Source organism: Paraburkholderia sp. BGA-UO-ETr-F12 (assembly GCF_059567945.1).
The window spans coordinates 1-56,761 of record NZ_JCAQOZ010000009.1 but is presented as its reverse complement, the minus strand read 5'-3'; the positions used below and the strand labels follow the sequence as shown (position 1 = coordinate 56,761).

Here is a 56,761-nt window from a genome sequence, read left to right as displayed (position 1 = left end):
GGCGCCGAGCGCGCCCTGCAAACCGCGGAACAGAATCATCGAGTTGATGTCCCACGCGAGACCGCATAGCATGCTGGTCACCGTGAAGCCGAGCGCGGAGAACGCGAACACCCAACGCGTCGAGAATACGCGGGTGAGCCAGCCGGACATCGGAATCACCAGAATCTCAGCGATCAGATACGAGGTCTGTACCCACGAGAGCTCGTCCTGGCTCGCGGACAAACCGCCGCCGATATCCTTGAGCGACGACGCAACGATCTGAATATCGAGCGTCGCCATGAAAAACCCAATGCACATCAGCGTGAACGCAAGGACTTTGGTTCGCGTCGGCAGGTCGGCGGGATTGGTGAGAACCTGGGTCATGACGGTTCATCCACGCGCCGGCGTGTTGCCGGCATCGACATGCACCTTCACCGTCGCCGAGAGTCCAGGCCGCAGCACGCCTTGCATGTCCTTAGGCACATCGAGACGCACGCGCACCGGCACGCGCTGCACGATCTTCGTAAAGTTGCCGGTGGCGTTCTCGGCCGGCAGCACGCTAAAAGTCGCGCCGGTCGCGGGTGCAAGGCTCTCAACCACGCCGTGAAGCCGTTGGCTCGATGCATCCAGATCGACATCCACACGGTCCCCCACATGCATCTTCTTCAACTGGTCTTCCTTGAAGTTGGCGTCGACCCACAGTCCGCTCGACGGCACCACGGTCAGCAGCGATACGCCCGTGTTCGCCAGCAGGCCGACGCGCGCGGTGCGATTGCCGACGTAACCGTCGATCGGCGAGCGGATCGTCGTGTACTCCACATTCAATGCCGCAACCCGTTGCGCCGCCTGTGCGGTGGCGATGCGCGCCTCGGCGTCGCCGATCTGCGCGTCGAGTACGGCGATCTGCCGCTGCGCTGCAATCAGCGCCGCGCTGCTGCGGTCGACCGCGGCATGCGCCTTGGACAGATCGGCGTCCGCACGCTCCACGACCTGGTTCGATACGGCGTCGTCCTTCACCAGTTCGCGATAGCGCAACTGATCGGCGGCGCTGCGCGTCAACTCGGCGCCGGACGCGCGAACCTCGGCGGCCTGCTCGTTGATGGTGGCAAGCTGCAAGGATTTCTTCGCCTGCAATTCGGTGACGGCCGCCTGTGCGCTCTCCACTTCCGCGCTGGCCTGCGCGAGCCGAGCGTCGTAATCGCGCGCATCGAGGCGGATCAACACCTGATTCGCGTGGACAAACTGGTTGTCGCGCACCAGTACATCCGTCACGAAGCCGTTCACTTTCGGCGACATCACGGTCACATCGCCACCGACGTAGGCATCGTCCGTCGTTTCGACAAAACGGCCGACGAAGAACCAGTACGACGCAGCCAGCGCGAGCACGGCAAGCACCGCGATGATCGCGAGCAGCATCCATGGAATGCGCCGCGCCGGTTTGGCGGCGTTGGCCGCGCTGGGCGGCGCAATTGTCGAAGGTGTAGTGGACATGATGGTCGTCTGTGTGTATGCACTGGTTGCGTTGAAAAAACAGCGCGTGACAGCGCGCCGCCCGTGAGTCGCCGTACTTGCGACGGCTAGATTGAATCCCGTGTGATGGCGAACAATTCGCCTCGCAGCGCCGCCGCGCGCCTTTCGCCGAACCGGTGCTCGAATTCGGCCTGGGCGGCATGCCAATGTTCACGTCCTGCCTGGAGACGCTGCTCGCCTGCTGCAGTCAGCGCGATCGTCAGCGCCCGCGCGTCGGCACCGAGTGCCTCGCTCGACACCAGACCATTGCGGCGTAGCGGCTGGATCGTGCGGACCAGCGTGGTGCGCTCCATGCGCATGGCTTCGGCCATCTGTTTCATCGTCATCGGTCCGGTGCGCTTGAGCCGCCCCAGCAGTGAAAACTGTGTGATGGTCAATCCGACATTCGCCAGATGCCGGTCGTATATCTGCGACACATAGCGTGCGGCCTGGCGAATCGCAAAACAGTCGTCGTCGAAGAGCCCATCCATCGTTGCACGTCCCATTCGTGAGTGCGTATGCACACAATCAGGCAGACCAACGCTCGTTGAAACGAGCCGATCCATTCTGTCTATCCGGTGATGCTGAACAACTCGGCGCGCAGCGCTTTTGCACGCGCGTGGCCGAACTTTTCCTCGAACTCGTCCTGCGCAGCACGCCATGCAATGGCCGCCTGATCGAAGGTGGCTTCGCCCTGCTTCGTGAGACTGAACAGAAACGTGCGGCCGTCATGCTCCGCGGCTTCCGCGACCACCAGCCCGTCGCGTTGCAATGGCTTCATGGCACGGACCAGCGTAGTGCGCTCCATGACCATGGCATCGGCGAGATCCAGCATCGTCAGGTTCGGCGTTCGCGCGAGCCTCGCGAGAATCGTGAACTGCGCCGCCGTCAGCCCGACCTGGCCAAGATGGCGCTCGTAAATCTGCGTGACGTGCCGGGCCGCCTGGCGCAGCGCGAAACAATTGCATTCGTCGTAAGAGAGAGGACGGTTCATGGTGGGCAGTCTATATGTGCATACGCACAGAGTCAAGTTTGCTCGCGTTGAACACTGTGTTGCGAAATCTGCTCAGCGCGCAGGTCCGTAGCGAACGTTCATACATACGTCCGTTTGAAATCCCGATGTAAGGCCCATGGCACGGCGATAAAATCCATGGCTCGAGTTTGGATTACTGCCACTATATACAAGTTCGCAGCAGCGGCTTAATGTTCACCCGCAAACATTAAATCTAATAACAGGCCAAGGAGACATTAATGTCATCCATAACAACTCCGGCGAGATTCGCAATCCGGATTGCATACGCCGTATCGATTTCTGCATTAATTCCATTGCCGCTACGGCTTATCCAGCTTGCCTGACCTGATAAAACGGCCTACGCCTCGGCCGCTGGTGCAGGCATGCGTCGGAGATGGCTTGCGAGCCTGTTTACGCGTATTTAAATCGGCCCATGGCGGCGATCCGGCTAAGGGCGTCCGATATTGGACGGGCATGACCGCACCGAGTCGCATTACTCGTCTGGCGAGGTAAAAAGCAAGCCGATACGTGGCTTCAGCCATTCAGACGGCAAGCAGAATCCCGGCTAATCGAGCCGCCTGATCGGGGTCATTGCAGCAGACGAATTAATAACGAACGACGATTCATGAGGAGACAAACAAAATGGCATTCAAACAGCGCGGCGGTTCATCCGTCGCGACACGCGTCGCCACGCTCGTGCTGCCTGTGGTGCTCGCCGCCTGTGGCGGCGGCAAATCCGACGACCCGGCAGCCGTAGCGGTACCGCAATGCTCGGGCAGTTCCTGCCCGCCGCAAGGTCAGCCGGCCGGCACCCCGGTTGTCGGCGCCAGGCTGTGCCCCGACACGCTCGACTATTCGACGACCTATACGGGCGGCTCGGGCAGCGGCGAATACATCAAGATGAAATTCGATTCGACGAAGAAGCAATACCAGATGACCTTCATCGAATCGGCCGTGCCGACTTCGGCGGGCCAGGTCAACAGCACGCGGGCCGGCATGACGATCACCGGCGACTACGACAACCCGGGCGGTGCATTTGCGCTGCCGACCGCCGAACAGAACCGCTGCGCGATCATGCTGAAGAACGGCAAGACCGCCGACGGCAGCTACAGCGTCACGATCAATCCGCAGGACCCGCCGATGCTGTTCGTCGGCCAGGGGATCATCGGCGGCGGGATTCCAGGAGCGACGATTCAGTTCGACGGACTCGAACCCTTCCCCGGATTTCTGATTGGTGCCGTGCCCTCGCGCACGTTCGACTCGTATCCGTTCCTCGGCTTCAGCGAAACCGTCACCGACTTCAAGCAGGTGGCCGGCGCGTATAACGAACTGGGATTCCGCGTCAACCCGGAAGGCAGCTTCGCGCAGAGCGCCGACGGCCAATCGATGACCGGCTGGTCGCCGACCGCGATTCAGGCCAGCGAGACCCTCAACGCGGACGGTTCCTGTACAGCCGATTCGTCGCTGTACTCGTGCGCGATGACCGGCACGCCGTGGACGCTGCGCACCAATGCCGATGGCACGCCGGACAACGTGTTCGTCAGCGCGAGTTCGCCGCTGTCCCTGAGTTATCCCGCCGTCGGCGTGGGCGTGCTGCAACTGCTCTTCTCGCAAAGCCAGGCGCACGGCATCATGATCGTCGGCAAGGTGAACAACCAGCTCGTGCCGGTCGTGATTCGCGTCGGCTATGCCCATACCGATGCGAATCCGCTCAATATCACGAACAACGCGCTCGACGATCAGCTCGGCATCTCGCTGCTGGCGCCCGCCACGAAGATCGACCAAACGGCGCTGAGCGGCGGATACATCGGCGCCAACAGCGCTTCGGCATGCGGCGTGGTGACCAGCATCGGCCAGGGTTCCACCGCGATCTACTTCAACGGGCAGTTGGTCTATGTGGCCGTGGGCACGTGCGGCGACGGCAGCGCCTCGTTCAATGCCGGGGTGAACTACGGCGCCACGTTGTTCCAGAGTCCGTCGGCCGCGTTGCTGAATCCGTTCACCTCGGCGTTGTCGAGCAACTTCTCGCTCGACTTCACCCAGACCCAGCCGGGTCTCGTCAAGGTGACCGCGAACAAGGACCTGATGTCCGGCGGCACGGCTATCTACAAGGCGGGGGACACCGGCGTGATGGTGAGGGTGGGCCCGGTGTACGGTCTGCTGATGAACGGGGTCAATCAGCCCAGCTTGACCTACGATCCGGCAAACTATGCCGGCAAGGTGAATCCGTTTCTTTCGATTGGGGCGTTTGTGCAGTAGGTACGCGCTGTTGAAACGGAAAACGGCTCACTGGAGTAATCCGTGAGCCGTTCTGTTTAGCGGCCTGCTTCGCCCCCGCGCATTGCTGCGCGGTGCTGTGTGTTAAAGCAACCGATACGCCAATCGTGCCGCCGCCCTCGCCGTGCGCTTGTCCTGATCGAGCGACGGGTTGTACTCCGCGATATCCGCCGCCCGCAGCTTGCCCGACGTACGCACGCGCAGCACCATTGCCTCGACGACCGACAGCGGCACGCCTAACGCCGCAGGTGCCGAGACGCCAGGGGCGGTAGCAGCCGGGAGCACGTCAAGGTCGATTGTCAGATAGACATCGTCCGCTGCATCCAGCAACTGCTGGAGCTCATGCAGACGCTGCGGCAATTGCGGTTCCTGCATGTCGCTGTCGAGCACGTAGTGCACGCCAAGTTCTTCTGCATGGGCAAACAGCGAAGCGGTATTGCCCAGATCGCTGATACCGAAGCACGCGTAGTTGAACGGCAAGCCGCGCGCGGCGCAATCGTTCGCAATCTGATCGAACGGCGTGCCCGAATTGGCGGGCCGCTTCTGGCGCAGATCGAAGTGCGCATCGAAGTTGATGATAAGCAGCTTGCGGGTGGCAATTGAAGTGGCCATTGAAGTGATCGATGCGGCGGCCACGCGATCCTGATGCAGGCGCAAACCGCTATACGTCCCCCACGCAACCTCATGACCGCCGCCGAACACCAAAGGCCGGGCGCCGGCCGCGAGCACGTCGCTTATCGCGCTCGCTAGTTCCGCCTGCGCGCCTTCGAGGTCGCCGTCGTCGCAGATCACGTCACCCGCATCGGCAAGCGTCGCCATCGCGGTCTTCGCCGGCAGGCCGGCCAGAACCCTGCGCAATTCCTTCGGCGCATGTGCCGCGCCGGTACGGCCCTGATTGCGCCGCACGCCTTCGTCGGAGCCAAAACCGATAATCACCGGCGCATCGTTTTCAACTTGCAGTGCGCCGTGAAGCTTAACTTCATGCGCCGGCGCGCCGCCAAACGCCACCACCTGATTGAAAATACGCCGGGTGTCGCCAGGCTCACCGTCGTCGGAACGGCCGATCCACACCTTGTCGTCGAATGGAACTCTCATGCGCGCGACAACACCGCCTGCAAGAAAGCCCGCGTGCGCGGCTGCGACGGCGCCGAGAAAATCTCGGCAGGCGGTCCAGCTTCGACGATTACGCCGCCGTCCATCACCACCACCACGTCGGCGACTTCTTTCGCGAAACCCATTTCGTGCGTCACGACCACCATCGTCATGCCTTCGCTCGCGAGCAGCTTCATCACCTGCAGCACTTCGCCGACCAGCTCGGGATCGAGTGCGGAAGTCGGCTCGTCGAACAACATCACGCGCGGCTGCATCGCCAGCGCGCGAGCAATGGCAACGCGTTGTTTCTGACCGCCCGACAGACTCGCCGGCATCACATGCGCCTTATGGGCAAGCCCGACCTTTTCCAGCAAAGCGGTTGCAGTCGCTTCGGCTTCGGCCTTACTGGCGCCACGCAGCATCCGCGGGCCGACCGTGATGTTGTGCAGCACCGACAGATGCGGAAACAGATTGAACGACTGAAACACCATGCCCACTTCGGTGCGCAGCGCATTCAGCGAGCGCTCCTTGAGCATCGTCCCATGGTCCACGAGACGATGCCCGCAGATATCGATCGTGCCGCCTTCCGCCTGTTCGAGCCCATTGCAGCAGCGCAGGAAAGTACTCTTGCCCGAGCCGCTCGGCCCGATCACGACCACCACCTGCTGCGGCTGAATGTCGAAATCGATACCGTTGAGCACGGTGTGCGAGCCGAACGATTTGGTGAGCCCACGAATGCTGACGATAGGTTGATCCACTTTGGCCACGGTATTCATTGCACCATTCCTCCTGCACGCAAGCGGCGCTCCACACGATGCAGCGCGTAATTGGTCGCCTGCGTCAACACCAGATACACCAGCGCGATGGCCAGATACACCTCGAGCGAACGGTAGGACACGCTAATGATCTTCTGGCCTTCATGCATCAGATCGTCGATAGTCAGCAGCGACACCAGCGCTGAATTCTTGATCAGTGCGATGAACTCGTTGCCGAGCGGCGGGATCATCCGCACGATCGCCTGCGGCAGAATGATCGCGCGCATGGCCTGCCCGGACGACATGCCGATCGAACGCGCCGCCTCCATCTGGCCGCGATCCACCGACTGAATCGCACCGCGTACGATCTCCGATACGTAGGCCGCCGAGTACAGGCCGAGCCCAAGCATTCCGCACACGAAAGCCGGCAACAGAATGCCGAATTGCGGCAAGCCGAAGAACAGCAGGAAGAGTTGCACGAGCAGCGGCGTGCCGCGGAAAAACGTGAGGTACGCGGTACAGAAGCCGTACACGATGCGCCGCTGCGGCGTGAGCCGGCCGATACCGATCAACAGGCCCAGCACGCAGCTCAGGCCGAGCGCGGCGGCGGTCACTTCGACCGTCACCAGCGCGCCATGCATGATGTCCGGCCAGCCGGCGATCACCGGCGAAAAATCGAGTTCCATTATGTCTGCTCAGCCGGTTATTGCGCGGTGGCGCCGAACCACTTCTTGACGATTGCCGCGTAAGTGCCGTCTGCCTTGATCTTCGCCAGCGCCGTGTTGAATTCCGCCTTCAGTTGCGGCTCGTCCTTGCGCACCGCAATGCCGTAGGCTTCGGTGGTCAGCTGTTTGTCGAGCACGCGAAAACCGCTGCGCGTCTTCACGAATTGATAGGCGGCGGGCTTGCCGGTCACGGCGGCATCGGCGCGGCCGATACCCACCAGGTCGAACATTTCCTGATTCTTCTCGACTTCGACGCGGTTGATCTGCGGGTAGTTGTCACGCAGGAAGCCGACCGACTTCGTGCCCACCTGGACCGACACTTTCTTGCCGTTCAGGTCGGCGATGGACTTGATGGGCGAATCGGCTTTCACCAGTGCCACGAGACCACCTGCGTAGTACGAATCGGTGAAGTCGATCACTTTCGCGCGCTCGTCGGTGATATAGATGCCGGAAATCGCCGCGTCGAAACGATGCGCGATCAAGCCCGGAACCAGGCCCTTGAAGTCGATATCAGTCCATTGCACGCGCTTGCCCATGACTTTCGCGAGCGCGTTCATCATGTCGACGTCGAAGCCGGTGCGCGCGCCGTTTTCGGTGAATTCCATCGGCGGGAAGGTCGCGTCGGTGGCGACGTTCAGCACATCCGCCGTTTGTGCGGATGCCGCGCCGGAAAAGCCGGCGAACGTCACCGCAAAGGTGACGCATGCGAGGGACAACAGTCGATTCAGTTTCATGGGAGGGCTCCTGGTGGTTCGTTCAGTTCGTTCGCTTCGTTCAGTTTGTTCGGTATCCAGATCGAATGCCGGCCGGGGACGGCCTTGCCCGATCAATCGGTTTGCATATGCTCGGAAATAGCGCGGGCCGTGCGTAGCGTCCCGTCGATGAATTGGCTTTCGCGGCCAATGGCGCGCGTGGACGGCGCCATCAGCGTGATCGACGCGCTGCTGCCCGCGCCGCGTGCGCTGCGATGAAAGATCGGGGCGCTCACGCCCCACACGCCCGGATCGACCTCGCTATCGCTAACGGCGTAGCCTTGAGCGCGAATCTGTTCGAGTTCGGTTTCGATCGCGGCGCGGCCGGCGGGGTCGTTGTCGAATACGCTATCGAGCACTTCGGTGCGCGCCTTGTCGGCCATGAACGCCAGCAGCGATTTCGCGGAAGCGCCGGCTTTCAGCGGCACGGCGCGGCCTTTTTCGAACGAACAGCGCAACGAGTGCTGGCTATCGACCATTTCCAGGCACATCACCTGATGCTTGACCGCCACCACGAGCCCGATACTTTCTTGCGAGGCGCGCGCCAGTTGCTGCATTTCGCTACGGCTCGCTTCGACGAGCAGCGAATTCACATCGAAGCCAAGCGCAAGTTGCAAGCTGATCGGCCCAGGCGCGTAATGGCCTGCGTTTTCAGCGACAAAACCCCAGCGCTTGAGCAACGCGATCTGCCGGTACAGCGTGCTTTGCGCGAGACCGGTGACCGCGAGCAAATCCCTGACCGACATGGCCTTGCCGTGACTGGCGAGTGCCGCCAGCACCAGCAGCACGCGTTCGGCTCCCGTCACACCCTGTTCCGCGTTCACGATGAAAACTATCCACAATGAATAACGGATTCAGAATGCCAGAACATTCTCGGATTTCAAAAAACGGATTCCCACTGAATGGGAAAGACAGGCGAGGGTTTTCCCCGAAAGCGGGATAAAAGAGGCGTGCCGAAGCGCGCGCGGGGCACGTGAAGCGAATCTGTCTGACGGGAAAGGGGCTTGCTGAAGGGTTAAAAGCTGCTCAAAGCGCCAACACCGTCACCCCCACTTCCACCCGATGCGCCCCGCCGCCCAGAATCATCCCGCGCAGCAAGGACACGTCGCTGTAATCGCGCCCGATCGCGAGCGTCACATGGTCCATATCGGCGAGCACGTCATTGGTGGGATCGAGATCGACCCAGCCGCTTCCCGGGCAATATACCGACACCCACGCATGCGAGGCATCCGCGCCAATCAGGCGGGGTTGCCCAGGCGGCGGATCGTTGCGCAGATAACCGCTCACGTAGCGCGCCGGCAAACCCAGCGAGCGCAGGCAGCCGATCATCACCTGCGCGAAGTCCTGGCACACCCCGCTCTTCAATTCGAAAGCGCGCTCGGCCGGCGTATCGAACATGGTCGCCGAAGGCTTATAGTCGAAATCTTCGTGAATCCGGTGCATCAGATCGATCGCACCCGCCACGATCGGCATGCCGGGCGGAAAGCTCGGCAACGCATAAGCACGCAACGACGGCCGCGGCACGATATTCGGCGACGCAAAGCAGAACTCCACCTCAGGCCGGAATTCGCCGCCGACACAAAAACGCAGCGCATCCGCCACTTCTTCCCATTCCGGCGTCTCTTCGGGGTCGAGGTCGGTCCAGCGCGGCATGAGCGCCACGGTGGTTTCGCTCACGAGCTGCAAGCGTTCGTGGGGGGCGTCCAGCGCGAAGTACAGCACGTCGTTGCCGAATGCATCGATACGGCTGGTCCGATACGACGGTTCGGGGTCGATCTTTTCGCTGTGCGAGACCACACGCTGCCACGCACAGGCAATCGGCCGGATCGTCGCGAGATGCTGCGCGGTCTCCACATAGGTGGAATAGTGATAGGTCGTGCGATGCGAGACGGACAACACGGTCGGCGCGTTCTTCATGACCACACCTGCGAAGCGACCGTACTTGCATGGCTGAAATAGCGCGCGCTGATCTCATGCGCGGCCGCGCCGACATAGCCGCCAATCAGATCGCACACCGCAATCAGCTCGGCGTATGAACCGTTCTCGTCGACTTCGCACAGCGACTCGAGCGTCGGCAACGAAGCGGCAGGCGGCATCAATTCCGCAAACGGACGATGCCGCATGCTGCCCGCAGCCACGGCGATTTCGTCGAGTTTTTTGCGCAGGCGCTCATACACGCCGTAGATGCCGCGCGGATTGGTCGGCTCGATCACCAGCAGATCAAGCAGCGCCGGCACCTCGAAACGGCCCGGGTACAGCGAGCGATACGTCAGCGTGCTGTCGAACAGTTGAAGCAGCAGATCGAAGCCGGCCGGCGTCGCGAGCTGGCCTTTATCGGCAACCACACGCAGGAACGACGTCATCGTCCATACGCGTTCGATGTGCCGCCCAACGAACAACAGACGCCACGCTTCGTCGCGTGTCATGCGGTCGCCTTGCGCGCCGCTGATCGCCGACAATTGCACCGACAGGCGTTCGAGCGCGTTCATCAACGTCACGCGGTCATAGCGATCGTAACGCTCGCCACGCTCCGCCCGGCCGCTCCCGTTTCCATTGACTTGACCGTTACCGTTCGAACCCGCAGCCGGCATCAAGGTCTGCAACGCGTCGCGGAAATCGTTGCGCGCCGCGAGGATAGTGCGCCAGTGATCGTTCGACAAACGCCCACGCACTTCGCCGTTCGAACGCGCCTGCCAGGCGAGGTTCTGCCCGATGCTCGTCGGCCCGGTGCTGTCGCTCAGATTCGCGACCAGAGCACGCTCGAACACTTGCGGCGAGTTCGGCGCAAACATATCGCCCGACTGCACGAGACCGCAGTGCATGGCGAGTTCCACCAGCGTGGGGAACATCGCATCGGCGTCGTTGCCTTCGAGCGAGCCGAGAATCAGGCGCAACAGCCGCACATTGTTTTCCGCGCGCTCGCCATAACGCCCGGCCCAGAACAGATTTTCTGCCGCACGGCTCGACACGGTGCGATGCTTGCGCGCGAGATCGGCGGGTTGCATCGGCGAAGGCAGCAGCGTGAAAGTCGAGGTCGGCTGACTCGACAGCACCCATGTATCGACGCTGCTGCCGCCGTATTGCATCGACACCGTCGCCTGACGCTCGGCGGCCATGCGCGTGAAACCGCCGGGCATCACGTGCCAGCCACCGTTCACGTCGGCAATTGCATAGACGCGCAGCACCGACGGACGGCGGCCCACCGTGCCGTCCTCATAACGCGGCGTGCAGGAAAAGCGCTGCGGCTGCTGGATCGTATAGACGTCGGGCATCGCCTCGATACGTTCGCGCCATGTCGAAAGACGCTGCCGGCCCTGCTCGATCCCCGGCGGCGCGTCGCGGGGCGCGACGGGCCACGTGGGCACGATGAACGCTTCGTCCAGACGCGCGAATGCGTGCTCGCGCGCCGCCTTTTCGCCGCACCACCAGGTCGCCACACTCGGCAGCACCAGGTCCTCGTCGAGCAGCACTTCGGCGATACCCGGCAAAAAACCATGCAAGGCGGGTGATTCGACAAAACCCGACCCCGGCACGTTCGAGACAATGACATTGCCCGCGCGCATCACCTGCAACAGACCCGGCACGCCGATGCTCGAGTCGGCACGCAATTCGACCGGATCGCAGAATGCATCGTCCAGACGGCGCAGCACGACGTGCACCCGTTCCAGGCCGCCAAGCGTCTTCAGATACAGCATGTCGTCGCGCACGGTCAGGTCCTTGCCTTCGACCAGCGTAACGCCGAGATAGCGCGCGAGAAACACGTGCTCGAAGTAAGTCTCGCTAAACGGCCCAGGCGTGAGCAACGCGATATGCGGCGAAGCGTCGGCGCCTGAACTGTCGTGCCGCATGGTGGCCTGCGCGGCCTGCACGAGTGTTGCGATCAGTTGCGAATAGGTCGGCGCGAGACGGCTCACGTGCATCGCGCGAAACGGATCGGCGAACAGGGCCGACACGATCAGCCGGTTTTCAAGCGCATAGCCGAGGCCCGACGGCGCTTCGGTGCGATGCGCCATAACCGTCCATTGACCGCCGGGCGTACGCGCCAGGTCGACGGCGACCACCTGCAGATACTGCCCGCCTGGCGGCGTAAAGCCCTTCACGGAACGCAGATAGCCGGGATGTCCGAACACCAGCGCGGGCGGCAACTGGCCACGCTCGAGCAGGCGCTGCGGCCCATAAATATCGGCGACGATCGCATTGAGCAGATGCGCGCGCTGCGTCACGCCACGCTCGATATGCGCCCACTCGGCCTCGCTGATCAGGAACGGCAGCAGATCGAGCGCCCACGGCCGCGGCTCGCCGTTGTCCGCGTAGACGTTGTAGCTGATGTCGTTGTCGCGGATCTGCTGCGCGATCGATGCGCGGTGATCCTCCAGCCGCGCGATGCCGTCTTCGCCGAGCCGTTCGAAGAATTGCCGCCACGGTTCGCGCAACGCGCCGGAAGCATCGCGTAACTCGTCCCAATGTCCTTCGTAGGCCGGCAACAGCCGCAATAAGGACGAAGCGTCCGCGCGCGCCGCGGACGCTTCGAAGGGAAAAGTCGATTGAAAGGCCAAGGTCGTGTCGTTCTTAAAAGTGTGCCGTCGCGTTTCAGTCTACCAGGTTACCAGTAGCGCAGGTCCAACGTAAACGGAAACTCGAGGCTGCGCTGCGGCATCCCAACCGTCAGCGGCCCCGGTGTATGACCGGATGCGAAGAAGCGCGCGCGCCGCCGGCTTTCCGCCTCGTAAGCATTCACCGGGAAGGTCTCGTAGTTGCGCCCGCCCGGATGAGCGACATGATACTGGCATCCGCCGACCGAACGGCCTGTCCAGGTATCGACCAGATCGAAGGTAAGCGGCGCATCCACGCCGATGGTCGGATGCAGAGCCGACGGTTGCGACCACGCGCGAAAACGCACGCCGGCCACATATTCGCTGACGCGGCCCGTCGGCTGCAGGGGCACCGGCACGCCGTTCACGGTCAGCACATGACGGTTGTCGTTCAAACCGAGCGCACGCACCTCGAGCCGTTCCACCGACGAATCCACATAACGCACCGTACCGCCGGGCGACCCCTCTTCGCCCATCACGTGCCAGGGTTCGAGCGCGTTGCGGATGGTCAGCGAGACGCCGTTCACCGTGGTCTCGCCGACCAGCGGGAAACGGAATTCGAAGTGCGGCGCGAACCAGCTGCTTTCGAAAGCGAAACCCGCCTGGTTGAGTTCGCCGAGCACGTCGTCGAAATCCATCCTGACGAAGGTGCCGAGCAGGAAGCGATCGTGCAGTTCCGTACCCCAACGCGTGAGCCGCTGCGTATAGGGCGTGTGCCAGAAGCGCGCCACCAGCGCGCGCAACAGCAATTGCTGCACGAGACTCATGCGTGCATGCGGCGGCATTTCGAAGCCACGCAACTCGAGCAGGCCGAGGCGGCCGGTCGGACCATCGGGCGAATAGAGTTTGTCGATGCAAAACTCGGCGCGGTGCGTATTGCCCGTCACATCGATCAGGATGTTGCGCAACGAGCGGTCGATCATCCACGCCGGCAGGTTGGCGCTGTCGCGGCCGCCGAGCAGATCGATCTGCCGCTGCAATTCGCGGAACGCGACTTCGAGCTCATACACCTGATCGTTCCGCGCTTCGTCGACGCGCGGCGCCTGACTGGTCGGCCCAATGAACAGCCCCGAAAACAGATACGACAGCGACGGATGGTTGTGCCAATACGCGATCAGGCTCGCCAGCAGATCGGGACGCCGCAGGAACGGGCTATCGGCAGGCGTCGCGCCGCCGAGCACGAAGTGATTGCCGCCGCCGGTGCCCGTATGCCGGCCGTCGGTCATGAACTTCTCGCTGCTCAGATAGCTTTCGGCCGCGGACTGATACAGATACTCCGTGTTGTCGACCAGTTGCGCCCAGCTCGAAGCCGGATGGATGTTCACCTCGATCACACCCGGGTCCGGCGTCACCTGCAGGACGCACAGGCGCGCATCGCGCGGCGGCGGATAGCCTTCGAGCACCACCTGCATCCGCAATTCGGCCGCCGTCGCTTCAATCGCGGCGAGCAGGTCGAGATAGTCGTCGAGTTCGGTGAGCGGCGGCATGAACACATGCAGCAGCGAGCGGCCGCTGCCGAACGCCGCGGTTTCCGCCTTCGGACCCGCGGCACGTTTCGGGTCGCGTGCCTCGACGCAGATCGCCGTACGCAGCGTCTCTTTCGACGACTGCCCGCGCGCCGGCGCCTCACCGTCGCCCGGTTGCGGGGCAAAGGCCAGCACGCCGCCGCCGGGCATGCCGCTCAACAGGTCCGCCGCAGACGACGACAACGCCGCCACGCGCCGCGCATCGGCGGTGCTCAGGGTGCGGCGGGGCCCGGCGTCGCCGTCGCTGCCGCTTTCATACTGCATGCGCAATTGCGCGGCCGAACGCAACGGCACCGGCGGTGCAAACGGATCATGTGCATGCTGGTACGGATAGTCGGTCTTCGACACCCACGGCAGTGAATCCAGCGGCAGCCGGTAACCCATCGGCGAGTCGCCGGGGATCAGGAACATGCGTTCGTCGCGGAAGAACCAGCGGCCGCTGACCCACTTCGGCGCCTCGTTCGGCACGTCGCGTTCGCGTGCGAGCGGCAGCACATAACCCGTCGCGCCGCCCAGCCCCGCATCGAACACGCGCCGCAAACGCACGCGCTCCAGTTCGTCGTCCAGACGCGCATCGAGCGGATCGACGTTGACCGGCAGACGGCGCTCGCGCCACAGGTAGTACCAGACGTCTTCGAAACCGGGCAGGATGTGGTCTTTATCGAGCGCCAGCCGGGTCGCCAGGTGGGAGAGGAAACGTCGCGCGTCCTCAGCGGTGTAGGTGCCCGGCTCGCGTTCGTCGGCGAACAGCGTCGGGTCCTGCCAGCATGGTTCGCCATCGGCGCGCCAGTAGAGCGACATCGCCCAGCGCGGCAACTGTTCGCCCGGATACCACTTGCCCTGGCCGATATGCAGGAAGCCGTTCGCGCCGTAGCGCGAACGCAGCTTGTCCATCAGCGCAACCGCGTAGCCGCGTTTGGTGGGGCCGAGCGCGTCGGTGTTCCATTCGGCGGCGTCACGGTCGCGCACCGACACGAAAGTCGGCTCGCCGCCCATCGTCAGGCGCACGTCCATTTCCGAAAGACGCTGGTCGACCTGCGCGCCCATTTTCAGCACGTCGTTCCACACCGCTTCGCTGAACGGTCTGGTGACGCGCGGCGTCTCCAGGACCCGTTCGATCGACATGGTGTGCTCGAACTCGACTTCGGATTCGTCGACCGCGCCGGAGATCGGCGCCGCGCTGCCAGGCTCGGGGGTGCAGGCGACCGGAATATGGCCCTCCCCGGCGAGCAGCCCGGAGGTCGGATCGAGGCCGATCCAGCCCGCGCCCGGCAGGTACACCTCGCACCATGCATGCAGGTCGGTGAAGTCGACTTCAGTGCCGCTCGGACCGTCGATGGATTTGACGTCGGGCGCGAGTTGCAGCAGGTAGCCGGAAACGAAGCGCGCCGCCAGCCCCAGTTGCCGGAGCGTCTCGACCAGCAGCCAACCCGAATCGCGGCACGAACCCGCGGCGCTCACGAGCGTTTCCTCGGGCGTCTGCACGCCGGGTTCCATGCGGATCAGGTAGCGGATCTCGCGTTGCAGACGCTGATTCAGTGCGACGAGAAAGTCGGCGGTACCCATCGGCGTGCGGTCGATACTCGCGACAAACTCCGCGAAACGCGGCGTCATGGGCCGCTTGATCAGGTACGGTGCGAGTTCGAGTTCGAGGCCGGGCGCGTACTCGAAGGGAAACTGTTCCGCCGAAGGTTCGAGAAAGAAGTCGAACGGGTTGTAGACAGCCATCTCGGCGACCAGGTCCACGGTCACCTTGAATTCGCGCGTCTTCTCGGGAAACACCAGACGCGCCTGATAGTTGGCGAACGCGTCCTGCTGCCAGTTGATGAAGTGTTCGGCCGGTTCGACCCGCATCGAATAAGACAGAATCGGGGTCCGGCAATGCGGCGCAGGCCTGAGACGCACGACCTGGGGCGACAGCGCAACCAGCCTGTCGTAGCGGTAATGTGTGACATGATTCAACGCGACGCGTATGGACACACCAGACTCCTGGACAAAGGAAGGAAGGCAGCCCGCCAAAAAGCAAGCTTCATGCCGTTTATAGAACAAGCGCGAAAAAGCGCATGAACCGCCCGTACCGCCCGGACTACCGCCTGCTGCGAAGTTTGCCGCGCCGGCCGATCGTCCGGTCGATCGATCAGCGCGTCTTTCTCCGGCCTTTTCGAGCGCCACGCACCAAAGCGGCGCAGAGCCAATGCACGATCATGCACGTAATGTGCGTTAAACCAGTGACGTCTGGCAAACGCGGCATGAAGATTGCGCGTTGCCATCGCCCCATCACTGCCACCCATCACCGGGCCCGATCGATGAAAACCTTCCACTGCAATCGCTGCACACACCTCGTATTTTTTGAAAACGTCCGCTGCGAACGGTGCGAGTCCTTGCTCGGATATGTACCTGAACTGGCCGAAATCAGCGCCTTCGAAGAAGCCGGCGAAGGGCTTTGGCGCAGTCTGCATCCGGATGCCAAGGATGCGCTGTTCCGCCAGTGTCACAACTACGCGGTCGAAAACGTCTGCAACTGGATGATCCCGGCCGACTCGCCGGACACGCTGTGCCGCGCCTGCCAGCTCACGCGCACGATTCCGAATCTGAGCGTGCCGGACAACCGGCTTTACTGGTACCGGCTGGAAGTAGCGAAACGGCGTCTGCTGTACACCCTCGCCGCGCTCGGCCTCGAGGTGCCGTCGCATCAGAGCGACCCGGAGCATGGCCTCGCATTCGAATTCCTCGAGGAGAGCGGCGACGGCGCGCCGGTCATGACGGGCCACGACGACGGCCTCATTACGCTGAACATCGCCGAAGCCGACGACGCCTACCGCGAAAAAGTCCGCAGCGCGATGGGCGAACCCTACCGCACGCTGCTCGGCCACTTCCGCCACGAGACCGGCCACTACTACTTCAACCGGCTGGTGCAAAACGACCCGCGCTGGCTCACGCCCTACCGCAAGCTGTTCGGCGACGAGCGCGCCGATTATGGCGAGGCGCTGACGGCTTACTACCGCGACGGCGCACCGGCGGACTGGCAGGCGTCCTTCATCAGCGCCTATGCAACGATGCATCCCTGGGAAGACTGGGCCGAGACGTGGGCGCACTACCTGCTGATCGTCGACGTGCTGGATACTTCGACTTCGTACGGCCTCGCCCTGTTGCCCGACGACCCCAGCGAGCCGACGCTGACCGACCGCACGCCCGTGGAAGACGCGAGCTTCGATAATCTGATGAAGCGCTGGTTTCCGCTCACGTATGCGTTGAACAGCCTGAACCGCAGTCTCGGCACGCCCGACGGTTATCCGTTCACGCTGGCCGCGCCGGTGGTGGACAAGCTGCGGTTCGTGCATCGGGTAATTGCGGCGGCCGGCGATAAAACGCCGCTGCGCGAACCCGAAAAAAAGCCCGCTGCCGAATAAACCGGCAGCGGGCCTCGTTTGATCGACGCCGGCTCTCGTTATCGAGCGTCGCTAAGCAGGCGGCCTCCCTGCGCGGCCTCAATACGCCACATAAGGGCCCGCGCCGCCGGGAGTTGTCTGCTGCTCGACAGCGGCATACACATTGCGGCCGTAGAAGAACGGCAGGCCCCAGTCGAAAACCGACGACTTCACAAACGCCGGCCCCGCCAGCAGCGGCAACGCCGAATCGCCGCTGTACGTCTGCGAAATCGAATCGGCATTGCCGACGCTGAAGTTCACCGCGCTCGTCGTGCCGTTCACCCCCTGAATCATCGCGCTCAACGCTTGCGTCGATCCCGGACAGTAGTAGGCGTTGTTCGGACCCGAGCAGGCCGGCATGGCACTCGTCTGAAAGAACAGGCCCGTCGAGCCGCTATCGAGAATACTGCTCGAATACGTCGTGCCGTTCTGCACCGTCGTGAAGGTGCCGTTCGACGGACTCACGCCGATCACCTGCGCACTGCCCAGCGAATTGTTGCTCTGTGTGCCGATGCCGAACACCAGTTGGCCGCTCACCGATTGTGCGCCGCCCGCCACCATCGGCAGGCTCAACATCGACCCGTTGTTGTCGGTGGCAAAGTACGGGATCGGGTTGGCGACCTGCAGCGCTTCGGCGAGCGGAATCGACGTGCATGCCGTGCCCTTGCAACCGTAGTACGTCCCGGCTAAAGCCTGCTGCACACAGTTCGCGCCGCAGTCGTGCTTGAATACGCCGATACCCAGGATGCCGTTGGCCTGCAACGAAGCCGGCGTGTTGCGCGAGGCGCCGTAAGCCGCGCAGTCGGCCGGCAGCGAAGCATAGTTCGGATCGATCACCTGGACCGGCAGCGAGGCCGCTTTTTCGCCGGCGATCTGCAGGTCGGCGAGCTTCACCGAACCCCACGTGTAGCCGTCGAAAAACGCCATGCATTCGGCAACCAGATTGCCCGAGCCGTCCTTCTCTTGCGGCAGCGTCATCGACGCGGGCAGTTGCGAGGCGAATATGCGCACGCCCCACGAGCCGGTATCCACCAGCATGTGATCGATGGTTTGGCACTGGCTGGTGCCAGGCACGCAAATCGTGACGCTGACGAACGGCATGTTCGGCACGTTGCTGACACCCGAGTCGACCGTCACGCGCACGGCGTTGGCGGCAATCACCTGCGGCGACGGCGACGTATTAGTGACGGTTGGGCCGGCCGACAGGCTCGTGCCACTGGAACTCCCCGACGAGGCGGAGCCGCTGGAGCCGCCGCCCCCACCGCCGCAGGCACTGACGAGCAGCGCGAGCAGCGCCGCGCCCAACAAGGTCACAAACGAAGACATATGACGCATGATCCGCTCCGTTATTGAATGACGCTGGCATCGACGCCCGCGGGCATCGCTTGCGGCAGATAGGCATAACCGGCGAACGCGCGCAGGTGGCCGCCCGAGTACACCACCAGGTCGCTGCTGGACACCGCGAGCGGCGTGCCGCGGCGGGTTGCGGTAGCGGCGACGTATTGGTCGAACGAAGCACCCAGCACGGACTTCAGATCCGGCAGCGTCGGGCCTTCCCACGCGACACCGAAGACGATGCCGTTGGGCGCGACGTACTCGCGCACCAGCGTGCCGGACGGCATCGTAATCAGGTGTACCGAATACGCGCGTTGAGCCGTGGCCGTATGAGCCACGGCGTGAAGGTGCGTCAGATCGCTGTCGACAGTGCTGACGTTCTGGCCAAGCGTGGCATGTGCGGCAAACGACAGCGCGCAGCCGGCCCCGAGCATTGCGCAAGCAATGCCTGTAGTGAGCATCGGTTTCAAGAGATTTCCTTCGAGGTGAAACGCTCGTGACCGGCAGGTCAGCCGATCACGAACGGGAATTCAGGGGCGCACTCCGGACCGGCGGTGCCGGTAGGGCATTCACACCGGTTGGGTTGCGTGAATGCGTCTACGGAGTGGCGGCGCGAAACTTTAGGCAGCGCGAAGCGGCGCGGCAATCGTTTGCGGGATGATTTAAACCTTCGGCGAGCACACTGCCGTTCGAACCTGTTTGATCAATGCAGACCGGATCGCCAACGGGCGGTGCTCGGACGCCTATTTTCCCGCTGCAAGCCGTTTAAAGCGAACACACGCAAAAAATAACAGGGCCGCAGCAGAAAAATGTCAATGCGTGCCGCATGAGGCGAACGATGTAAGCGGACACTGAATAATTCGCATCGAACCGCCTGTTTCCTCTGACAATTAAGGCGCCCAGGCGGCAAAAAAAATGCCGCGGATAACTTGAGGTCATCCACGGCATCCAGTGCTTCATTACGACATCTGCAGGTCACGCCGAATCCGGATCGCGCGATCCGGCGCGGCTGCGTTCGTTACTTTTTCTGCTGCTGCAAGAGTGACTTCAACTCCTGCACGTTTTCTTCCACGCGTTTTGCGATCACCGCATACGACTCAGCTTGCGTCTGATACGCGGCCTGCGCCAACTGCTGCATATCGGCGAGCGATTTATGCAGGCTTTGCTGGATCAGTTCGGCAGCTTTCGCGGGAGGCGCTGCGCCGCCTGCCGACAATTGCCCCGTGAGCGACTGCAATTCGCCCAGCGTGGCGCGCAGCATCTCGGTCTGTTTTTGCGCGAGCGACTGCATGCCCTGGAAAGCAGTCTGATTCGCCTGAACCAGTGCTTCCACGTCCTTGCGTCGCGCTTCCATGATGGCGGGTACGTCGAAGCCGGGGAGCTTGAACTGCTCCAGCATTTTGGTGAAATCGCCAAACGGATTGGCGGCGTCAGGTCGGTCCATGCGAAATCCTCCTTAACGGTTGAATACTCGCCCGCGATGCATCGCCGCGATGGGTTTCTGCGGCTCAAACACCCGTGGCGTCGTGTGCGCCGCACTTCCCGCAGAGGCTTGCCGCATCTGGGGTCGGACGGCACATTGGGTCAATCATGCGCCATCCGGCCACATTGCGCCAGCGGGCACACCCTGGCGCCGCCGGTCTGCGTGGCCGGCCGTGCCACGATTCGGTCACGCGGCATGCAAGGCGCGGTAAGCTACGCGGCAGTTTCAGTAACCCGGCGAAGCGCCGTCTCGACTATCGTTGCCGATGTGCTCGCGCACTGTCGCGCCGGCACTGTCTCGATGGGAGCGAGATCATGAAAAAAGGCTGGATAAGCGCGGCACTGACCGCCGTTGTTAGCGTGGCCGCGACCGGCGCGCTGGCTCAGGAAGCGGCTCCGCCGCAGCCCGCACCGCTTCACACGCAGGGGGAACCGCCGCACGGTGACGGCCCACGCGACCCACGCGGACCACACTGGCAGCATGAACCGAAAGGCCCCGGTTTCGCGGTGATCAACGATCTGGAACAGCTGCGCCGCCTCTATGCAATGAGCGGGCGTGAAGGCGAGATCGTGGCTGTGTATCACGATGTGTTGAGCAAGACGCAAGATCCTATGCTGCGCCACTATGTGTACGATTCGCTGGCCCGCGAGCAGTTGAAACCGGCCAACGCCGATCAGGCGATCGCCACGCTGCGTACCAGTCTGTCGGAAGACCTCGTCTCGGCGAACAAGTCGCCGCGCGGCCTGCCGCCTGGAACGCCAGCGCCTGTGCCGCAATAAAGCGCAGCAGACTCCGCAACCGAAGCATCACGCGTTCGAACGCCAGTTCGAACCTCGATCGCTGAAAACGCTTCCGCCAGAAAGCAGCGCAACCGTTCGGTGCGCTGCGTTAGCTTTCGCACATAGCCGCCATTCTGCCTACTTTTCATCTTCCCCCAGGTGATTAGGATTAGAGCACCGCAACGCTAGTGCCTGGTGAATCATGCGCTACCCGATGGACATGGCCGTCGCCGCTGCTCTTCTTGTCCTCGTTCTCCTTTGCATCATCGAGCTCGCCTTGGTGTGATGCCTCGCGCCGTTGTTCGCAACTCGTCCCGACCTAGCCTCCCGCGCTGCATTTTCGCTGTGACATAGCACGAAACAATTGTTGAGTGGAGTTCGCCAGGTCACTCGCCCATACTTCGTTTCGCTGCCGGTGCGTACCAAAAAGACGCATGAGATCAAGGGTGCTTTGCGCGAAATAGCGCGTGTGAATGCCCTCCCGACGATCAACGATCCCACGGTTGCCCGATCGTCGTAAGAGGCGTTCGAACACAACGGCACCGGGTGCCGACGACAGGATGAACATGTTGACTTCAGTGAGTTTCCTCAAAAAGAATGCCGCTCGTTTTGCATGCGTTGCAATGGTCTGCGGCAGCGCGCTCCTCACCGGCTGCGCCGGCGGCAGCATCAACAATGCGACTCAAAGCAGCGTGGAGCCGCAGGTGCGCCCCGACAACATTTATGTCTACACCTTCGACAGCAGTCCGGAGCAGGTGAAGCTGGACAACGGCGGTATGCTGAAAAAATTGAAAGCGCAACTCGACGGTTCGTCCACCGCGCAAAAGCAAACCGCCGATGCGATCGCCGTGCGCGAGCAGGTCGCCAACGAAATCGTTCAGCAGTTGCAATCGATGGGGCTGCGCGCGATTCGCTCGGACGTCCCCGCCCCCGCCGACCAGAACGTGCTGCTCGTACAAGGCAGCTTCAACACGATCGACGCCGGCAATCGCCGCCGCCGCGTGCTGATCGGCCTGGGCGCCGGCAAGAGCGAGGTGAGCAGTTCGGTGCAGATTCTGTACAAGCCGGCGGGCGGCACCGCAAGGCTGGTGCAAAGTTTCAACGCCAGCGGCGACAGCGGCAAGGCACCCGGCATGGCAGAAACTGCCGGGGTGGGCGCGGCGGTGGGCAGCATCGCGACTTCCGCGGCCGTGGGCGGTGGCTTGCACGCCATGTCCGAATCCAAAAAGACCGGAGTTTCAGCCGACGCCACACGCCTCGCCGACGCGGTCGTCAAACAGGTGGCGCAAATCGGCGTCAGCGGAGGCTGGCTCTCGACGCAGCACGTCAAAGGTTAAGCGCGGCGCCGTCAGGGTTTTCAGCAGAAAGCGGCTGCGGTTTTTGAGGCTGTCGCGGGAAAGTGATCCGTTCGCGCGTGCTGTCGCGCACCGCCGCTCAACACACGGCCGACGACGAATAAATTTCGTCCGTCACCATCCGGCAATATGCCGATGCGATGATGCCGGCTCGTACCCGCCCCTTGCGGCTCGAGAACGTGCAGCCGGATGCGCTGCAGTCCGACACCGCCCGGGGCGGGCACGCCTCGCGCAAACCTTGCAAGCGGGCCAGCACGCCCAGCTTTAACTTTTCGCGGGACGCCCCGTCTTCACCGTTTCGAGCGACGACATCGCCGCAAGCAGGCGCTGCGGCGCTGCCGATTCCAGCATGATCAGACCGGCTCGCAGCAACTCGCTCTTCTTGACCGACACGCCGGCTTCGAGGCACTTCTGCTTGAGCGACGCGATCCTGTCGTAATCCGATTTCGGCATCGTGAAGCTGTCGCGCACGACTTTCTCTTTCTTCGGCTGCTTGGCCTTCCTGGCTTCAGGTGTGCTGGCCGGCGCGGCTTCGGCAGTGGCCGAACGCTTCGGTTTAGCCGCCTTCCTGCCGGCGGCCAGCGCCTCCACTGCGGCCGGGCTCTTTGCTTTCGCCGTTTTCTTGACAACAGGCGCAGCTTCCGCCGATGCCGAGCGCTTCGCCTTCGCAGCCTTCTTCACTTCAGGCGCGGCTTCCACCGGCGCCGCACGCCTCGCTTTGGCAGCCTTCCTGGGCGCAGGCGCGGCTTCGGCGGCTGCCGGGCGCTTCGCTTTGGCCTCTTTCCTGACGGCCGGCGCTGCTTCTGCCACCGCTTCTGCCACTGCTTTTGCCGCCGGCTCCGGCGCGGCTACCGGCTGCGCGCCTTCCGCCGCGTGCTTGGCCGAACTCTTGGGGAAATTGAATGACTTCCTGGTGTGCTCTTTGGTGACGGGTGCCGACATGCTTACCTCCGCAGTTATAATGGTATAAACAGTATATACCGTTTATTCGCGACTCGGAGCGGACCATGGAGCGCCGTGCGACGTCCCCGACCGGCACTCAGGATGCATTCAGCGGGATCAACCTCGGCTTCGTCAGGCTGTATGCGATCTGCCCAAACAGCGTATTCAGGCTGTTGGTTCCGCCCGCGGCGTTGGCGCAGGTGTCGGAATAGAAATACGACGAGTTAGTCGCAATCGATTCCATCGTGTTGCAGGCGGTGAGTTTATCGTTACCGTCACCACAACTCGGCGCCGACGCGGCCTCGCCACCCAGATAAGCCACCGTGTAGATCAAGGTGCCTGTGTTGTTCTTGATGGCCGACGCCGCGTTGATGGCCGCCTGACATTCACTTCCATAGGTGCTGCTGTAGGTACTACCCAGTTGGCTCGTCGTGGAAGACGCGATCCCGTCGCTGAGCAGGATAATCACGTTCTGTCCCGGCGGACTCTCCGTTGCGGCCGTGGCGGCCAGAGACGTTTGCGCCGCCGTGATCGCCTGGGCGTAGAACGTGCCTAATCCACCGGGCGCAGGCAAACCGCCGCAACTTCCGCCACCCAGCGCCTGCACGATAGCGGAGCCGGTATTCGCTTGCTGGTTGCTGCCCAGATAGCCTGAACTCGCGGAAGCGTACTGATAGCTGGCACCCGAAGCCGAATAACTGCCGGCAATAGTCGCTGAATTTCCGCTGCACGAGAAGTTGTACGTCGACGATGTTTGTGGCGGAAACGCCATCAATCCCACCTTGTCGCCGACGTTGGTCAGGCCCGTGAGCAATTTCAGCGCGCCCGCTTCGGCGCACTGCAACCTCGTCTGCGCGACGCCTTTTGAATTCTTGCAGTTGCTGTCGGTCGTGGTGCTCATCGATCTCGTGGTGTCGAGGACGATCATGACGTTATAGAGCGCGGGCTCTGCGCCGCCTCCCGCCCCTGCTACCGACGTCGCACTGATTGTTTGCGAGTTCATGCCGAAGACTTTGGCGAAGAAAAGTGGCACGCTCGCCTGCTGCGTCACCTTGATGCCGTTGTATCCGGATGCCGCCTGTTTGTACGGCAGCGTGACGCTGGACAAGGTCAGGCCGGTTACCGTGGCAGTCGCCGGGTTGACGCCGCCCGGCATGGTATTGCCTTGCCCCGCCGTGAACGCCTGTGCGTCGCTGGCAGCCGTTGCCCACGGTTTGGTCCAGAGATCCACCGCGCCGGCCAGCGCCGCGGCATCCGTAGCGCTCTGCAGTCGCCTCTGGCTGTATGCCAGATAGCCGTAGTCGACAGCCAGCGACGCAAACCCCAGCAGAACGACCAGAGAAATCGCGACGACAACGGAGACAGCGCCACGCTGGTCCGCCGGCGCGGCGCGAAGCCTAAGATTCTTCTTCATGATGCACGCCCTCCCAAACTGTCGGTCCGGTTCCTCTGCGCCTATTGCACGCGCTCCGCTGCCGTGGCATTGAGCGCGGTCGGCATCATCGAATAGAGACCGGACAAAGCCCCTTTAAACAGGGGCGAAAAATTGCTGTAGGTCACGGTAACGGCGGCGGTCGCCACAGCCGATCCGCTGGCGGCGCTGGTCAGGTCTGCTGCGCAAGCCGCGTCGCTTGTGCAGTTGCCGCCGTTTACCGTGGCGGTGATCGACAGGTTGCCAGTGTTCAGCACCGCTGCCGACGTTTGCACCTGGGCTTGCGTTCCCGAATAGGGCGTGGACGTGCCGCGCTGCGACGCGAAATAGCGCGCGCCCGCCGATGCCGCGTTGGCGACCATGACGTAATTGCCAAGCAGCCAGCCGAACTGCGCGAGACCTAGTGCAATCACGAGGAGCACCGGAACGACGAGCGCAAATTCGACCGCCGCAATGCCTTGCTGTTTCTTGTGCGTCATGACCGCCTCCAGTTCATGAACACGCCGCGACAGCCGCCAGGACCGGCGCGTGACCGAAGCTCGCGTTTGCAAGAGTTTCATTGCACGAGCTCCGACATGTTCGCGCTCAAGCTGGACGGCATGATGGACTTGAGACCGTACAATGCCCCGCCGAACAGCGGTGCAAATGCGTATCCGAGCGACACGCGCGCCTCGGTTCCCGCGGTCGGCGCCTGAGTGGACGTCCCCAGCGCGCTTGCGCACGTGCTGTCGCTCGAACAGGTCGTGCCGCCGACGCTCATGGTGATGGTCAGCGCGCTCTTCAGTACCGCGGTCGATGCGAGTATGGCCTGCTGCGTATCCGAATACGGTGTGGCGTAGCCACGCTCCGAGGCAAGCTGGTGGGCGCCGAGCGACGCCGCATTCGTCAGCATCACGTAGTTGCTCATCAGCCAGCCGAATTGCACCGTGCCGAACAGGCACGCCAGCAGAATCGGCAACACAAGGGCAAATTCCACGGCGGCCCCGCCGCGCTGATTCTTCCGTTTCATAGACCCTCCCCAATCGTCGTCCGACGCGTCAAGACTCCGGAGCACGCCCGCTCGATGGCGCGTGGCGGACTGTTTTGCGAACGCGCCACCGTCATCCCCCCGAACCCGTCATGCTGGGAAGCAGAACCCGGTAGATGTGGATCATGGCCGGCCCCATCAGCACGACGAGGAGCGCAGGGAAGATGCAGAAAATCAGCGGAAACAACAGCTTCAGCGCTATCTTGGCGGCCTTTTCTTCGGCGCGCATCCGCCGCCGGGTACGCAGCGTGTCGGACAGCACTCGCAGTGACGCACCCACGCTCGTCCCAAAGCGTTCTGCCTGAATCAGCATCGCGCTGAAGGAATCGATATCCTCGACGCCCGTGCGCAGCGAAAAATTGCGCAGGGCCTTTTCCTTGGAGAAGCCGGAGCGCATTTCAAGCAACATCAGCTCAAGCTCGCTCGCCACCACCGGGCTGCGCAATCTGATCTCGTCGCCCACCTTCATCAGCGACGCATCCAGACCCAGGCCCGCCTCGACGCAAACGGTCAGCAGATCGAGCGTGTCGGGAAAGTCTTCCACCAGCACGCGTTTGCGCCAGGCAATGCGGCGCATCAACACCAGGTTGGGCAAGTACAAACCGATTGCGCCGAGCGCGGTCAGGAGGATCAGGCGCTCGAAAGTCGTCGCGGCGCTCGCCGTGCCGACGAGCCAAAGCAACGCGAGCGATGGCAGGGCGATCGCCAGCGCGGTCTTGGCGGCGAAATAGATCGGGGCCGCCCCCGGCGAACGCCAACCGGCATTGGTGAGATGCAGACGCAGTGCGGATTGCTCCCAACCGTCCTTTGGCACCGACAGTTTCGAAATGGGCTCTGACATCTCCGCGATCTTTTCGAACCAGGAGACATCGGGCGCTTCCGGGCTACTATCAGCCCCGAAAGCGATATTCGCGCCGCCTGCCTGCTCGATCCGGCGCCGCAGATCATGCGGCGCGACAAGATGCATTGCGCCGAATACGGCGGCGAATACAACGGCGAACACGCCGGCCAGCAACAGGATCTGTGTGGCGTTTAGCGTCTGCATGATTTCTCCCCGATAACGTGTCGTGCACTCTGTCGCGAGCCGGCGGCACTACACCCGGATCTTGACGACGCGCCGCATCCAGAGCGCGCCGAACAGCATGGATACGAGCACCGTCGCAAGCATTTTTATTCCCGCCGGGTCTTGCCAAAGGACATCGAGAAAACCGGGATTGCCCAGCATCATCAGCACGCCGGTCCCGAACGGCAGCAAGCCAAGCACCCAGGCGGACATCCTGCCTTCGGCAGAAAGGACGCGAACCTTGTCGAACAGCTTGAATCGCTCGCGAATCAGGGCAGCGATGCTGTCCAGCACTTCCGAGAGATTGCCGCCCGTCTCGCGCTGAATCACGACCGCGATCACGAAATAGCGCAGGTCCCGGATCGGCACGCGCGTGGCAAGGTTCGTCAAGGCTTCACTGATCGACACGCCATAGTTGATCTCGTCGAAGGTGATACGGAACTCGCCGCTCATCGGCTCCGAGAACTCGGTGCCCACCATGTCGATCGCGCCGGTAAAGGCATGTCCCGAACGCAGCGCGCGGGCCAGCATGTCGCAAACGTCGGGCAGTTGCCGCTCCAGCAGGCGAATGCGCTTGTTGCGGCGGCGCTGCACATACAGGACCGGCAACATGGCGGAGAGCGCCGCGCCGATTGCGGTGAAGAGCAGCGGCACCGCGAACAGCATGCCCGCGAGCAGGACGAGCGGCGGCAGCACGGCACAGGTGCCGATGAGCCGGGCGACCGTCCACGTCACGCCGGACTGCTGCAGGAACAGGTCGATGGCATGCACACGCGGCATCTGCAGCAGAAGCCGCGCGGGCAGCGACGAGCCGGCCAGCATGCGGGTCTTGAGAATCGAGAGCCGCTCGGCACTGACCTGTCCACCCGCGGACACTGCGCGAATCCGTGAATCGACGCGGCGCGCAACCGGTCCGTGCCGGCTGTTCCAGTATTCGTACGCGCCTTCCAGCGCCAGCGCCACGGCAACGAACAGCAGAATGATCGACGCATAAAAGATCGGGGTCATGCGAGTCTCCTCAAGCACCGTGTGAACGGATCGGGCGCTGAAACCATGCACGTCATGTCGTTTCGAAGCGCCGGGCCGGATCGTAGACATGCTCCGAGGGCGCGACACCGAACGCCTGCAAGCGCTCGGCAAACTTCGGCCGCACGCCGGTCGCGCTGAAGTACCCGCGAACGCATCCCTTCGCATCGACGCCGGAGCGCTTGAAAACGAAGATTTCCTGCATGTTGATCATGTCGCCTTCCATGCCGGTCAACTCCGAAATGCTGACGATCTTGCGGCGGCCGTCGGTGAGCCGCGTGGCCTGCACGACCACCGAAATCGCCGAGGCAATCTGCTGGCGCATGGTCTTGGTCGGCAGCGAAAGGCCGCCCAGGTTGATCATGTTTTCCAGCCGCGTGAGCGCGTCGCGCGGGGTATTGGCGTGTATCGTGGACAGCGAACCCTCGTGCCCGGTGTTCATCGCGTTGAGCATGTCGAGCGCCTCGGCGCCGCGCACTTCGCCCAGAATGATGCGGTCAGGGCGCATGCGCAGCGCGTTGCGCACCAGCGTGCGCTGCGTAATCTCACCGCGCCCTTCGATATTCGGCGAGCGGGTTTCCAGTCTCAGCACATGCTCCTGGCGCAGTTGCAGCTCGGCGGCATCTTCGATCGTGACAATGCGTTCGTCGCCGGGAATGAAACCCGACAGGACGTTCAGCAGCGTGGTCTTGCCGCTGCCCGTGCCGCCCGACACCAGAATGTTCACCTTGGCGCGCGCCAGTGCATCGAGTACTTCCGCCATCGGCGGCGTCAGACTTTGCAGTTCGACGAGGTCGGACACCTGCAGGGGATTGGCGGCGAAACGTCGGATCGACAGCAACGGACCGTCGACGGCGCACGGCCGGATGATCGCGTTGACGCGCGAGCCGTCCGGAAGACGCGCATCGACCATGGGGCTCGATTCATCGATATGCCGTCCAACGCCGGAGACGATTTTCTCGATCACCTTCATCAGATGCGCGTCGTCGTAGAAGGTCACATCGGTGGCTTCGAGGCGCCCTCTTCTCTCGACGTAGGTATGGCGGTACGTATTCACCAGAATGTCGGATACGGTCGGGTCGCGCAGCAGCACTTCCAGCGGTCCGAAGCCGAACATCTCGTCGTGCACGTCGACCACCAGTTGTCTGCGTTCGAGATCGTTGGCCGGTGCTTTCTGATCTTCCAGAATGCGCCCGATAAGCGCGGCGATCTCCTGGCGAACCTGTTCAGGCGGCATGCGCGAAAGACGCTCCAGCTCGACGCGATCGAGCACGGCTTGATGCACCTCGCGTTTCAGCTTCTGGTACGCGGCGCGCATCATGCCGGCCTGCGGGTTCGACGGGTCGGATACGTCGCCCAAAGGCTGGACGCGTTGCGCGGAAATCTGCTCACGAAGCGACATGATGGTCCCCTTTGGCCTTACATCATTTCAAGTTTCGGCGGCGCCTGACGACCCAGCAGCCGCGAGAACACGGACGTGCGGCTGGCACGTCCCCGGCCCGGCGTCGACGCGCCGTCGACGATGTTTTCCGCGAGCGTCTGCAAGGCGCGCGATACGCCGCTCGCACGGGCGGTCTGCGAAACCGGCAGTCCCTGATTCATGGCGTCGGACACGACCACCGGGTCCTCCGGAATGACCTGCCAGGCCCGCATGCCCAGCACCTGCTCGAGCGCCGAGCGGGCGCGTTCGGCCTGACGCGTATAGCGGTTCAGCAGCAGCCGCATCTGGTCGGGCGCATAACCGAGCGAGCCGAGAATTTCCTGCAGCCTGCGGCCGGCCCGGACATGCGGCATGCTCGCCTGCAGCACGATATGAATCTGTTCGCTGCTGTCGAGCGCATGCATCGACAGTTGATTGATGGTCTGCCCGAGGTCGAAGATCACGAAGTCGTAACGCGGCACGGCAACGCCCAGAATCCATTCGAGGCGGTCTTCCTTGAGTTCGGCGGCTTTGATCGGATCGCCCGCGCCCGCCAGAATGTGGAAGTTGTCGGTGACGTGCACGAGGCTCGCGTCGAAAAACGCGATATCCATGCGCTCGATCTGCGAACAGACCTGCGGCAACGTCGAGGGGGGCGTTTCGTCGGATACGAGGAAAGCGGCGTCGGCGAATTGCTGGTTGAGGTCGATCAGCAAGACCCGCTTCTGAGCGAGCTGCGCAATCGCGTGCGCGACGTTGCAGGCAATGAAGCTGGTGCCCGTCCCGCCCTTGCACGACATGAACGACAGGATGCGGGTTTCGCGCGTGCTGCCGGGCACGCACTGGGTCTGCGCGCGCCGCAGTGCGACACCCAGTTGGTGCGGATCGAGCGGCCAGCCGAGGACGTCGCGAAAGCCCGCGCGCATCGCCGCGATCAAGGTCTGCGACGACGTATCGGGCGTCACCAGGATACAGGTGAGCCGTGTATGGGCGTGGTGCAGCGTCTCGACCGCGGAGAGCTCGACATCGCTCAGCGACTCGGCGTCGACGATCAGGACATCGAAAGCCTCGAGACTGTCGCCCCGCTCGCCAAGCCTTGACGGCCTGCCGCTCGCGCGGGTGGTCCGGCAACCGCCGCATTCGCCGATCAGACGCACGATCTGGGCGAGCCGCGCGCTGTCTTCAGAGAGAGCCAGGACATTGATCATGATGTTCTCAAATGGACAAACCAGGGTAACGGGCGAGCGTTGACGTCAGCGAGGCATGACGTGCGCCCACCCGCAAGGCGCTCACTGACCGCCGGAGCCGCCGCCATTGCCGCTGCCGATGCCGATCACGAAAGCATTCGGGCTGATGACAGGTTGCTGGAACGACTTGTCGTAAGCCTCCTGTGCCGCCACGGCCGCCTTGCCGTCGACGCCCGGCGCCGACGGTGCATGCTCGCCCGCGTGCGGATCGATGATCTGCATCTGCGCAGCCATGCGCGCCGCTTCGCCAAAATGCTCGTCCCACACGGGCGTGCTCGTCATGCAACCGGCCAGCGCCACGCCAAGCGTCAGCGCGAGAGCCGCGCGAGCTGTCAAAACGAAATGTTCGAGTTTCATGAGATTCCCCTCGTCGCGCATCAATGTTCATCGGCAGGATGGGTTTCGCCCGCTTTGGCGACCATCTGCTGGCGGCCCGTCCCCATGCTCGTCACAGAAGCCGGTGCGGCGGCAGGCAATGGGGTCGCCACGGGCGCGGCGCTACCGTCGGGCGGACCCGTCACGACCGGCACCGGTTGGCCGGTTTGTGTATCGCGCGATAGTTGCGCCGGCGCTGCGCTCATGCCTGCTGCGGGTGCGGGTACAGGTGCGGGCGTCGGCGGTGCGCCCGGCGCTGCCGGGGCCGGGGCGGCGGATTGAGGCTGACGGCCTTCCATGTTGCCGGTGGCATAAACGCCGGCGTCCGAGGTCTGCCTGAAGCTGTCGGTCGGCAACGGGTAGTCGGTGCTGCTCGGCAAAGGCTTGACGAGGTGCACGGTGATGATGAAAACGAGTTCCGTGCGGTCCTGCTGGAAAGACGTGCTGCGGAATAGCGCGCCCAGCACCGGCACCTCGCCGAGGCCGGGAATCGCCTTGAGCGACCCGGTAATGTTGTTCTGGATCAGTCCGCCAATCGCAAAGCTCTCGCCGTCGTTCATCTGCACCGTGGTCGAGGCGCGACGCGTCGTGATGAGCGGCAGGATCGCCGCTCCGCTGACATTGGTGGCGGTTACCGTCACCCCGGTCGGCGAGAGCTCCGAGACTTCCGGCGCGACCTTCAGGTTGATCCGGCTGCCTGCGAGTACGGTCGGTGTGAACTTGAGGCCGACGCCGAATTCTTCTTCCTGCAGCGTGATCGTCGAGCCGCCGGTACCGTTGCTTTGAGGAACCGGAATGAAGACCCTGCCACCGGCGAGGAACGAAGCTTCCTGCCCACTGAGCGTCACGAGGTTGGGCTCGGCGAGAATCTTGCCGAGACTGTCGGTCTTCTGGGCGTCCACCGCTACGTTGAACGGCAGCTTGTTCGCCTTGCTGACGGCAATGCCGTTACCGACACCGGCAAGCAGGCTGCTCACAAGCGCGCCCGTCCATGAACCGAAGCCGCCCTGGATGTTCACGGCCGCACCGAGCTGGTTGAGCAGCGTCTTCGAGACTTCCGCGACCTTGACTTCGAGCATCACCTGTTGCGGCGAATCGACCGTCATCATGTTGATGACTTCGGATGCCTTGCTGACGCTCGTGCTCTGCTGCGTCAGGCTGGAGCCGCCGGCGCCGAAATTCGCGGTGCTCGCTTGCTGCTGTTGGGTGGGTTGCGCGCCCGCATAAGCGTTGGCAATCTCCATCGCCTGCTGGGCGGCCTGCGCGCCAGAAACGCGGCCCGCCAGCACGAGGTTGCCCGCCGCGGTCGATACCCTGATGCCACGCTCGGCGGGCAGCAGTTGCTGCAGCGTCCGCTGCAAGCCGTCCGAATCGATGTTGACGATTACATCGATGATCTGGCATTGACCGCTGCGCCCCTGGACGATCATGTTGGTCGTGCCGACCGTCATGCCGACGAGGTAAAGCGTGCGCGGCGACACCAGCGTCGCCTGCGCAACGGTCGGATTGCCGAGCGTGCGGTTGCGCGCCGGCTCGGCGAGCGGCACGAGGACCGACTTGCCCACGGCCACGGCGACACTCGATTCGTCACGAATCTCGCCGCTGCAGCTCGGCCCGCTCAACGGCACGGCGCCCACCGATTTGCCGCTCGCCGCCGGATTCGACGGCATCGGCGACATGCTGATCATCATCGGCACCGGGCCACGGCCCACCGGCAACGCCGCGTTCGCGCCGCCCTTGCCGGGCGCGGACGTGCCGCCGATCTCCTGCGCGGCGCCGGATTGCGCGACAGCCATACCCGCGCACAGCGCCGCCGCGAGCACCGTGCCGCTCAGTGAGCGGCGACGCGCGTGGCTGCCCGACGAGAACCCCAGTTCTGTTTTCATGTCTTTATGCCCCCGTTGCTCGATGCCTGTTACCCGAGACTTTCGTTCTTGCCTTCGTGATGCCGGTCGCGCTGCCTGGTGAAGCGGCACGCCATCGCCGGCCTAAAAACATTCCACGCTGCCCGTTACACCCGACAACACGCCCACACAATCGCGCTTGGGCGCCGGATGAGCGGCATAACGCGCCCGCACCGGATGGACCGGCTCAAGCACCGGCGCCGAAGCCGGCACGTCGAGCAATGTGAGTTTGGTCGCGCCATCGGTCGAGGGCGTCTGTTTGTCGACCTGGTTGCGCAGAACCAGCGACAGCGTGCCGACGCTGCGCGCGAGGTCGAGTTTCTCGGCCTGCTCGGGCGTCACTTCGAGCGTGACGGCGTTGACGACTTTCGGCGCCGTGTCGTCGCGGCTCACCTGCTGGGCCACCGCGAGGACGAGGATCTGTTCGAGCACGATCTTCGAAATGCTCTGCTGCGTGTCGGTCCCGCCGGGTTTCTGCGTATTCACGATCACGTCGACGTAGTTGCCCGGCAGCGCGAAACCGGCGACGCCGACCACATCGTTCACGCGTACCGTAATCGCCCGGCGGCCCGAGCCGATCACCGCCGAGAGGCCGCCTTTCGTGCCGACCGGCGCGAGCTTCGCTTCGAGTACCGGTTCGCCCGGCGCGAGACTCGTCAACACCACGCGACCTTCCAGCCCCTTCTCGTCGGCAAAGGCGCCGGGCGGCACGCTGCCCGACGGCCAGTTGACGGTGCGGATGAGCGCGGGTGTCAGCGGCTCGCCGAGATTGACCACGCCCGCAGCCACGGCCACTGGCGTGACCGCGCTCGACGACGTCTGCAGCAGCCATCGCGAGGCCAGAACCACGGCAGCGAGACCCGCCAGCATGGCGAACGCAAGCATGACTAAAGCGCGACGATTTTTCATGGCAACACTCCTGCATGGTTCATCAATACTTCCGGCATCGACTGGATGCCCGCGTTCGATACTCCTGCCCAACGTAGCCGCTGCCCATCGCAAACCACCTTCCCGCCTTCCCTGCGCGGCTAGAACGCCGCCGCGAACAGCACACCCAGCGTGCCGGCCGCCATTGCCACGCCATAGGGAATCGTCCCGACCGATTCGATGCCACTCGCAGCAACCTGCCGCGGCGCCAGGCGCCACACCGCCACGATCTGCCGTAGATTGCGAATGAGTCGCCGCAAGTGGCCGCGGCTCACCGCCAGCCCCAATGACCAGACCCCGCCGAGCAGAAAGGTGGCGAGGGCAATTTGGAAAGTCATCGCGGGGCCCACAAAGGCTCCGATCGTCAGCAGGAGCTTGACGTCGCCGGCGGCCATGCCGCGCAGCAGATAGAACGGCAACAGCAACGCGAAACCGCACGCGGCGCCCGAGAGCCACTCGAGTCCGCCATTCCACGGCCCGTGCAACCAGACCTGCACAGCGAATGCCGCTGCGAGGCCGATCGCGATGACGCGATTCGGAATCCGGCGCGCGGCGATATCCGTGCTGGCCGCCACGATCACCAGCACGATCACGCACAGCGGCACGGGTTGCGGTGGCAGGGGGGCCAGCGTCATGAGAGACCTCGTTTCGTCGCGGCTGATTTTTTAAACCATGGCGGCAGCGATCCACATCCGCTACACACCGAATGGAGCTGGCCGGTTCGGACAGCCGGCGCGACATTCGCGTCCGACCGCAGAACCAGGCCCGGGATCGACGAACGAACCTCTCGCAGGCATCCGTTCGTCGGCGGCCGCCCTAGACCGATCCCGCGATATCGCTGAAAACCGCTTTGAGGTTCGTGCCGAGCGTGGTAACCGTCCCGATGATGACAAGAGCGATCAGCGCGGCGAGCAGACCATATTCGATGGCCGATACGCCGTCTTCGTCGCGAACAAAATGTGCTGCCTGGGCGATGAAATTCTTCATGACAGACTCCTTCGTATGTCTAAATAAAAACCCTTAACCAGGATTGGTTGGAGGGAACGTACTGCCGGCACTACGAAAACACTGGCGATCAGTCGTCAACAACGTGAAGGGTTGTCTGCGTGACGATTCTTTTCCGGTCCGGCTGCTGCTTCGAATTGTTCGGCCGTCACGTCTTCGACTTGCGCGTCCTTTTCATAGCAAGGGTGGGGCCAGCGACACGGAAAGGCCCGAAATATAAGGGACCAGCCTGATGGCTTGCGGCGTGGATTTAACGTTCCCGCACAGAATGTCTCGCCTCCGCGACGTTTTTCGGTGTCGCCGGAAAATGGCGAAATCGCCGGAGCACCGCGCCGGCTGTGGCTCTGAGGAATTTACTCAGGACATACCCTGATTCGACGCATGCATCGAATCCCATGAAAACGGCTGCGCCTCGCGATGGGCACCTGCACAAACTGTCGCAGCCGTGAGACCGATATGCGCGCTTGCGCACATAGGCAGGTCCAGTTTCGTGCCGATGAGGGATTTTTGACCGCTCCTCAACGTGGCGCAGGAAAACGCCCTCTTGCAAGTCGATTAATTTTCCTCCAACAATGAGTGGACAGATAACGCGCAAACGTGATTCCTCACGCAGCGTTTTAGAGCAACGCTTAGGAATCTGAACAAACAATCCGAATGAGCGGATGAACCATGAGTTACATCCGGACATCACCGAGGCGGGGATCATGTACGTTTCACAGTCGGGCGCTTGCGGCAACGAACGCCGTGTTCGAAGTTTTCTCACCGCTGAACGCGTAGTCGTGTACAGCATCGCGATGCTGGTGCTGTACATGCTGTTTCTGATGGTCTGGGCATGGACGAGCAAGGGATTCACTACAGGCGATTTCACCAAACCAGGAATCGACTTTTCAGTTTTCTGGTCGGCTTCGTACGCGATGCTGCATGGCCCGGCGTGGCAGATCTATGACTACCGTTACTTCGAAAGAATCGAGTCGGTGCTATTCCAGCTTCCTCACGGCAGTTTTCTCCCATGGCTGTACCCGCCGACTTTCCTGGTGCTTATCAAACCGCTCGCCTTCGTACCGCCAGTCGTCGCCTATCTGACGTTTGTCGGTGTTAGCGTGGTTCTGTTCACTGTAGCCACGCTCAAGCTCTCCCGGCTAGCTACCGGCATGAGCCGCTCGCGTCTTGCCGCGCTATTCGTTGCCGCCTGTCCCTGCGTCTTCGTTGCGGCTGTTTTCGGACAAAATTCGCTTCTGACCGCCGCGCTGGCCGCGCTCGCTGTTCACTGGATCTCGCGCCATCCGGTTCGCGCCGGTCTGTGTATCGGTCTGCTCGCCATCAAGCCGCAGATGGCCCTGCTGTTGCCTTTCGTATTGATCGCGGCGCGGTCGTGGCGTGTCTTTGGCGTCGCGGCATTGAGCGCGTCGCTGTTCGTCGCGCTTAGCGTACTGATCTGCGGTGCGAAGTCGCTGCACCTGTTCGTGCTCAGCACCGGGCTCGCGCGCGATCTCGTACTCGAACACTCCCGTCACTACTGGCTCGCCTCCCCGACCACGTTTGCGGCCCTACGCGAGGCAGGTGCGCCGCTCGCCGCGGCCTATGCAGCGCAAGCGGGCATAGCACTGATCGCCGTGACGGCCGCTTGTCTCATCTGGAAGTCCACACGCGATGCGCGCCTGCGCGGCGCGGTTCTGGCGGTCGCCACGTTGCTCGCGAACCCCTACGCATGGCACTACGAATTGGCCTGGCTTGGCATTGCCACCACCTGTCTCACGGCAATCGGCTTCGATACAACATGGAGACGCGGCGAGCAGGCGGTGCTGGTGCTTGCCTGGCTGCTGCCGGTCTATGAATTCTTCAATCGCCTGAGCGGCTTGCCGCAGATCGGACCGGTCGTCCTGCTATCGATGCTGCTGCTGATACTGCGCCGCGCGCGGATCGGCGACGAGGTGACGTCATGAACCTGAAATCGTCGCATGTGTTGCCATCGGATCGCCGGATCGAGGCGGCCGGATCGGCGCATCCGCGTTCGGCAAGCCGCGCTCACTGGCTCGACAGCCGACGCCTGTCGCTCTATTCGCTGGCGGCTCTCGCCTGCTACGCCGTTTTCCTCGCGGTCTATCTATACCGCGTGCTCTGGCAGCAGCGCGCCGATTTCCCGCCCCTGGCGATGGACTTCCTGCCGTTCTGGAGCGCGTCGTTCCTTGCGCAGCACGGGCACGCCGTCGACGCCTATAACCTCAAAGCGCTGACCGACGTCGAAATGAACGCCGCGCCCTATTTCCGCACCATGGGCAGCATTCTGCCGTGGCTGTATCCACCCAACTCGCTGCTGATCATGGCGCCGCTGGCGCTCCTACCGTTTCAGGCGGCCGCCGTCGCCTTCATTGCCGGCACGTTCGCGCTGTTCGCCAAAGCCATTCACTCGATCGTGCCGCGCCGGCAGACCTTGCTCGTCACATTGGCCTTCCCCGGTGTTGCACTGGTCGCGTTGATGGGACAGAACGGCCTGCTGACGGCGGCGCTGGCAGCGGTTGGACTGCTGGCGCTGCGACGCCGTCCGGCGATCGCGGGAATATGTTTCGGATTGCTTTGCATGAAACCGCATCTGGTGCTGCTCTTCCCGTTCGCCTTGCTATGCGGCCGCTCATGGCGCGCGTTGCTGGCGTTCGCGCTCACAGCCGCATCGACGCTCGCGTTGGCGGCCCTGTTGTTCGGCCCGGGCACGTTCATCGCATTCGTGCACAACGCCGGCATGGCAGCCGGCTTTGTCGAATCGGGACGCGCCGCCATGGCTCGGGTACCGACCGCCTTCGCGCTCGCGAAGCTCGCGCATGCCCCCGCGGCGTGGGCCTACGTGGCTCAGGCAGTCAGCGCCGTTCTGGCAATCGGCGCTGTCTGGTATGCGTGGCATCGGCCGTGCGCTTATGCGCTGCGCGCCGCGACCCTGATCTGCGCAAGCCTGCTCGTAAGTCCGTATCTGTACGACTACGACCTCGCCTGGTATGGCGTGCTGATTGCCTGGTATTGCAGCTACGGCATGGCCCACGGATGGCAGCGCGGGGAGCGCGAATGGCTGGTCGTCTTGTGGCTCGCGCCGCTGGCGGGGATGGTGGTCATAAGCCGTTTGCCGTTCCAGTTCCTACCGCTTCTCACGATGACGACGCTCGGCATGCTGGCGCGGCGTATCGCGGTCGAACGCAACCGTGCAATGCCGACACATTGCACCAGATACAACCGATAAACAGGAAAAAAACGGGGAAATGCCATGTCAACTCATACCAACAAACCATTGATCTCGCTTGTCGTGCCGTTCTACAACGAGCATCAGGCAATCGACCGGTTCTTCGCCGCCGTCGTGCCGATACTCGAATCGATCGAGGACACGCGTTTCGAAATCGTCTGCGTCAACGACGGCAGTAACGACGGCACGCTCGACAAGCTGGTCGCCGCCGCCATCCAGGACAAACGCGTCCGCGTGATCGACCTGACGCGCAACTTCGGCAAGGAAGCGGCCCTGACGGCCGGCATCGACGAAGCGGTCGGCGACGCCGTGATCCCGATCGACGCGGACCTGCAGGACCCGCCAAGCCTGATCCCGGTCATGGTGGAACACTGGCGCGCGGGCGCCGAGGTCGTGGCCGCCAAACGCACCAACCGGGCCTGCGATACCTTCGCCAAACGCACCGCGGCGGCGCTGTATTACCGCGTGCACAACGCACTCTCCGAGGTCAAGCTACCTGAGAACGTCGGCGATTTTCGCCTGATCGACCGGCAGGTCGTCAACGCGCTGCGCAGCCTGCCGGAACGCCGGCGCTTCATGAAAGGCCTGTTCGCATGGGTCGGTTATCGAACCGTCATCGTCGAATACGAACGCGAGCCGCGCAGTGCGGGGCACTCGAAATTCTCCGGATGGAAGCTGTGGAACTTCGCGCTCGAGGGCATTACGAGCTTTAGCACCGTGCCGTTGCGCAGCTGGACCTATATCGGCCTGTCGATTGCCACGCTGGCATTTTTCTATGGCGGCTTTATCGTCGGGCGCACGCTGTGGTCGGGCAATCCGGTTCCCGGTTACGCATCCACGATTTCGCTGATGCTGTTCATGGGTGGGATCGAACTGATCGGCATCGGCGTGGTGGGCGAATACGTCGGCCGGATCTACTACGAATCGAAAAAGCGCCCGGTCTATCTCGTGCGGCGCCGCTACCAGGAGAAGAGCAAAGTCACTGTGCTGCACCGCGAGCGGCACCCGGCACGCATACCCCATGCGCCACGCCCCGAAGTCGTGCGCAAACGCATGGCCGTCGGCGTGCGGGTCGTGACGGGCCGCCTCGATCAGCAAGCAGGTTAGAGGCCGGACTATCAACCACCTCACAGTGCAAGGAACTCATCATGTCACCTGACGCGTATCTGGAGATGGCCGAAACCGAAGCGGAACACTGGTGGTTCCGTGGCCGGCGCGACGTGTTGCGCAGCGTACTGCGCCGTCTGGCGCTACCCGCCGGAGCACGCGTGCTCGAAGTCGGTTCAGGGACGGGCGGCAACCTCGACATGCTGGCGGAATTCGGCAGGGTGAGCGGTCTCGAGATGGATGGCACGGCGCGCGCGCTCTGCTCGCAGAAAACCGGCGGCCGTTTCGACATCCGCGCAGGGCGCTGTCCGGAAGATGTCCCCTTCGGCATGGAGACTGGCGAACGCTTCGACCTGATCTGCTTCTTCGATTGTCTCGAACACATCGCCGACGACGTCGGCTCACTGGCACGCATGCAATCGTTGCTGGCGCCAGGCGGCGTGATCGTCGTGACGGTGCCGGCCTGCCCGCATCTGTGGAGCGCTCACGACGTCTATCTGCGGCACTTCCGCCGCTACAGCCGCGCTTCGCTGACGCAATGCGTCGCCGCGGCCGGTTACGAAATCGAGCGCGTGACGTATTTCAACTCGCTGCTGTTCCCCCTCGCGGTGGCCGCGCGATGGTTCGACCGCGTTTTCAGGCGCAGCAGATCGACGGGCGACGCCGTTCCGGCCCACCCGCTCAATGCCGCGCTTTATCGGCTATTCAGTGCGGAGCGCCATTGGCTTGCGCACGCCGCGTTGCCGTACGGGGTGTCCTTGCTCGCGATCCTGCGCACACCACGGGAGAGCGCCGGTGAATAGCGCGGAACGAATCAAGCTACTGCGATTCGTCGTGTCCGGACTCTTTGCAACCGGGCTGCACGTCATGGTCGCCATGACGCTGATCGTGCGCGCCGGCACTGAACCGGCGTTGGCGAATGCGCTCGCGTTCGCCTGTTCGACAGGAAGCTCCTACCTCCTGAATACTTTCTGGAGTTTTTCGTCCGTTCCCGCGCTGGCGAATATCTGGCGTTTCGCCGTTGTTTCTCTGGGCGGCCTGACGCTGACTGCGCTCGTCGCTCATGCCACGCAGATCGCCGGAGGCGGTCCGGCGCTGGGCATTGCGATGGTGGTCTGCGTGGTGCCGCCGGTTACGTTCATGGCACACCGGTGGTGGACGTATCGGTGAAACCGAACGGAAACGGGCAGCGGAAATAGCCGAATCGGAGCCACCACGACGCAAACGGCAGGCAGAGCCGCCGCCGTACTGGCCGGCCGATCGCTGTTACTCGGCGATTGAAAAGCGCGCCGGGCGGCGTTGCGGCGCGCTGGTGGGGCGCTCCACGCGCGGGCTGGCGCCGCGGATGAAGAGAATCGCGCAGATAGCGACCATCGTCCAAATGCTGATAATTACGGTCAAGGCACTCATTACGGTCTTCAGAAGTTCGACACAGCGATTAATTCTGTCTGGCCTGACGGCCAATCAACGTGTCGTAGGTTGGTCGGTACCTTTGAGCAATAGCTCATCGATCAGGCACGTGGTCAATGCCAACTGCTTTTCGAGCGATACGCGCGCCAGTTCCGCGCCCACCGTGTCGCCACGTGCGACGGCGCTATGGGTCTGCGTAGCGAGCCGCAACACGGCCTCCGACGCGAGGTGCAGGCCGCGCATCATGCCCGCGTCGGAGTACGGCGCAGGATCTTTCCAGTCGGGCATGGATACGTCCGGCAGAGCAACTTTGAACTGGTAACTCGGGTCGTGGCGGAAAGACATCTCAGGCTCCCTGCGCGATTGGCACGATGTCAGTGTGCGCCGACCACAGGGAGTCCAATCCGTTAAAAAGAAGCCAAATCTGGAGTTAATCCGCCGCCCTCGCGAAACAACGAGAAATTTGTTAAAAATGGGGCCGGGGCACTCTCTTCGCTCAAGCCGCATCGTCTCGGCCATGGCGGCTCGTCTGCCATCTATTCCGCTTCCTTGCGCCCCGTGCGCCGGGCTGTCCGGTGCTCAGCCATGGCTCGCCTCGCCAACGTACCCAAAGTGCGCATCTCTTTCTCCACGTCCGGGCTCCACGGACGGCTATAGTTGAGCCGGATGTGACGGCGAAATTCACGGCCGCACGAAAAGATCGCACCGGGTGCTATCGCGATCTCGTGCGCTTCCGCCATTTCGAACAACCGCACTGCCTCTACGCCTTCCGGAAGCTGCACCCATAGAAAGAATCCGCCCAGCGGCCGGACCACTCGTGTTCCTTTGGGGAAGTACCTTACGATTGCAGCGACCATCCGGGTTTGCAGGGACGCCAGTTCACGGCGCAGTTTGCGCAGAAGCCGGTCGTAGTCCCCATGCTCGAGATAGTCAGCAATGGCGCATTGCACGGGCACAGACGCGGGGCCCATCGTCAGCCAACGCGCATGCTCGATTCTTGCGGCGTACCGCCCCGCCGCTACCCAGCCGAGGCGCAGACCCGGCGCAAGGCTCTTCGAAAACGAACCGCAGTGCAGCACGAGACCGTCAGAATCGAAGCGCTTCGCCGGATAGGCTGGCGTCGAACCGAAATGCAGTTCGCGGAATACATCGTCCTCGATTAGCGGCACGCCATGTTTTGCCAGCAGCCTGACGAGCGCCTCCTTCCGTTCGTCGGAGAGCGTCGCGCCGGTCGGCTGGTGCAGCGTCGTCATAAACCAGCAAGCCCGTACCGGATGCTGCAGCAATGCCTGCGCCAATACACCGAGATCGAGGCCATGGTGCGGATCGACAGGAATTTCCACGACCTTCAGACGCAGGCGCTTAACCGCTTCTTGCACAGCATGGAAAGCAGGCCGTTCTATTGCGATGGTGTCGCCCGGCCGCGTCAGAACCTGCAGACACAGTATCAGTGCATCGAGCGCGCCACTCGTCACGACAACCTCTTCGACTGGGACCGTAACACCTGTGACAATGTAGCGAAGCGCGATCTGGCGACGCAGTTCTGCTTCCGCCTTTCCCGCCGACAACGCGTTGCGGGAACTCGCCATTCTCCGGGTTGCCGCCGTCAAAGAGCGCGAAAGCCGGCCAAACGGGAACAGCAGGGAACTTGGCTCCGACGAGCCCAGTCCGGGATGCGCGCATCGACGTTGAGCCTTCATGAAGCGGATAGTCACGCTGTCGCCATCAGCCTCGTCAATACTGCGCTTTGAAGCAATCGCCAGCGATTTCGTTGACGCAGGCCGACTGGCGACGAAATAACCCGAGCGAGGTCTCGCGACGATCAGGGCACGTCGTTCGAGGGTGTAGTAAGCATGGAAAACGGTTGAAGAACTCACGCGGTACGCACTGCTCGCCTGACGCACCGACGGGAGCCGCGCGCCGGGTTCGAGCGTACCGTTCAGAATCAGGCTTTCGAACTCCACCGCCAGTTGCAGATAGCGCTTCATTAGTATGACATGCTAATTAAATGGAGCTGTCCCGCCCTGCTCCGGTCGCGAGTGGAACGCTTCATTCAGAAATATCGAACCCGCCAGCCGAGCACGGTTGCGGCTCCCCCCGGCTTTGAGGACGGGGCATTGGCGTTCTCGAGAAATACCTTCAGCCGGCTCGCGCCGAGCGCGCGGCTATAGAAGAACCCTTGACCAAACTCGGCACGGCTCGCCCGCGCGACGTTGTGGTGCGCCGAGTTCTCGATGCCTTCGACCACGACCACGGCGCCCATCTCATGGCCCATGCGCGTCAACGCATCGATCTGTCTGGCTCGCTCGTCGGGATTCATTCCGAGCACGTTCCTGTCGACCTTCACCATCTCAAAGGTCATCTCCGCCGGCAGTTCAGGTGCGACGTCAGTGGGACGCACGGCCGACAGGGCAAAGCGCACACCTCGATCACGCGCTTGCGACATCATGGGAACGAGACGTTTTTTAAACTTCCACGCGCTGGCCGCCTCGATCTTCAGAATGAGCGGCGGCAGACCGAGGGAGCCGACTTCGCCGAGGTGCGCGGTAAAGGCCGAACTTACCAGGTAAGAAGCTGGCGCGGTAATGCCCAGATAGAGCGATTTCGGAGCGCCGATTTCGCGCAACTCCTCAGCAGCACGCGTCAGAACGAAGCGCGTCATCGGTCCGATCAAACTACTGTTCTCGATGAACGCCATAAAGTGAGCCGGACCCAGAGCGCCGTACTTCTCGTTGTCCCAGCGCAATAGCGCTTCGACACCGACACATTGGGCTCGCCTCACGCCAACGACGGGTTGGTACTCAAGATGGAATTCGCCCCGACGCAGCCCTGCACGCGCCGCACGCAGGAGCGACTTGTCGTAGCGGAACCACCTTTTGAGAGCCCAGCCGGCAACAACGACCAGGACCGCCACCAGGACCGGCCACAATACAAAACCCACCAGGTTCCATGCCGGCGCGGACTGAGTAACAGTGGTCGCAGGAGGACTCGCCGGCGCGAGTGTGTCGGCGTCGATCGAATCCGGGTTCGGCCGCGTTTCGCAACCGGTGCCCAATGAGCAGTCAGGGACCGACGGTGCGGGTGGTTCCGGCGTCTGCTGCGTCCATTCGGCCCGCGACGTGGTACCGGCCGCTGGGTCAGAGACCGGAAGGCCGTCTTGTTCTGCCGCGTCCCGGTCGCCGATTCGCCACTGCAGTGCCCTCAGCAGCGACACAACGTTCGGCCCCGAACTGGCACTTGCAGCCGCCGTTTCAACGGCAACGTCATGTACGTCTTCCAGCGAATCGCAGCTATTCGTCGGTACAGACATCGGGCCCGCATCCGGTCCGGCGAGGGCCGCCGGAACAACGGGCAACTGCGCAATCGGCGCGCAGTCCGAGCCGAACCGAATCGGCGGCGCCGGTGGGCCTGCAAGCCAGTCCGTCAATTGTTCCCAGACGTTGCGTTCAGGCGTGAGAATGCGACTGGAACTGGTGTCGGCCGGCCCTGCCAGTGCAAGCGAGGTACACGTGCAGATGACCAGGACGACTGCCAACCCTTGTTCTGAGGCACAACGAAGCGCGATGAGGGCGCTGCGCCTGATCCTTGATACCGCAAACCCAAATGCCATTGATTGATCGCTAAAAGAAGTCGGCTTGAGAATCGTTAGCGGTCGGACCGCTATGCGTTGGCAAAACATCGAAAGATGTGGAACCGATCTGGCCCGCACTTTGCCAGCGTGTGTGCATCCGCAATAGAAGCAGATGGCAAAAGAAATGCCGTATCAGATGGAAAGTGGCTATCTTCTAAAGAGGGGCGCTGGTGGATTCGATCCGACGCCGGCTATGGTGCGTTCTGCGAGGAGTACACGTTGAAACGGTACGAGCGGTTAGCCGACCAACTCAGCGAACTCATCAAGCGCGGTGATCTGCCACCCGGCGCGCGTATTCCCTCGGTTCGCGCAGCCTGCAAGGCGTGGGACGTGAGCCCCGCGACGGTATTTCGCGCCTACTATCTGCTCGAGAGCCAGGGTTTGATCAGGGCGCGCCCGCGTTCAGGCTATTTCGTGTCTCCCGGTTCCATGGAAAAACCGAAAGCGAGTCCCACGACCCCGCCGGGTGCCAACTCGAAGACCGTCAATGTCAGCCACCTGGTCTTTGAGGTTCTCAAGACGATCAGGCAGGCCGACACCGTCCCACTTGGGTCGGCGTTTCTGAGTCCTGCGCTGTTTCCGATGGCGCGCGTCGGAAAGTCATGCGCGACGGTCAATCGTTCGATGCACCCCGCCTGCATGGTTGACGGACTGCCGCCGGGGCACGAAGGATTGCGCCAGCAGATTTCGTTGCGATACCTGATGGCCGGGATGACGGTGCCCGTCGACGAGATCATCATTACGAGCGGCGCACTCGACGCGCTGACGCTAAGCGCCCAGTTGCTCGCAGCTCCCGGCGATGTGATCGTGATCGAAAAGCCGACCTTCTACGCAGCGCTGCAGGCTATCGAGCGTCTGAAGTTAAACGTCGTGGAGATTCCGGTCGACCCGGTGGAGGGGCATGATCTGGATGCCCTCGCGCAAGCGCTGCAGCACCATCCGGTTCGCGCCTGCTGGCTCATGACCTCATTCCACAATCCGACCGGGGTGACCCTGGACGATTCCAGGAAGCGGGCACTGGTCGACCTACTCGCCAGACACGAGGTGCCGCTCATCGAGGATGACGTCTACAACGAGCTGCATTTTGGCCCGCAGCCGGTGCGTCCGGCTAAATTCTTCGATCGGAAAGGTCTTGTCATACATTGTGGTTCGTTCTCGAAGTGCCTTGCGCCCGGGTACCGGATCGGCTGGGCGGCAGCCGGAAGATTCGCGGCTGGGCTGGAACGTGCGAAATGGATGACCACCCTATCGGCCAGCATGCCGGCGCAGCGCGCCATCGCCGACTATCTGGAGCATGGCGGATACGAACGTTTCCTGCACAAACTCCGTCGCGAGCTGGCCCTTCAGCAATCGCAGATGCTCGACGCGATCGGCCGGTACTTCCCGGCCGATACGATGGCAACGAGGTCTGGCGGCGGCTATTTCACGTGGGTGGCGCTGCCGGATCGCGTAGACGCGATACAGCTCTTCCGAACTGCGCTCGATAGCGGGATCAGCATCGCGCCCGGACCTATCTTCTCGGCGGACGGCGGCTTTCGACACCATGTGCGTCTGAACTATGGCTATCCGTGGTCGGCACGGTTCGATAAAGCGCTTGCGACATTAGGCGCGCTGTGCGCTGATGAATCGCGTTGCGGCGCCTGGCTGGCCGGTCCGGTTCAGCCGGCGTGACAGGGATATCGCTCTCGACCGTTCATCACGGCCGGTGGATCGTGAAACCCGATTTTGCGGGCGTCAACCAGCAAGCCACCACTCGCGCGCTACCTACGATCCTGTGGGGCGCGCCGCATCGTCGATAAAACCCTTCAGCATCGCAAGCGTGTCCGCTTCGTCGATAGGCTTGTCGACGCGCCAGCGCAGCATGCGCGGGAATCGCACCGCGACGCCGGACTTATGCCGCGCACTGGCCTGGATGCCCTCGAAGCCGATTTCGAATACCAGCGTCGGCCGCACGCTGCGCACCGGTCCGAACTTCTCGATCGTCGTCTTGCGCACGATCGCATCGACCTGGCGCATTTCTTCGTCCGTCAGGCCCGAATAGGCCTTGGCAAAAGGTACAAGCGTGCGCACGCCGTCCGCTTCATCCCAAACCGCGAAGGTAAAGTCGGTGTACAGGCTGGCACGGCGACCGTGGCCGCGTTGCGCGTAGACCAGCACGGCGTCCACCGCATAGGGCTCGATCTTCCATTTCCACCACGTACCCGACGCTTTGGTGCGGCCCACGCCGTACATCGACTCGCGCTCCTTGAGCATCAATCCTTCGACACCGCGCGCACGGCTTTCTTCGCGCAACGCGCCCAACTCCCGCCAATCCGCACCGGATACGAGCGGCGAAACGCGCAAGAGGTCATGCGCGAGCGTGCTGTCGAGCGATGCCGCCAGCGCATCGAGTTGCGCGCGCCGCCCGGCAAGCGGCGTCATGCGCAGATCTTCGCCGGCGGCTTCGAGCAGGTCGTAAGCGAGCAACGCGGCGGGCGAATCCGCGAGTATTTTTTTCGTCAACGTCTTGCGCGCAATTCGAGGTTGGAGACGCGCGAACGGTAACGGCGCAACGGCGCCCGGCTCCCACGCAAGAATTTCCCCGTCGATGACGAAGCCATCGGGCAACGCCTCACCCAACGCGGCCACCTCGGGAAAGCGCTCTGTGATCAGGTCCTCGCCACGCGACCATAACCACACCCTTCCGCCGCGCTTGACGAGCTGCGCACGAATGCCGTCCCACTTCCATTCGATCAGCCATTGCGACGGATCGCCAAGCGTCTCCGGATCGGCCTGCAACGGATGCGCGAGAAAGAACGGATACGGCAAGCCGAGATCGCTGTCGTGCCGCGCGACCGCTTGCTGCGTATCCTCGGCCGGCGCCTCCGGCGCAATCAGACGCAGATAGCGCGCCGCGTCGGGCTTCTGCTGCGAGTCGGTCCATCCGACCATGCGCTGTGCAATCCGTTTGTGATCCACGCCCGCGACTTCCGCAAGCGCTCTGACCACCAGTTGCCGTGCAACGCCGACGCGAAAGCCGCCGCCTATCAGCTTGGTCAGCAAAAAGCGGCCGCTCCAGTCGAGTTCGTCCCAGTAGCCGAAAAGACGCGCGCGCAATTCTTCCGGCGCGAGACCGCGCAAAAGCAGCACGCGTTGCTCGATCCATTGTGTGAGCCCGAGTTCGGAGCTGCGTTGCGCGGGCGGCAGGATATGCGCGATCGTTTCGGCAAGATCGCCCACTGCCTGGTAGGACTCCTCGAATAACCATGCGGGCAAGCCCGCACGTTCACATGCGAATTCGGTCAGCAGGCGCGTCGGCACCGATTGACGCGGTTTGCCGCCTGCCAGAAAGTACGACGCCCACGCAGCGTCTTCCGGCGCGGCCACGGCGAAATAAGTCGTGAGCGCCTCGAGCTTGTCACGCGTGGACGTGGTTGCATCGAGCGCGGTGTAGAGAGCGGCGAAACGCTTCATGAACGGCTCGCCGTATCGCTGGCTTCGTGCGGCTGTGCTTCGCCGTGCTCCGCATTTTCAACGCTTTCAGCGCGTGTTGGAGGCGCTGCCTCGTCAGCGCCCAAGGCATCGGCTTCCACCGTATCGTCGCCGTATTGCGTCGCGAATGCGCCTGCTTCGAGCCCTTGCTCGCGAAGCCAGCGGACCATCGGTTCGACTGAACCATGCGTGACGATCACGCGCCGCGCGCCGGTTTCGTGAATCGCGGTTTGCAGCGCGGGCCAGTCCGCGTGATCCGAGAGGATGAAGCCACGGTCGACGCCGCGTCGGCGGCGCGCGCCGCGCAAACGCATCCAGCCCGACGCGAACGCGTCGCTATAGTCGCCGAAACGCCGCAGCCACGCGCTGCCCTGCGCTGAGGGCGGCGCGACGATCAGCGCCTGCCTGAAGGCCGCCTTGTCTTTCTGCGCGACTTCACTGACGAGCCTCGTCGGCGGCAGACGAACGCCCGCGTCGCGGTATGCACGATTCAGCGGTTCGACCGCGCCGTGACAGAAGATCGGACCGATGCCCGCGTCGACGCTCGCCAGCACGCGCTGCGCCTTGCCGAACGAGTAGCAGAACAGCACGGACGCTCGTCCTTCGGCGGCATTGTGACGCCACCATGAAGCCACGCCGTCGAACACGCTTTGCGGCGCGTCCCACCGGTATATAGGCAGACCGAACGTGGATTCCGTAATGAAGGTGTCGCAACGTACGGGCTCGAATGCGTCGCAGGTCGGATCGGGGTCGAGCTTGTAATCGCCGGACGCCACCCATACTTGTCCGCGGTGTTCGATGCGCACCTGCGCGGAACCCAATACGTGCCCGGCCGGATGCAGCGAAACCGTCACGCCGTTTATGTCCAGCCTTTCACCGTATGCGAGAGTCTGCAGCGAAATATCGGGCAAGCGCGACAGCAGCACGCTCGCGCCCCTTTGTGCAGCCAGATAGTGACGATGTCCGAAACGGGCGTGATCCGAATGCGCATGCGTGATGACCGCACGCGCAACCGGCTGCCACGGGTCGATATAGAAATCGCCCACCGGGCAATACAGGCCTTCTCGCCGCGCGACCACGAGGTCCGCGCGATCGGTGTTTTCTGGTAAGCCCAATGTCGGTTCCGGATCCATTTCACTCCTGAAGCAAGTCGTATTCCTGGCACTAACCGCCGTCGTGGCGAATTTCTTGCTTGAATGCTTTCTCGAGCGCACCGGCAAGCGCCGTCACCGGGCGGCGCCGAACACGCGCGTGGCGAGGACGCATGCATTCCATCATCGACGAACACGCGTTGTATGTCGCGAGGCATCCTGGGCGCTTCATGCTCGAAACGCTCAAGGCGTTCCGCGCCAACCAGGGTTTGCTGCTCGCGGGGGCAGTCGCCTACTACGCGCTCCTTTCCATCGTGCCGCTGATGATTCTCATCGTTATCGCGCTATCGCGCATCGTGCCACAACATATTCTGCTGTCCGCGCTGGGGCATCTGCTGCAATGGCTGGTGCCGGGGCAATCGGAAGCGCTGGTGCGCGAACTGACCAATTTCCTTGCCCATCGCGCAGTGATCGGCTGGGTTCTGTTCATTACGATGCTGTTTTTCAGTTCGCTCGCGTTTACCGTGCTGGAAAACGCGATGTCGCTGATCTTCGTGCATCGCGTCGCGATACGGCGGCGGCACTTTTTACTCTCCGCCGTGATGCCCTATTGCTACATCCTTTTTCTCGGCGTCGGCGCGCTGATCGTCACCCTCGTATCGAGCGGACTCGACGCCGTGGGCGCGGAGGGCATCGATGTATTCGGCACGCGCGTGTCGCTGCACGGACTCTCGCGCGTATTGCTGTACCTGCTGGGTCTTGCCGGTGAGATTTTCGTGCTGACGTCGATCTATATGGTCATGCCCGTGGGACGGCCGACGCTCAAGCACGCACTGTTCGGCGGCATTGTCGCGGCTGCGTTATGGGAAATCACGCGGCACGTGCTGGTCTGGTATTTCGCGACGCTCTCGCAAGTCAGCGTGGTGTATGGGTCGCTCACCATGGCGATCGTCATTCTATTCAGCCTCGAATGGCTCGCCACCTTGCTGCTGTTTGGCGCGCAGATCATCGCGCAATACGAGCGCTTCGGCCTGGAGCCGACCGGCGCGCCGAAACAGCCTATCAAAACAGGCTGAGCATTCGCTCCCCGCGGCTTCGCGCGAATCGAACGGTTCGTTGTCCTGTTGCTCCTGTTGCTCCTGTTACTCCTGTTGCATACGTCGTCCATCCGGTTCCGCGCGGCTTCATTTTTTGTGCGACGGGAGGCCGCCACCTCCCGGAGGCTCGGCGTGCTCGCCTGTTCCGAGCGGCACTTCCGCTGTCTGCGCGGGATGCTCGGTCGAGCGTGGCGGATTCGTTTGCTGGTCGACGCCGGTCTGCACTACGGGCTCGATGCCGAGTGGGCTCGGCTCCACGTAATGCGTGCCGCTTGGCTTGTTGCGCTCTTCGACTTCAGGCGAAACGTCGGCCGCGCGCCCATGCTCGCGCGGGGTTTCGGAGTGGGCATCAGGGTGCTTGCCAGATTGCGAATCGGGGTTCATGTGGGGCGCTCCTTTCATCGACGGTGTCTTTCCTGGAGCACCCTGTGCAGCAACATTCGGACCGTGCGCGGCAGCGCCGGAGGCGCGGAGTGCACACGTGGTTTGGGCACACGCATTGCGGCATTAAAGGCGCAAGCACCGGCGTCACTTTGTAAAAAGGAGAAACTCATGACGGTCACGACCATTCGCATATCGGATACCGAGGTGCAGGTCGAAAGAACGCTCTATTCGTTCGCGCAAAAAAGCGAAGCGGATGCATTCGCCCAATGCGTAGTGAACGATTCGATCGACACCTGCTACCGCAACCATCCACCGCTTTCGGCGCGCCCTACGGTGCCGGACGAACATCCGGACGATCCGGGCCGCGGCAGTACGATCTCGCCTTCGCTCGGCGGCATGCCTTGAAACCCGGAGGTTCAGCGCAACTCGAGCCACAGCGGCTGATGATCGGACGAACGGCTATGCGAATCCACGCCGCAAGCCGCGATGCGAGGCTTCAAATCTTCGGTGACGAAAACAAAGTCGCATGCGAACGGTCCGTCAGACCATTGTTCATGATCGTATAGGCCGACCGTCGCGGCGCGCGGCGCGTTTGGATGTGCGCAGGCCCAAGCGTCGACGAATGCCGGCGCGTCCGGGATCGGTTCAAGCATTCTGCGGTAGGCGGAATCTCCGAACGCGCTGTTGAAGTCCCCGCATACGATCGCGCTCATTGGGCGAGCCGTGTCGGCGAACGGACTGTCCGGCTTTTCCGCCTGCGCAGGACGGCGGGCATGGTCGCATGCCTCCCTGTGCACTTCGTGCAGCTTTGCCACTTGTGCCAGCCTTTGTGCTTCCGAGTAAAACTCGAGATGCGTGCAGATCACGCGCAACGGCCCGACGTCCGTGTCGATTACCGCTTCGAGCGCGGCGCGCAGCATTGACGGCTTCGCCGGGTCCGCCGGCCACGGCAATGAATGACGCAGCACCTGTCTGACAGGAAGATGGGTCACGATTGCATTGCCGAATTGGCGCCGCTGCCGCCCATTCCCGAGTGGCGGAAGATCGGAGCCGATTACGTCGAACACCTGTGCGTGGGGCAGCAACGCGGCCAGCTCGGCGAATTGATCGGCGCAGGGGCCGCCCGCCAGTCCGCCCGCGGCGGGACCCTCGTGAAAACCGCGCGTGACTTCCTGAAGGCAAAGAATGTCGAAATCGCACAGCGCTCCTGCTTCGCGCACGATGCGGGCGAGGTCGACGCGGCCATCCACACCGCGCCCCCATTGGATGTTCCAGTCAACGAGACGCATGACGTTCTCCCGTCCAGGCCACGCGTTCAGTTTAGTGCCGCTACCCGGGCCGCTTCCAGCATCGCTCTCCTGTACCGGACACCATCCCACAAACCGTACAGGTACTGTACCGGAATGCTTCGCTAGAATGCTCCATACGTTTTACTGATCGCCCCCGAGCCACCCATGATGTCCTACCTCAGTCTCAGCGCGCTGCCCGCCGGCATCCTGTTCGCGCTCGTCACCACGATCACGCCCGGTCCGAACAATACGATGCTGCTCGCCTCGGGCGTCAACTTCGGCTTTCGCCGCACGCTGCCGCATCTCTCCGGCATCAGTGCTGGGGTTGTTCTGTTGATGCTGTCGGTAGGCATTGGTCTGGGCGAAGCCTTCGTGCACTTCCCGGTGTTGTACACGGTGCTCGAAGTCGCAAGCGTCGCGTATCTGCTGTATCTCGCGTGGAAAATCGGCACGTCGGGTGAACTGAAGGTCAAGAAAGGCGATCACCGGCCCATGAAGTTTTATGAAGCTATCGCGTTCCAGTGGGTCAATCCGAAAGCGTGGATGATGGTGCTGACGGCCGCCACCACGATCCATCTGAGCCAGAGCGCCAGCATGAACGCGATCGCGATGGCCGCGATCTTTTACGTGATCGGTTTTCCGTGCATCTGCCTGTGGGCCGGGTTCGGCACCGCGATGCGGCGCGTGCTGTCGGACCCGAAGCGCTTGCGCATTTTCAACGTGGCGATGGCGCTGCTGCTGGTGCTCTCGCTGTATCCGATCGCGCTGAAGGTGCTCGGCCTGTCCGCCTGAGTACGTGCGCAAGCACGAGCGCGGCTGGCTAGATCTCGCCGCGCCCGATTCGTTCGATGAAGCGCCACAGCGCGTCGTCGGTCGAATACGGCGCGTTGAAACGGAACCAGGCGCTCGGCGCATCGTCGGGACGGAAGTAGGAGCCGGGCGCGAGCCAGATGCCATGCGTGAGCGCGGCGGTCGCCACTTCGCCCGCGCGTTCCGCCTCGATCGGCAGCCGCGCCCATAGAAACAGGCCGGCTCGCGGCCGGTGAAACAGTTCGAGACCGAGCGAATCGAGCCGCTCTTCGACGGTTGCGTGCGCGAGCTTGAGCCGCTCGTTCACGGCTTCGACGTGGCGCGCATAGCGCCCTTCGAGCAATACCTTATCGACGATCCGCTCGATCGCTTCCGACGAGGTCAACCCCACCGCCATCTTCGTGCGCGCCAGTTCGCGCAGCACCGCCCGCTCGGCGACCACATAGCCGCAGCGCAGTCCCGGCGTCACCGTCTTCGAAAAACCGCCTACGTAGAGCACGCGCTGCAAGCCTTCCATCGCGGCAAACAGAGGCGCGCCGGACGGCGCCAGCTCGCGGCTGACATCGTCTTCGATCACCCACATGCGCTGACGCTCGGCGATCTGCAACAGACGGAACGCCGCCGACATGCCGAACGTCACGCCGGTCGGATTCTGCAGCGTGGTGTTGACGAAAATCGCCTTCGGCTTGTGTTGCGCGACCAGCGCCTCGAGCACGTCGGTATCGACGCCCGCCGGCGTGCGCGGCACGCCATGCACGACCAGCCCCGCGAGCTTGAGAATCTGCAGCAGATTGCAATAGCCCGGATCTTCGACGATCACGGCGTCGCCCGCACGCAGCAAGGTGCGCACGATCAGATCGAGCCCTTGCGTCGCGCCCTGCGTGAGCAGCACGTTGGAGACGTCGACCGGCAAACCGCGCCGGTCGAGCTGCTCGGCGATCCGCTCGCGCAGCGGCGCGAAACCGTACGGATGCCCGTAGTCGCCGAGCCGTGCCGCCGGCACCCGGCTCATGGCCCGCAGCGCATGCTGCAAACCCGTTTCGTTGATCCACTCGTTCGGCAGCCAGCCGCCGCCCGCCTTGATCGGCACCGAATGGTCGGCGAACACGTCGGACAGCAGCCAGGTCGCGGTCAGGCTCGGCGGTTGCCAGTCGGTCGGAGCGGCCCGTGCCGACTGCGCGCGCGCCGCGACCCGATAACCGGAGCCGCGCCGCGCCACTACAAGGCCCATCGAAACAAGACGGTTGTAGGCCTCCGTGACCGTGAAGGTGCTCAGTTCGTGGCTTTGCGCCAACTGCCGCACCGACGGCAACAGCGCGCCCGCGCGCAGCGACTGCGCTTCGATCGCGCTCGCGAAGCCCTGCACCACCTGCTCGACGAGCGTAGGCGCGGCGCGCCGGTCGCGCTCCAGTTGTAATTCGATCATGGTCAGAAGTGAGGAGTCGGCACAGTTATCGCGTTTCCACCAACACAGTTAGCGCCACACCGCGTCAACTGTTTATGCCGCCATTAAACCGCGAACGCTACAGTTTTGGCTATGCCCCAACGGAAGTCCCTTGGGGGACCACTTCGAGGAGAACACCATGACTTCGCGCCCCGTCATCGACGATCTGTCGTCTTTCTGGATGCCGTTTACCGCCAACCGCCAGTTCAAGGCCGCGCCGCGCCTGCTGGAATCGGCCAAAGGCATGTATTACCGCACCACGGACGGGCGTGAAGTGCTCGACGGCTGCGCCGGTCTCTGGTGCGTGAACGCCGGCCACGGCCGCGACGAAATCGTGGCGGCGATTACCGAACAATTGTCGACGCTCGATTTCGCGCCGACCTTTCAGATGGGCCACCCGTTGGCGTTCGAAGCGGCCACCAAAGTCGCCGAACTGATGCCGGACGGCCTCGACCGGATCTTCTTCACGAACTCCGGCTCCGAATCGGTCGACACCGCCCTGAAAATCGCCCTGGCGTACCACCGTTCGCGCGGCGAAGGTCAGCGCACCCGTCTGATCGGGCGCGAGCGCGGCTATCACGGCGTGGGCTTCGGCGGCATTTCGGTCGGCGGTATCGCGCCGAACCGCAAGACCTTCTCCGGCGCGTTGCTGCCGGCGGTCGATCACCTGCCGCACACGCACAACCTTGAACACAACGCGTTTTCGAAAGGCCAGCCCGCCTGGGGCGCCCATCTCGCCGACGAACTCGAGCGCATTGTCACGCTGCACGATGCGTCGACGATTGCCGCCGTGATCGTCGAACCGGTGGCCGGCTCGACGGGTGTGCTGATTCCGCCGCAAGGCTATCTGCAGAAGTTGCGCGAAATTTGCACGAAGCACGGCATCCTGCTGATTTTCGACGAAGTGATTACCGCTTTTGGCCGCGTCGGCAAGGCAACGGCGAGCGAGTACTTCGGCGTGACGCCGGACCTGATCACGATGGCCAAGGCGATCAACAACGCCTCGATCCCGATGGGCGCAGTGGCCGCGAGCCGCACGATTCATGACTCGATCGTCAACAGCGGCGCACAGGGCGCCATCGAACTGTTCCACGGCTACACGTATTCGGCCCATCCGGCCGCGACCGCCGCTGCGGTTGCGACGCTCGACCTGTATCGCCGCGAAGGCCTGTTCGAGCGCGCTGCGACGATGGCGCCGAAGTTCGAAGCCGCGGCTCACTCGCTGCGGGGCGCCAAGCATGTGAAGGACGTGCGCAACCTCGGCATGATCGCGGGCGTCGAACTCGAGCCGCGCGACGGCGCGCCGGGTGCGCGAGCTTACGAAGCGTTCGTGAAGTGCTTCGAGGCGGGCGTGCTGGTGCGCTTTACCGGCGACATCCTCGCGTTCTCGCCGCCGCTCATCATCGACGAAGAGCAGATCGCGCACATCTTCAAGACCGTGGGCGACGTGCTGGCGACCGTGCAGTAAGCAGGGCTCGTGGAAAGGGGCGGCGCGCGTGGGGTGCGCGCGCCGCTTCGCTGCCCACCTTGCGTGGGCCGACATCGATCCTCTCTCGGGTGCGAGGCATCGACACAGTGCGGCCGGTTTCCATCATGCGCCGCACGTCTGGTCAAGTACTCCCTTACTTCAATGATGCGCGCGGGTAGCCCTGGTGTGCGCAGCTTTCTTCGCTGCGGCCGAGCGGCCCGCGGCACCCTTCGTCGCGGCGGCTTTCTTCGCTGCTGCGGAACGGCTCGCCGCTGGACGTTTGGCTGCGGCCGACTTCGTTTGCTTCGACAAAGCCGTGCGCGATACACCGGCGGTGCTTTCACGCTTCAATGCGTTGGTTGCGGCACGTGAGCGTTTCGCTGCCGATTCGCCGTTCGCGCTCTTTTTCGCCGTGCTTTTGTGCTGACCCGCCGCGTTATCTTTCGCTGCTTTCTTGCGGGTTGCCTCGCTGGCCGTGCCCTTCTTCGGCGACTTCACCGCAACGCCTGCACGGCGCGCTTCTGACAGACCGATTGCTATGGCCTGCCTGGCCGATCTCACACCGTGCTTGCCGGCGCGCACCCTGTCGACCTGCTCCTTGATGAATTCGCCGGCCTGGGTACTTGATGCCTTGCCGGCACGCTTATCGGCTTGGGCACGCTTGATGGTTTTCTGCTCGGGCATGACAGTTCTCCGGTTAGCTGTTGACTCTGTGGACTGAGCAACGCGTGTGCCGGGGTTGTGTGCCGCAAGGGCCGATGTGGTTCGAGGAGGTATTTACTGAAGATTTGGCACTTTTTTATGTGATGCGGCGGGCATCGGTATGGGCGTCGACGGCCGCATGGTTAGGCATGGGGAGGCTCGTTGCGGTGCAGCGAAAGTTGGGGAAGTTGCCTTGTGACGCTCGCGCATGGCGTCTGGACGGCGTATCGTGATGGCAAGGGTTGGCGCCGTGGTCCGGCCCGACGGGAGACGTCCATGAAGATACCTACCGTTCGCGCGGGCGCGCATATCGAGGGTGTGCATTGGGTTGCCGAATATGCTGAAGACGTTCACGAGATTCGCGTGTTTCGTGAAGGGCAGGAAGTGGATGTGCACGATGCGCCGCCGGCGTTGTTTGGCGACGAGGAGAATGCCGGGTCAAAGAGCACGGCCGATCATCGGGGGGTGGAAGCCGCTGTGCTGGCTTATTTGAGGCGGTTTGTGATTGAGCATGATGCGGAGGAATGAGGATTTGAGTTTTTGGCCTCTTTTCAATTCTCAGTGGGTGGGTTGGCGGGTCAAGTACGGGCGCCAGCCCGGCGAAGCGAATACTTGACGTGCCTTGAAGAAGTAAGCTGAGAGAGGGCTGGTTGCGGCAGAATGC

General features: G+C 63.0%; 53 protein-coding genes (1 of these 53 cut by a window edge). 15 read left to right on the top strand and 38 right to left on the bottom strand.

Features of this window, described 5'->3' with window-relative positions; translation table 11 throughout:
- The 4 genes from AC57B6_RS02775 to AC57B6_RS02760 form a co-directional block, all read right to left on the bottom strand.
- Positions 1-363, bottom strand: the 5' portion of a protein-coding gene (locus AC57B6_RS02775; protein ID WP_106352317.1) for a DHA2 family efflux MFS transporter permease subunit. It extends 1,209 nt beyond the left edge of the window; 363 of the gene's 1,572 nt are visible here — the first part of the coding sequence; the start codon lies at positions 361-363; the stop codon falls past the left edge of the window.
- A gap of 6 nt (positions 364-369) precedes the next feature.
- Positions 370-1,470 (bottom strand): HlyD family secretion protein, encoded by a 1,101-nt coding sequence (locus AC57B6_RS02770; RefSeq protein WP_030100100.1) that lies wholly within the window; start codon positions 1,468-1,470, stop codon positions 370-372.
- A gap of 86 nt (positions 1,471-1,556) precedes the next feature.
- A complete protein-coding gene (locus tag AC57B6_RS02765; RefSeq protein ID WP_028198369.1) occupies positions 1,557-1,979 on the bottom strand; it encodes a MarR family winged helix-turn-helix transcriptional regulator in 423 nt (140 codons plus the stop codon).
- An 80-nt stretch (positions 1,980-2,059) separates the two neighbouring features.
- Positions 2,060-2,482, bottom strand: a complete 423-nt coding sequence (locus tag AC57B6_RS02760; protein WP_028198370.1) for a MarR family winged helix-turn-helix transcriptional regulator — start codon at positions 2,480-2,482, stop codon at positions 2,060-2,062.
- Between the two features lie 660 nt (positions 2,483-3,142).
- Here AC57B6_RS02760 and AC57B6_RS02755 point away from each other — a divergent pair.
- Positions 3,143-4,759: a DUF2957 domain-containing protein gene (locus AC57B6_RS02755; RefSeq protein WP_216751961.1), complete on the top strand. Its 1,617-nt coding sequence runs from the start codon at positions 3,143-3,145 to the stop codon at positions 4,757-4,759.
- A gap of 102 nt (positions 4,760-4,861) precedes the next feature.
- On the opposite strand, the gene hutG is transcribed toward AC57B6_RS02755, so the two are convergent.
- The 8 genes from hutG to AC57B6_RS02715 form a co-directional block, all read right to left on the bottom strand.
- On the bottom strand, positions 4,862-5,872 hold the full coding sequence (hutG, locus tag AC57B6_RS02750; protein WP_496420656.1) for a formimidoylglutamase: 1,011 nt from the start codon (positions 5,870-5,872) through the stop codon (positions 4,862-4,864).
- Entirely contained in the window at positions 5,869-6,645 is a 777-nt protein-coding gene (locus AC57B6_RS02745) for an amino acid ABC transporter ATP-binding protein (RefSeq protein WP_028198373.1), read from the bottom strand. Before AC57B6_RS02745 ends, hutG begins: the two co-directional genes overlap by 4 nt.
- Positions 6,642-7,310, bottom strand: coding sequence for an amino acid ABC transporter permease (locus AC57B6_RS02740; RefSeq protein WP_028198374.1), 669 nt, complete (start codon positions 7,308-7,310; stop codon positions 6,642-6,644). The genes AC57B6_RS02745 and AC57B6_RS02740 overlap by 4 nt, the downstream gene beginning before the upstream one ends.
- 17 nt (positions 7,311-7,327) lie before the next feature.
- On the bottom strand, positions 7,328-8,083 hold the full coding sequence (locus AC57B6_RS02735; RefSeq protein WP_030100096.1) for a transporter substrate-binding domain-containing protein: 756 nt from the start codon (positions 8,081-8,083) through the stop codon (positions 7,328-7,330).
- 92 nt (positions 8,084-8,175) lie between these two features.
- Positions 8,176-8,925 carry an IclR family transcriptional regulator gene (locus tag AC57B6_RS02730; protein ID WP_106352315.1) on the bottom strand — a complete coding sequence of 250 codons (750 nt, stop codon included), beginning with the start codon at positions 8,923-8,925 and terminating at the stop codon, positions 8,176-8,178.
- Between the two features lie 202 nt (positions 8,926-9,127).
- Positions 9,128-10,018 carry a transglutaminase family protein gene (locus AC57B6_RS02725; RefSeq protein ID WP_028198377.1) on the bottom strand — a complete coding sequence of 297 codons (891 nt, stop codon included), beginning with the start codon at positions 10,016-10,018 and terminating at the stop codon, positions 9,128-9,130.
- Positions 10,015-12,657, bottom strand: a complete 2,643-nt coding sequence (locus tag AC57B6_RS02720) for a circularly permuted type 2 ATP-grasp protein (protein ID WP_496420655.1) — start codon at positions 12,655-12,657, stop codon at positions 10,015-10,017. The genes AC57B6_RS02725 and AC57B6_RS02720 overlap by 4 nt, the downstream gene beginning before the upstream one ends.
- A 47-nt stretch (positions 12,658-12,704) precedes the next feature.
- Positions 12,705-16,199 carry a transglutaminase family protein gene (locus AC57B6_RS02715; protein WP_496420654.1) on the bottom strand — a complete coding sequence of 1,165 codons (3,495 nt, stop codon included), beginning with the start codon at positions 16,197-16,199 and terminating at the stop codon, positions 12,705-12,707.
- A 326-nt stretch (positions 16,200-16,525) separates the two neighbouring features.
- Between AC57B6_RS02715 and AC57B6_RS02710 the strand changes: the two genes are divergently transcribed.
- A complete protein-coding gene (locus tag AC57B6_RS02710) occupies positions 16,526-17,629 on the top strand; it encodes a zinc-binding metallopeptidase family protein (protein WP_496420653.1) in 1,104 nt (367 codons plus the stop codon).
- 78 nt (positions 17,630-17,707) lie between these two features.
- Here AC57B6_RS02710 and AC57B6_RS02705 read toward each other — a convergent pair whose 3' ends face one another.
- The 3 genes from AC57B6_RS02705 to phaP form a co-directional block, all read right to left on the bottom strand.
- Positions 17,708-18,982: a DUF3443 domain-containing protein gene (locus tag AC57B6_RS02705; protein WP_028198381.1), complete on the bottom strand. Its 1,275-nt coding sequence runs from the start codon at positions 18,980-18,982 to the stop codon at positions 17,708-17,710.
- 11 nt (positions 18,983-18,993) lie between these two features.
- Positions 18,994-19,443 carry a DUF2844 domain-containing protein gene (locus AC57B6_RS02700; protein WP_030100089.1) on the bottom strand — a complete coding sequence of 150 codons (450 nt, stop codon included), beginning with the start codon at positions 19,441-19,443 and terminating at the stop codon, positions 18,994-18,996.
- A 557-nt stretch (positions 19,444-20,000) separates the two neighbouring features.
- Positions 20,001-20,426 carry a phasin family protein gene (gene phaP / locus AC57B6_RS02695; protein ID WP_028198383.1) on the bottom strand — a complete coding sequence of 142 codons (426 nt, stop codon included), beginning with the start codon at positions 20,424-20,426 and terminating at the stop codon, positions 20,001-20,003.
- Between the two features lie 353 nt (positions 20,427-20,779).
- On the opposite strand from phaP, the gene AC57B6_RS02690 reads away from it, so the two are divergent.
- Together AC57B6_RS02690 and AC57B6_RS02685 are read left to right on the top strand one after the other, a co-directional pair.
- Entirely contained in the window at positions 20,780-21,244 is a 465-nt protein-coding gene (locus AC57B6_RS02690) for an invasion associated locus B family protein (RefSeq protein ID WP_030100088.1), read from the top strand.
- Between the two features lie 566 nt (positions 21,245-21,810).
- Complete coding sequence (locus AC57B6_RS02685; protein ID WP_496420652.1) at positions 21,811-22,581, top strand: DUF4410 domain-containing protein; 771 nt, start codon at positions 21,811-21,813, stop codon at positions 22,579-22,581.
- A 282-nt stretch (positions 22,582-22,863) separates the two neighbouring features.
- Here AC57B6_RS02685 and AC57B6_RS02680 read toward each other — a convergent pair whose 3' ends face one another.
- The 13 genes from AC57B6_RS02680 to AC57B6_RS02620 all read right to left on the bottom strand — a co-directional run bounded on the left by AC57B6_RS02680 (position 22,864) and on the right by AC57B6_RS02620 (position 34,949).
- A complete protein-coding gene (locus tag AC57B6_RS02680; RefSeq protein WP_496420651.1) occupies positions 22,864-23,541 on the bottom strand; it encodes a hypothetical protein in 678 nt (225 codons plus the stop codon).
- Positions 23,542-23,638: 97 nt separating this feature from the next.
- On the bottom strand, positions 23,639-24,955 hold the full coding sequence (locus tag AC57B6_RS02675) for a pilus assembly protein TadG-related protein (RefSeq protein ID WP_496420650.1): 1,317 nt from the start codon (positions 24,953-24,955) through the stop codon (positions 23,639-23,641).
- A 41-nt stretch (positions 24,956-24,996) separates the two neighbouring features.
- Complete coding sequence (locus AC57B6_RS02670) at positions 24,997-25,452, bottom strand: TadE/TadG family type IV pilus assembly protein (protein WP_046572614.1); 456 nt, start codon at positions 25,450-25,452, stop codon at positions 24,997-24,999.
- 77 nt (positions 25,453-25,529) lie between these two features.
- Entirely contained in the window at positions 25,530-25,982 is a 453-nt protein-coding gene (locus tag AC57B6_RS02665; RefSeq protein WP_035519543.1) for a TadE/TadG family type IV pilus assembly protein, read from the bottom strand.
- Positions 25,983-26,073: 91 nt separating this feature from the next.
- Complete coding sequence (locus tag AC57B6_RS02660) at positions 26,074-27,045, bottom strand: type II secretion system F family protein (RefSeq protein ID WP_030100082.1); 972 nt, start codon at positions 27,043-27,045, stop codon at positions 26,074-26,076.
- A 48-nt stretch (positions 27,046-27,093) separates the two neighbouring features.
- Positions 27,094-28,071: a type II secretion system F family protein gene (locus AC57B6_RS02655; protein WP_144193992.1), complete on the bottom strand. Its 978-nt coding sequence runs from the start codon at positions 28,069-28,071 to the stop codon at positions 27,094-27,096.
- Positions 28,072-28,123: 52 nt separating this feature from the next.
- Positions 28,124-29,491, bottom strand: a complete 1,368-nt coding sequence (locus AC57B6_RS02650; RefSeq protein ID WP_028198391.1) for a TadA family conjugal transfer-associated ATPase — start codon at positions 29,489-29,491, stop codon at positions 28,124-28,126.
- Between the two features lie 17 nt (positions 29,492-29,508).
- Positions 29,509-30,717: a CpaE/TadZ family protein gene (locus tag AC57B6_RS02645; protein ID WP_028198392.1), complete on the bottom strand. Its 1,209-nt coding sequence runs from the start codon at positions 30,715-30,717 to the stop codon at positions 29,509-29,511.
- Positions 30,718-30,798: 81 nt separating this feature from the next.
- Positions 30,799-31,113, bottom strand: coding sequence for a hypothetical protein (locus AC57B6_RS02640; RefSeq protein WP_028198393.1), 315 nt, complete (start codon positions 31,111-31,113; stop codon positions 30,799-30,801).
- A gap of 20 nt (positions 31,114-31,133) precedes the next feature.
- A complete protein-coding gene (locus tag AC57B6_RS02635; RefSeq protein ID WP_496420649.1) occupies positions 31,134-33,017 on the bottom strand; it encodes a type II and III secretion system protein family protein in 1,884 nt (627 codons plus the stop codon).
- A gap of 102 nt (positions 33,018-33,119) precedes the next feature.
- On the bottom strand, positions 33,120-33,944 hold the full coding sequence (gene cpaB, locus AC57B6_RS02630) for a Flp pilus assembly protein CpaB (protein WP_030100077.1): 825 nt from the start codon (positions 33,942-33,944) through the stop codon (positions 33,120-33,122).
- Positions 33,945-34,063: 119 nt separating this feature from the next.
- Positions 34,064-34,597: an A24 family peptidase gene (locus tag AC57B6_RS02625; protein ID WP_496420648.1), complete on the bottom strand. Its 534-nt coding sequence runs from the start codon at positions 34,595-34,597 to the stop codon at positions 34,064-34,066.
- Between the two features lie 181 nt (positions 34,598-34,778).
- Complete coding sequence (locus AC57B6_RS02620) at positions 34,779-34,949, bottom strand: Flp family type IVb pilin (RefSeq protein ID WP_030100075.1); 171 nt, start codon at positions 34,947-34,949, stop codon at positions 34,779-34,781.
- A gap of 680 nt (positions 34,950-35,629) precedes the next feature.
- On the opposite strand from AC57B6_RS02620, the gene AC57B6_RS02615 reads away from it, so the two are divergent.
- The 5 genes from AC57B6_RS02615 to AC57B6_RS02595 are packed head-to-tail and all read left to right on the top strand — an operon-like array spanning position 35,630 to position 40,470.
- On the top strand, positions 35,630-36,910 hold the full coding sequence (locus tag AC57B6_RS02615; protein WP_496420647.1) for a glycosyltransferase family 87 protein: 1,281 nt from the start codon (positions 35,630-35,632) through the stop codon (positions 36,908-36,910).
- Positions 36,907-38,193, top strand: coding sequence for a glycosyltransferase family 87 protein (locus AC57B6_RS02610; protein WP_496420646.1), 1,287 nt, complete (start codon positions 36,907-36,909; stop codon positions 38,191-38,193). Before AC57B6_RS02615 ends, AC57B6_RS02610 begins: the two co-directional genes overlap by 4 nt.
- A gap of 24 nt (positions 38,194-38,217) precedes the next feature.
- Positions 38,218-39,300, top strand: coding sequence for a glycosyltransferase family 2 protein (locus AC57B6_RS02605; RefSeq protein ID WP_183801639.1), 1,083 nt, complete (start codon positions 38,218-38,220; stop codon positions 39,298-39,300).
- Positions 39,301-39,341: 41 nt separating this feature from the next.
- Positions 39,342-40,103 carry a class I SAM-dependent methyltransferase gene (locus tag AC57B6_RS02600; protein ID WP_496420645.1) on the top strand — a complete coding sequence of 254 codons (762 nt, stop codon included), beginning with the start codon at positions 39,342-39,344 and terminating at the stop codon, positions 40,101-40,103.
- Positions 40,096-40,470, top strand: a complete 375-nt coding sequence (locus tag AC57B6_RS02595) for a GtrA family protein (protein ID WP_030100071.1) — start codon at positions 40,096-40,098, stop codon at positions 40,468-40,470. The genes AC57B6_RS02600 and AC57B6_RS02595 overlap by 8 nt, the downstream gene beginning before the upstream one ends.
- Before the next feature lie 96 nt (positions 40,471-40,566).
- Here AC57B6_RS02595 and AC57B6_RS02590 read toward each other — a convergent pair whose 3' ends face one another.
- From AC57B6_RS02590 to AC57B6_RS02575, 4 genes are all read right to left on the bottom strand, one after another.
- Positions 40,567-40,710, bottom strand: a complete 144-nt coding sequence (locus tag AC57B6_RS02590) for a hypothetical protein (protein WP_167346806.1) — start codon at positions 40,708-40,710, stop codon at positions 40,567-40,569.
- Positions 40,711-40,764: 54 nt separating this feature from the next.
- Entirely contained in the window at positions 40,765-41,055 is a 291-nt protein-coding gene (locus tag AC57B6_RS02585) for a hypothetical protein (protein WP_030100070.1), read from the bottom strand.
- A 191-nt stretch (positions 41,056-41,246) separates the two neighbouring features.
- Positions 41,247-42,698, bottom strand: coding sequence for an aminotransferase-like domain-containing protein (locus AC57B6_RS02580; RefSeq protein ID WP_178370933.1), 1,452 nt, complete (start codon positions 42,696-42,698; stop codon positions 41,247-41,249).
- A 65-nt stretch (positions 42,699-42,763) separates the two neighbouring features.
- Complete coding sequence (locus AC57B6_RS02575; protein ID WP_496420644.1) at positions 42,764-44,389, bottom strand: EAL domain-containing protein; 1,626 nt, start codon at positions 44,387-44,389, stop codon at positions 42,764-42,766.
- Between the two features lie 171 nt (positions 44,390-44,560).
- On the opposite strand from AC57B6_RS02575, the gene AC57B6_RS02570 reads away from it, so the two are divergent.
- Complete coding sequence (locus AC57B6_RS02570) at positions 44,561-46,012, top strand: aminotransferase-like domain-containing protein (RefSeq protein ID WP_496420643.1); 1,452 nt, start codon at positions 44,561-44,563, stop codon at positions 46,010-46,012.
- A 93-nt stretch (positions 46,013-46,105) separates the two neighbouring features.
- Here AC57B6_RS02570 and AC57B6_RS02565 read toward each other — a convergent pair whose 3' ends face one another.
- Together AC57B6_RS02565 and AC57B6_RS02560 are read right to left on the bottom strand one after the other, a co-directional pair.
- On the bottom strand, positions 46,106-47,794 hold the full coding sequence (locus AC57B6_RS02565; RefSeq protein ID WP_496420642.1) for an ATP-dependent DNA ligase: 1,689 nt from the start codon (positions 47,792-47,794) through the stop codon (positions 46,106-46,108).
- Positions 47,791-48,945, bottom strand: coding sequence for a ligase-associated DNA damage response exonuclease (locus AC57B6_RS02560; RefSeq protein ID WP_281664886.1), 1,155 nt, complete (start codon positions 48,943-48,945; stop codon positions 47,791-47,793). The genes AC57B6_RS02565 and AC57B6_RS02560 overlap by 4 nt, the downstream gene beginning before the upstream one ends.
- A 131-nt stretch (positions 48,946-49,076) precedes the next feature.
- On the opposite strand from AC57B6_RS02560, the gene AC57B6_RS02555 reads away from it, so the two are divergent.
- Positions 49,077-49,979, top strand: coding sequence for a YihY/virulence factor BrkB family protein (locus AC57B6_RS02555; RefSeq protein WP_028198408.1), 903 nt, complete (start codon positions 49,077-49,079; stop codon positions 49,977-49,979).
- A gap of 108 nt (positions 49,980-50,087) precedes the next feature.
- Here the strand turns inward: AC57B6_RS02555 and AC57B6_RS02550 are convergent, their stop codons facing one another.
- Positions 50,088-50,384 carry a hypothetical protein gene (locus AC57B6_RS02550; RefSeq protein WP_253044970.1) on the bottom strand — a complete coding sequence of 99 codons (297 nt, stop codon included), beginning with the start codon at positions 50,382-50,384 and terminating at the stop codon, positions 50,088-50,090.
- A 168-nt stretch (positions 50,385-50,552) separates the two neighbouring features.
- Here AC57B6_RS02550 and AC57B6_RS02545 point away from each other — a divergent pair, with 168 nt between their 5' ends.
- Complete coding sequence (locus tag AC57B6_RS02545) at positions 50,553-50,789, top strand: hypothetical protein (protein ID WP_496420641.1); 237 nt, start codon at positions 50,553-50,555, stop codon at positions 50,787-50,789.
- 11 nt (positions 50,790-50,800) lie between these two features.
- On the opposite strand, the gene AC57B6_RS02540 is transcribed toward AC57B6_RS02545, so the two are convergent.
- Positions 50,801-51,673 (bottom strand): endonuclease/exonuclease/phosphatase family protein, encoded by an 873-nt coding sequence (locus AC57B6_RS02540; protein WP_183801658.1) that lies wholly within the window; start codon positions 51,671-51,673, stop codon positions 50,801-50,803.
- Between the two features lie 168 nt (positions 51,674-51,841).
- Between AC57B6_RS02540 and AC57B6_RS02535 the strand changes: the two genes are divergently transcribed.
- Positions 51,842-52,465, top strand: a complete 624-nt coding sequence (locus AC57B6_RS02535) for a LysE family translocator (protein ID WP_030100061.1) — start codon at positions 51,842-51,844, stop codon at positions 52,463-52,465.
- A gap of 28 nt (positions 52,466-52,493) precedes the next feature.
- On the opposite strand, the gene AC57B6_RS02530 is transcribed toward AC57B6_RS02535, so the two are convergent.
- Positions 52,494-53,909: an aminotransferase-like domain-containing protein gene (locus AC57B6_RS02530; RefSeq protein WP_046572600.1), complete on the bottom strand. Its 1,416-nt coding sequence runs from the start codon at positions 53,907-53,909 to the stop codon at positions 52,494-52,496.
- A 157-nt stretch (positions 53,910-54,066) separates the two neighbouring features.
- Here AC57B6_RS02530 and aptA point away from each other — a divergent pair, with 157 nt between their 5' ends.
- Positions 54,067-55,395 (top strand): omega-aminotransferase AptA, encoded by a 1,329-nt coding sequence (gene aptA / locus AC57B6_RS02525; protein WP_106357676.1) that lies wholly within the window; start codon positions 54,067-54,069, stop codon positions 55,393-55,395.
- Positions 55,396-55,554: 159 nt separating this feature from the next.
- Here the strand turns inward: aptA and AC57B6_RS02520 are convergent, their stop codons facing one another.
- Positions 55,555-56,079 (bottom strand): DUF6496 domain-containing protein, encoded by a 525-nt coding sequence (locus AC57B6_RS02520; RefSeq protein WP_106357678.1) that lies wholly within the window; start codon positions 56,077-56,079, stop codon positions 55,555-55,557.
- Between the two features lie 294 nt (positions 56,080-56,373).
- On the opposite strand from AC57B6_RS02520, the gene AC57B6_RS02515 reads away from it, so the two are divergent.
- Positions 56,374-56,625, top strand: a complete 252-nt coding sequence (locus AC57B6_RS02515; RefSeq protein ID WP_028198416.1) for a hypothetical protein — start codon at positions 56,374-56,376, stop codon at positions 56,623-56,625.
- Positions 56,626-56,761 lie beyond the last annotated feature (136 nt).

Bases quoted from the DNA above. Each gene is read 5' to 3' on its own strand.
- AC57B6_RS02555 (WP_028198408.1), top strand. From the start codon at position 49,077: ATGCATTCCATCATCGACGAACACGCGTTGTATGTCGCGAGGCATCCT.
- AC57B6_RS02675 (WP_496420650.1), bottom strand. From the start codon at position 24,955: ATGAAGAAGAATCTTAGGCTTCGCGCCGCGCCGGCGGACCAGCGTGGC.
- AC57B6_RS02770 (WP_030100100.1), bottom strand. From the start codon at position 1,470: ATGTCCACTACACCTTCGACAATTGCGCCGCCCAGCGCGGCCAACGCC.
- AC57B6_RS02650 (WP_028198391.1), bottom strand. From the start codon at position 29,491: ATGTCGCTTCGTGAGCAGATTTCCGCGCAACGCGTCCAGCCTTTGGGC.
- AC57B6_RS02685 (WP_496420652.1), top strand. From the start codon at position 21,811: ATGTTGACTTCAGTGAGTTTCCTCAAAAAGAATGCCGCTCGTTTTGCA.
- AC57B6_RS02665 (WP_035519543.1), bottom strand. From the start codon at position 25,982: ATGAAACGGAAGAATCAGCGCGGCGGGGCCGCCGTGGAATTTGCCCTT.
- AC57B6_RS02610 (WP_496420646.1), top strand. From the start codon at position 36,907: ATGAACCTGAAATCGTCGCATGTGTTGCCATCGGATCGCCGGATCGAG.
- AC57B6_RS02515 (WP_028198416.1), top strand. From the start codon at position 56,374: ATGAAGATACCTACCGTTCGCGCGGGCGCGCATATCGAGGGTGTGCAT.
- AC57B6_RS02760 (WP_028198370.1), bottom strand. From the start codon at position 2,482: ATGAACCGTCCTCTCTCTTACGACGAATGCAATTGTTTCGCGCTGCGC.
- AC57B6_RS02615 (WP_496420647.1), top strand. From the start codon at position 35,630: ATGAACCATGAGTTACATCCGGACATCACCGAGGCGGGGATCATGTAC.
- phaP (WP_028198383.1), bottom strand. From the start codon at position 20,426: ATGGACCGACCTGACGCCGCCAATCCGTTTGGCGATTTCACCAAAATG.
- AC57B6_RS02580 (WP_178370933.1), bottom strand. From the start codon at position 42,698: ATGAAGCGCTATCTGCAACTGGCGGTGGAGTTCGAAAGCCTGATTCTG.
- AC57B6_RS02590 (WP_167346806.1), bottom strand. From the start codon at position 40,710: ATGAGTGCCTTGACCGTAATTATCAGCATTTGGACGATGGTCGCTATC.
- AC57B6_RS02660 (WP_030100082.1), bottom strand. From the start codon at position 27,045: ATGCAGACGCTAAACGCCACACAGATCCTGTTGCTGGCCGGCGTGTTC.
- AC57B6_RS02740 (WP_028198374.1), bottom strand. From the start codon at position 7,310: ATGGAACTCGATTTTTCGCCGGTGATCGCCGGCTGGCCGGACATCATG.
- cpaB (WP_030100077.1), bottom strand. From the start codon at position 33,944: ATGAAAAATCGTCGCGCTTTAGTCATGCTTGCGTTCGCCATGCTGGCG.
- AC57B6_RS02625 (WP_496420648.1), bottom strand. From the start codon at position 34,597: ATGACGCTGGCCCCCCTGCCACCGCAACCCGTGCCGCTGTGCGTGATC.
- AC57B6_RS02540 (WP_183801658.1), bottom strand. From the start codon at position 51,673: ATGCGTCTCGTTGACTGGAACATCCAATGGGGGCGCGGTGTGGATGGC.
- AC57B6_RS02535 (WP_030100061.1), top strand. From the start codon at position 51,842: ATGTCCTACCTCAGTCTCAGCGCGCTGCCCGCCGGCATCCTGTTCGCG.
- AC57B6_RS02690 (WP_030100088.1), top strand. From the start codon at position 20,780: ATGAAAAAAGGCTGGATAAGCGCGGCACTGACCGCCGTTGTTAGCGTG.
- AC57B6_RS02755 (WP_216751961.1), top strand. From the start codon at position 3,143: ATGGCATTCAAACAGCGCGGCGGTTCATCCGTCGCGACACGCGTCGCC.
- AC57B6_RS02725 (WP_028198377.1), bottom strand. From the start codon at position 10,018: ATGAAGAACGCGCCGACCGTGTTGTCCGTCTCGCATCGCACGACCTAT.
- AC57B6_RS02550 (WP_253044970.1), bottom strand. From the start codon at position 50,384: ATGAACCCCGATTCGCAATCTGGCAAGCACCCTGATGCCCACTCCGAA.
- AC57B6_RS02700 (WP_030100089.1), bottom strand. From the start codon at position 19,443: ATGCTCACTACAGGCATTGCTTGCGCAATGCTCGGGGCCGGCTGCGCG.
- AC57B6_RS02565 (WP_496420642.1), bottom strand. From the start codon at position 47,794: ATGAAGCGTTTCGCCGCTCTCTACACCGCGCTCGATGCAACCACGTCC.
- AC57B6_RS02735 (WP_030100096.1), bottom strand. From the start codon at position 8,083: ATGAAACTGAATCGACTGTTGTCCCTCGCATGCGTCACCTTTGCGGTG.
- AC57B6_RS02520 (WP_106357678.1), bottom strand. From the start codon at position 56,079: ATGCCCGAGCAGAAAACCATCAAGCGTGCCCAAGCCGATAAGCGTGCC.
- AC57B6_RS02765 (WP_028198369.1), bottom strand. From the start codon at position 1,979: ATGGATGGGCTCTTCGACGACGACTGTTTTGCGATTCGCCAGGCCGCA.
- aptA (WP_106357676.1), top strand. From the start codon at position 54,067: ATGACTTCGCGCCCCGTCATCGACGATCTGTCGTCTTTCTGGATGCCG.
- AC57B6_RS02600 (WP_496420645.1), top strand. From the start codon at position 39,342: ATGTCACCTGACGCGTATCTGGAGATGGCCGAAACCGAAGCGGAACAC.
- AC57B6_RS02545 (WP_496420641.1), top strand. From the start codon at position 50,553: ATGACGGTCACGACCATTCGCATATCGGATACCGAGGTGCAGGTCGAA.
- AC57B6_RS02530 (WP_046572600.1), bottom strand. From the start codon at position 53,909: ATGATCGAATTACAACTGGAGCGCGACCGGCGCGCCGCGCCTACGCTC.
- AC57B6_RS02680 (WP_496420651.1), bottom strand. From the start codon at position 23,541: ATGTCGGCACCCGTCACCAAAGAGCACACCAGGAAGTCATTCAATTTC.
- AC57B6_RS02655 (WP_144193992.1), bottom strand. From the start codon at position 28,071: ATGACCCCGATCTTTTATGCGTCGATCATTCTGCTGTTCGTTGCCGTG.
- AC57B6_RS02745 (WP_028198373.1), bottom strand. From the start codon at position 6,645: ATGAATACCGTGGCCAAAGTGGATCAACCTATCGTCAGCATTCGTGGG.
- AC57B6_RS02620 (WP_030100075.1), bottom strand. From the start codon at position 34,949: ATGAAGAATTTCATCGCCCAGGCAGCACATTTTGTTCGCGACGAAGAC.
- AC57B6_RS02705 (WP_028198381.1), bottom strand. From the start codon at position 18,982: ATGCGTCATATGTCTTCGTTTGTGACCTTGTTGGGCGCGGCGCTGCTC.
- AC57B6_RS02585 (WP_030100070.1), bottom strand. From the start codon at position 41,055: ATGTCTTTCCGCCACGACCCGAGTTACCAGTTCAAAGTTGCTCTGCCG.
- AC57B6_RS02640 (WP_028198393.1), bottom strand. From the start codon at position 31,113: ATGAAACTCGAACATTTCGTTTTGACAGCTCGCGCGGCTCTCGCGCTG.
- AC57B6_RS02605 (WP_183801639.1), top strand. From the start codon at position 38,218: ATGTCAACTCATACCAACAAACCATTGATCTCGCTTGTCGTGCCGTTC.
- AC57B6_RS02670 (WP_046572614.1), bottom strand. From the start codon at position 25,452: ATGACGCACAAGAAACAGCAAGGCATTGCGGCGGTCGAATTTGCGCTC.
- AC57B6_RS02645 (WP_028198392.1), bottom strand. From the start codon at position 30,717: ATGATCAATGTCCTGGCTCTCTCTGAAGACAGCGCGCGGCTCGCCCAG.
- AC57B6_RS02575 (WP_496420644.1), bottom strand. From the start codon at position 44,389: ATGTTTTGCCAACGCATAGCGGTCCGACCGCTAACGATTCTCAAGCCG.
- AC57B6_RS02710 (WP_496420653.1), top strand. From the start codon at position 16,526: ATGAAAACCTTCCACTGCAATCGCTGCACACACCTCGTATTTTTTGAA.
- AC57B6_RS02560 (WP_281664886.1), bottom strand. From the start codon at position 48,945: ATGGATCCGGAACCGACATTGGGCTTACCAGAAAACACCGATCGCGCG.
- hutG (WP_496420656.1), bottom strand. From the start codon at position 5,872: ATGAGAGTTCCATTCGACGACAAGGTGTGGATCGGCCGTTCCGACGAC.
- AC57B6_RS02635 (WP_496420649.1), bottom strand. From the start codon at position 33,017: ATGAAAACAGAACTGGGGTTCTCGTCGGGCAGCCACGCGCGTCGCCGC.